Annotated in this window: 49 protein-coding genes and 5 pseudogenes (1 of these 54 running past the window's edge); 21 read left to right on the forward strand and 33 right to left on the reverse strand. The window is 56.9% G+C overall.

Annotation, left to right across the window (positions count from 1 at the left end; genetic code table 11):
* Positions 1–131 precede the first annotated feature (131 nt).
* Positions 132–608, forward strand: a pseudogene (locus tag AC13DD_RS17615) (IS3 family transposase); the annotation flags it as partial.
* 16 nt (positions 609–624) lie between these two features.
* Positions 625–834, forward strand: a pseudogene (locus tag AC13DD_RS17620) (IS110 family transposase); the annotation flags it as partial.
* Positions 835–1,365: 531 nt separating this feature from the next.
* Here the strand turns inward: AC13DD_RS17620 and AC13DD_RS17625 are convergent.
* The 13 genes and pseudogenes from AC13DD_RS17625 to AC13DD_RS17685 all read right to left on the reverse strand — a co-directional run bounded on the left by AC13DD_RS17625 (position 1,366) and on the right by AC13DD_RS17685 (position 14,717).
* Entirely contained in the window at positions 1,366–1,824 is a 459-nt protein-coding gene (locus AC13DD_RS17625; protein WP_008172243.1) for a hypothetical protein, read from the reverse strand.
* A 207-nt stretch (positions 1,825–2,031) separates the two neighbouring features.
* The gene (locus AC13DD_RS17630; RefSeq protein WP_104272403.1) at positions 2,032–4,539 is read right to left on the reverse strand and encodes a heavy metal translocating P-type ATPase; all 2,508 of its coding nucleotides are present in this window, start codon (positions 4,537–4,539) and stop codon (positions 2,032–2,034) included.
* Positions 4,539–4,766 carry a DUF805 domain-containing protein gene (locus AC13DD_RS17635; RefSeq protein ID WP_008172241.1) on the reverse strand — a complete coding sequence of 76 codons (228 nt, stop codon included), beginning with the start codon at positions 4,764–4,766 and terminating at the stop codon, positions 4,539–4,541. The genes AC13DD_RS17630 and AC13DD_RS17635 overlap by 1 nt, the downstream gene beginning before the upstream one ends.
* A gap of 27 nt (positions 4,767–4,793) precedes the next feature.
* Positions 4,794–6,148 (reverse strand): annotated as a pseudogene (locus AC13DD_RS17640) (APC family permease).
* 23 nt (positions 6,149–6,171) lie between these two features.
* Positions 6,172–6,456: pseudogene (locus tag AC13DD_RS17645) on the reverse strand (hypothetical protein); the annotation flags it as partial.
* A 165-nt stretch (positions 6,457–6,621) separates the two neighbouring features.
* Entirely contained in the window at positions 6,622–7,725 is a 1,104-nt protein-coding gene (locus AC13DD_RS17650; protein WP_482931535.1) for an ABC transporter permease, read from the reverse strand.
* Positions 7,725–8,819, reverse strand: a complete 1,095-nt coding sequence (locus AC13DD_RS17655; protein WP_008172528.1) for an ABC transporter permease — start codon at positions 8,817–8,819, stop codon at positions 7,725–7,727. The genes AC13DD_RS17650 and AC13DD_RS17655 overlap by 1 nt, the downstream gene beginning before the upstream one ends.
* Positions 8,816–10,546, reverse strand: coding sequence for an ATP-binding cassette domain-containing protein (locus AC13DD_RS17660; RefSeq protein ID WP_104272407.1), 1,731 nt, complete (start codon positions 10,544–10,546; stop codon positions 8,816–8,818). The genes AC13DD_RS17655 and AC13DD_RS17660 overlap by 4 nt, the downstream gene beginning before the upstream one ends.
* 6 nt (positions 10,547–10,552) lie before the next feature.
* Positions 10,553–11,515: an HlyD family secretion protein gene (locus AC13DD_RS17665; RefSeq protein WP_482931536.1), complete on the reverse strand. Its 963-nt coding sequence runs from the start codon at positions 11,513–11,515 to the stop codon at positions 10,553–10,555.
* A 175-nt stretch (positions 11,516–11,690) separates the two neighbouring features.
* Positions 11,691–13,046 carry an MBL fold metallo-hydrolase RNA specificity domain-containing protein gene (locus AC13DD_RS17670; RefSeq protein ID WP_482931537.1) on the reverse strand — a complete coding sequence of 452 codons (1,356 nt, stop codon included), beginning with the start codon at positions 13,044–13,046 and terminating at the stop codon, positions 11,691–11,693.
* 188 nt (positions 13,047–13,234) lie between these two features.
* Positions 13,235–13,475, reverse strand: a pseudogene (locus AC13DD_RS17675) (MarR family transcriptional regulator); the annotation flags it as partial.
* Between the two features lie 406 nt (positions 13,476–13,881).
* Positions 13,882–14,514, reverse strand: a complete 633-nt coding sequence (locus tag AC13DD_RS17680; RefSeq protein WP_008171127.1) for a protein tyrosine phosphatase-like domain-containing protein — start codon at positions 14,512–14,514, stop codon at positions 13,882–13,884.
* Between the two features lie 47 nt (positions 14,515–14,561).
* Positions 14,562–14,717, reverse strand: a complete 156-nt coding sequence (locus AC13DD_RS17685; protein WP_008171128.1) for a hypothetical protein — start codon at positions 14,715–14,717, stop codon at positions 14,562–14,564.
* A 197-nt stretch (positions 14,718–14,914) separates the two neighbouring features.
* Between AC13DD_RS17685 and AC13DD_RS17690 the strand changes: the two genes are divergently transcribed.
* A complete protein-coding gene (locus AC13DD_RS17690) occupies positions 14,915–15,508 on the forward strand; it encodes a Spy/CpxP family protein refolding chaperone (protein ID WP_139043662.1) in 594 nt (197 codons plus the stop codon).
* A 405-nt stretch (positions 15,509–15,913) separates the two neighbouring features.
* Here the strand turns inward: AC13DD_RS17690 and AC13DD_RS17695 are convergent, their stop codons facing one another.
* From AC13DD_RS17695 to AC13DD_RS17705, 3 genes are all read right to left on the reverse strand, one after another.
* Positions 15,914–16,324 carry an ACT domain-containing protein gene (locus tag AC13DD_RS17695; RefSeq protein WP_008171134.1) on the reverse strand — a complete coding sequence of 137 codons (411 nt, stop codon included), beginning with the start codon at positions 16,322–16,324 and terminating at the stop codon, positions 15,914–15,916.
* A 196-nt stretch (positions 16,325–16,520) separates the two neighbouring features.
* Entirely contained in the window at positions 16,521–18,257 is a 1,737-nt protein-coding gene (locus AC13DD_RS17700) for an isocitrate/isopropylmalate family dehydrogenase (protein ID WP_008171135.1), read from the reverse strand.
* 29 nt (positions 18,258–18,286) lie between these two features.
* Complete coding sequence (locus tag AC13DD_RS17705) at positions 18,287–19,756, reverse strand: malate:quinone oxidoreductase (protein ID WP_008171136.1); 1,470 nt, start codon at positions 19,754–19,756, stop codon at positions 18,287–18,289.
* 277 nt (positions 19,757–20,033) lie between these two features.
* On the opposite strand from AC13DD_RS17705, the gene AC13DD_RS17710 reads away from it, so the two are divergent.
* The 6 genes from AC13DD_RS17710 to AC13DD_RS17735 all read left to right on the forward strand — a co-directional run bounded on the left by AC13DD_RS17710 (position 20,034) and on the right by AC13DD_RS17735 (position 28,780).
* Entirely contained in the window at positions 20,034–21,218 is a 1,185-nt protein-coding gene (locus AC13DD_RS17710) for a thiamine pyrophosphate-dependent dehydrogenase E1 component subunit alpha (protein WP_008171137.1), read from the forward strand.
* 1 nt (position 21,219) lies between these two features.
* Positions 21,220–22,197, forward strand: coding sequence for an alpha-ketoacid dehydrogenase subunit beta (locus AC13DD_RS17715; RefSeq protein ID WP_273018426.1), 978 nt, complete (start codon positions 21,220–21,222; stop codon positions 22,195–22,197).
* 26 nt (positions 22,198–22,223) lie between these two features.
* Positions 22,224–23,834 carry a dihydrolipoyllysine-residue acetyltransferase gene (locus AC13DD_RS17720; protein ID WP_273069387.1) on the forward strand — a complete coding sequence of 537 codons (1,611 nt, stop codon included), beginning with the start codon at positions 22,224–22,226 and terminating at the stop codon, positions 23,832–23,834.
* 9 nt (positions 23,835–23,843) lie between these two features.
* Complete coding sequence (locus AC13DD_RS17725; RefSeq protein ID WP_482931538.1) at positions 23,844–25,688, forward strand: protein kinase domain-containing protein; 1,845 nt, start codon at positions 23,844–23,846, stop codon at positions 25,686–25,688.
* 213 nt (positions 25,689–25,901) lie between these two features.
* Positions 25,902–27,767, forward strand: coding sequence for a methyl-accepting chemotaxis protein (locus AC13DD_RS17730; RefSeq protein ID WP_273018429.1), 1,866 nt, complete (start codon positions 25,902–25,904; stop codon positions 27,765–27,767).
* A 116-nt stretch (positions 27,768–27,883) separates the two neighbouring features.
* Positions 27,884–28,780: a peptidoglycan-binding domain-containing protein gene (locus AC13DD_RS17735; protein ID WP_482931539.1), complete on the forward strand. Its 897-nt coding sequence runs from the start codon at positions 27,884–27,886 to the stop codon at positions 28,778–28,780.
* 3 nt (positions 28,781–28,783) lie between these two features.
* Here the strand turns inward: AC13DD_RS17735 and AC13DD_RS17740 are convergent, their stop codons facing one another.
* From AC13DD_RS17740 to AC13DD_RS17750, 3 genes are all read right to left on the reverse strand, one after another.
* Positions 28,784–29,035, reverse strand: a complete 252-nt coding sequence (locus tag AC13DD_RS17740) for a hypothetical protein (RefSeq protein ID WP_008171147.1) — start codon at positions 29,033–29,035, stop codon at positions 28,784–28,786.
* 234 nt (positions 29,036–29,269) lie between these two features.
* Positions 29,270–29,422, reverse strand: a complete 153-nt coding sequence (locus AC13DD_RS17745) for a hypothetical protein (RefSeq protein ID WP_008171150.1) — start codon at positions 29,420–29,422, stop codon at positions 29,270–29,272.
* A 171-nt stretch (positions 29,423–29,593) separates the two neighbouring features.
* Positions 29,594–29,845 (reverse strand): HP1242/YdcH family protein, encoded by a 252-nt coding sequence (locus AC13DD_RS17750; protein WP_008171152.1) that lies wholly within the window; start codon positions 29,843–29,845, stop codon positions 29,594–29,596.
* A gap of 167 nt (positions 29,846–30,012) precedes the next feature.
* Between AC13DD_RS17750 and AC13DD_RS17755 the strand changes: the two genes are divergently transcribed.
* Both AC13DD_RS17755 and AC13DD_RS17760 read left to right on the forward strand, forming a co-directional pair.
* Entirely contained in the window at positions 30,013–30,981 is a 969-nt protein-coding gene (locus AC13DD_RS17755; protein ID WP_482931540.1) for a beta-ketoacyl-ACP synthase III, read from the forward strand.
* A 146-nt stretch (positions 30,982–31,127) separates the two neighbouring features.
* Positions 31,128–31,400 carry a YebG family protein gene (locus AC13DD_RS17760; RefSeq protein WP_482931541.1) on the forward strand — a complete coding sequence of 91 codons (273 nt, stop codon included), beginning with the start codon at positions 31,128–31,130 and terminating at the stop codon, positions 31,398–31,400.
* 54 nt (positions 31,401–31,454) lie between these two features.
* On the opposite strand, the gene AC13DD_RS17765 is transcribed toward AC13DD_RS17760, so the two are convergent.
* Together AC13DD_RS17765 and AC13DD_RS17770 are read right to left on the reverse strand one after the other, a co-directional pair.
* On the reverse strand, positions 31,455–33,911 hold the full coding sequence (locus tag AC13DD_RS17765) for a YbcC family protein (protein WP_482931542.1): 2,457 nt from the start codon (positions 33,909–33,911) through the stop codon (positions 31,455–31,457).
* Entirely contained in the window at positions 33,908–35,527 is a 1,620-nt protein-coding gene (locus AC13DD_RS17770; protein WP_482931543.1) for an NADH-quinone oxidoreductase subunit L, read from the reverse strand. The genes AC13DD_RS17765 and AC13DD_RS17770 overlap by 4 nt, the downstream gene beginning before the upstream one ends.
* A 100-nt stretch (positions 35,528–35,627) precedes the next feature.
* Here AC13DD_RS17770 and AC13DD_RS17775 point away from each other — a divergent pair, with 100 nt between their 5' ends.
* The 4 genes from AC13DD_RS17775 (at position 35,628) to AC13DD_RS17790 (ending at position 39,876) form a co-directional block, all read left to right on the forward strand.
* A complete protein-coding gene (locus AC13DD_RS17775) occupies positions 35,628–36,539 on the forward strand; it encodes a LysR family transcriptional regulator (RefSeq protein WP_482931544.1) in 912 nt (303 codons plus the stop codon).
* Between the two features lie 90 nt (positions 36,540–36,629).
* Complete coding sequence (locus tag AC13DD_RS17780; RefSeq protein ID WP_482931545.1) at positions 36,630–38,120, forward strand: flavin-containing monooxygenase; 1,491 nt, start codon at positions 36,630–36,632, stop codon at positions 38,118–38,120.
* Positions 38,121–38,199: 79 nt separating this feature from the next.
* On the forward strand, positions 38,200–38,877 hold the full coding sequence (locus tag AC13DD_RS17785; RefSeq protein WP_008171167.1) for a FadR/GntR family transcriptional regulator: 678 nt from the start codon (positions 38,200–38,202) through the stop codon (positions 38,875–38,877).
* A 3-nt stretch (positions 38,878–38,880) separates the two neighbouring features.
* Positions 38,881–39,876, forward strand: coding sequence for a bile acid:sodium symporter family protein (locus tag AC13DD_RS17790; RefSeq protein ID WP_053115301.1), 996 nt, complete (start codon positions 38,881–38,883; stop codon positions 39,874–39,876).
* Between the two features lie 14 nt (positions 39,877–39,890).
* On the opposite strand, the gene AC13DD_RS17795 is transcribed toward AC13DD_RS17790, so the two are convergent.
* Positions 39,891–40,535, reverse strand: a complete 645-nt coding sequence (locus AC13DD_RS17795; RefSeq protein ID WP_008171171.1) for a hypothetical protein — start codon at positions 40,533–40,535, stop codon at positions 39,891–39,893.
* Between the two features lie 158 nt (positions 40,536–40,693).
* Between AC13DD_RS17795 and AC13DD_RS17800 the strand changes: the two genes are divergently transcribed.
* From AC13DD_RS17800 to AC13DD_RS17810, 3 genes are read left to right on the forward strand one after another with little or no spacing between them, the layout of a single operon-like run.
* Positions 40,694–42,817 (forward strand): TonB-dependent receptor plug domain-containing protein, encoded by a 2,124-nt coding sequence (locus AC13DD_RS17800; RefSeq protein WP_008171173.1) that lies wholly within the window; start codon positions 40,694–40,696, stop codon positions 42,815–42,817.
* A gap of 32 nt (positions 42,818–42,849) precedes the next feature.
* Positions 42,850–43,842 (forward strand): ABC transporter substrate-binding protein, encoded by a 993-nt coding sequence (locus AC13DD_RS17805; protein ID WP_008171175.1) that lies wholly within the window; start codon positions 42,850–42,852, stop codon positions 43,840–43,842.
* A complete protein-coding gene (locus AC13DD_RS17810; protein WP_008171178.1) occupies positions 43,835–45,778 on the forward strand; it encodes a HAMP domain-containing hybrid sensor histidine kinase/response regulator in 1,944 nt (647 codons plus the stop codon). The genes AC13DD_RS17805 and AC13DD_RS17810 overlap by 8 nt, the downstream gene beginning before the upstream one ends.
* A 38-nt stretch (positions 45,779–45,816) precedes the next feature.
* Here AC13DD_RS17810 and gorA read toward each other — a convergent pair whose 3' ends face one another.
* The 11 genes from gorA to gspE form a co-directional block, all read right to left on the reverse strand.
* Positions 45,817–47,178, reverse strand: a complete 1,362-nt coding sequence (gene gorA / locus AC13DD_RS17815) for a glutathione-disulfide reductase (protein ID WP_008171181.1) — start codon at positions 47,176–47,178, stop codon at positions 45,817–45,819.
* A 26-nt stretch (positions 47,179–47,204) separates the two neighbouring features.
* The gene (locus tag AC13DD_RS17820) at positions 47,205–47,876 is read right to left on the reverse strand and encodes a GNAT family N-acetyltransferase (RefSeq protein WP_008171182.1); all 672 of its coding nucleotides are present in this window, start codon (positions 47,874–47,876) and stop codon (positions 47,205–47,207) included.
* 56 nt (positions 47,877–47,932) lie between these two features.
* On the reverse strand, positions 47,933–48,463 hold the full coding sequence (gspM, locus tag AC13DD_RS17825) for a type II secretion system protein GspM (RefSeq protein ID WP_008171183.1): 531 nt from the start codon (positions 48,461–48,463) through the stop codon (positions 47,933–47,935).
* Between the two features lie 3 nt (positions 48,464–48,466).
* Positions 48,467–49,771, reverse strand: a complete 1,305-nt coding sequence (gspL, locus tag AC13DD_RS17830; RefSeq protein ID WP_008171184.1) for a type II secretion system protein GspL — start codon at positions 49,769–49,771, stop codon at positions 48,467–48,469.
* A 2-nt stretch (positions 49,772–49,773) separates the two neighbouring features.
* Complete coding sequence (gene gspK, locus AC13DD_RS17835; RefSeq protein ID WP_008171185.1) at positions 49,774–50,778, reverse strand: type II secretion system minor pseudopilin GspK; 1,005 nt, start codon at positions 50,776–50,778, stop codon at positions 49,774–49,776.
* 6 nt (positions 50,779–50,784) lie between these two features.
* Entirely contained in the window at positions 50,785–51,564 is a 780-nt protein-coding gene (gspJ, locus tag AC13DD_RS17840) for a type II secretion system minor pseudopilin GspJ (protein ID WP_008171186.1), read from the reverse strand.
* The gene (gene gspI / locus AC13DD_RS17845; protein WP_092032690.1) at positions 51,561–51,935 is read right to left on the reverse strand and encodes a type II secretion system minor pseudopilin GspI; all 375 of its coding nucleotides are present in this window, start codon (positions 51,933–51,935) and stop codon (positions 51,561–51,563) included. Before gspI ends, gspJ begins: the two co-directional genes overlap by 4 nt.
* Positions 51,932–52,462, reverse strand: a complete 531-nt coding sequence (gspH, locus tag AC13DD_RS17850; RefSeq protein WP_092032688.1) for a type II secretion system minor pseudopilin GspH — start codon at positions 52,460–52,462, stop codon at positions 51,932–51,934. Before gspH ends, gspI begins: the two co-directional genes overlap by 4 nt.
* A 6-nt stretch (positions 52,463–52,468) precedes the next feature.
* Entirely contained in the window at positions 52,469–52,921 is a 453-nt protein-coding gene (gene gspG, locus AC13DD_RS17855; protein WP_008171190.1) for a type II secretion system major pseudopilin GspG, read from the reverse strand.
* 67 nt (positions 52,922–52,988) lie between these two features.
* Complete coding sequence (gspF, locus tag AC13DD_RS17860; RefSeq protein WP_008171191.1) at positions 52,989–54,200, reverse strand: type II secretion system inner membrane protein GspF; 1,212 nt, start codon at positions 54,198–54,200, stop codon at positions 52,989–52,991.
* 3 nt (positions 54,201–54,203) lie between these two features.
* The gene (gene gspE, locus AC13DD_RS17865; protein ID WP_053115298.1) at positions 54,204–55,712 is read right to left on the reverse strand and encodes a type II secretion system ATPase GspE; all 1,509 of its coding nucleotides are present in this window, start codon (positions 55,710–55,712) and stop codon (positions 54,204–54,206) included.
* A 166-nt stretch (positions 55,713–55,878) separates the two neighbouring features.
* On the opposite strand from gspE, the gene AC13DD_RS17870 reads away from it, so the two are divergent.
* From AC13DD_RS17870 to AC13DD_RS17880, 3 genes are all read left to right on the forward strand, one after another.
* Positions 55,879–56,529 (forward strand): type II secretion system protein N, encoded by a 651-nt coding sequence (locus AC13DD_RS17870; protein WP_219119997.1) that lies wholly within the window; start codon positions 55,879–55,881, stop codon positions 56,527–56,529.
* Positions 56,530–56,537: 8 nt separating this feature from the next.
* Complete coding sequence (locus AC13DD_RS17875; RefSeq protein WP_008171198.1) at positions 56,538–57,200, forward strand: transglutaminase-like cysteine peptidase; 663 nt, start codon at positions 56,538–56,540, stop codon at positions 57,198–57,200.
* A 123-nt stretch (positions 57,201–57,323) separates the two neighbouring features.
* Positions 57,324–57,671 carry the start of an FAD-binding oxidoreductase gene (locus AC13DD_RS17880; protein WP_092032677.1) on the forward strand. Its footprint extends 1,257 nt past the window's final position, so 348 of the gene's 1,605 nt are visible here — the first part of the coding sequence; the start codon lies at positions 57,324–57,326; its stop codon lies off the right edge, out of view.

Consider the following 57,671-nt stretch of genomic DNA (forward strand, 5'->3'; position numbering starts at 1 on the left):
ACGTGGACCTCTCGCTTTCCCGAAGTTGCTATGGCCTTCGCCAGCGTTTAAGCGGAGAGCCGGATGCGCTGAAAGGTGCACGTCCGGTTCGGAGAGGAGAGGCAGGGAGATAGTTCGACTACGCCCTGCCTCTTACTCTACTCTGGAGCGGCCAGCGGTGGAGTTATCTGGCTGTCGTGCTGGATCTGTATGCTCGCCGCGTTGTTGGTTGGGCGTTGTCATCCAGTCCGGATGCAGATCTGGTCGTCAAAGCTCTGGACCACGCCTGGGAACTGCGCGGTCACCCAGAGAAAGTTATGTTCCATTCGGACCAGGGAAGCCAGTATGCAAGCCGTAAGTTCCGTCAGAGACTATGGCGCTATCGAATGACACAAAGCATGAGCCGACGTGGCAACTGCTGGGACAACGCACCGATGGAGAGGCTGTTCAGGAGCCTGAAATCTGAGTGGATACCGGCCTTGGGATATCGGAACCTGCCTGAGGCCAAAAAAGATGTTGGTGGCTATCTGATGGACTACTACAACCGGCAACGACCTCACACGTTCAACGGTGGTATTTCTCCCGTTGCCGCTGAGGAAAACCTTAAAATACTGTCCGGGATTAGTTGACCACTACAGGGTCATCATGAATGTTACAACCATTGGCATTGATCTGGCGAAAACTGTGTTCAGTATTCACGGCACCAATCAAGACGGCAAGGCCGTGGTTCGTAAACGGCTCAATCGCCCTAAGCTGCTGGCGTTCTTCGCGTAACTGCCACCGTGCCTGATCGGCATGGAGGCCTGTTCCGGTGCCCATTACTGGGCTCGGGAGTTAACCAAACTTAGCCACGATGCTTGGATCACGTACTCACCAATGTTCGCTATTGTTTAATTGCGTCCCCTGCTTACAAGGCTTGTTGTTTGCCTCCAATCTTTCCGTTCCAGCGAGACTATTCCAAACTCCGAGTCGGACGCCGAATTTAGCACTTTGTGTGGAAGCCCAGGCCAGCGCCCTATTCTAGAATCAACTTTAAGTTTGTTTAGCACTTTGTGTGGAAATCGTGCCGTAACCCTCTGATTCTCTGTTTCACGGGTTTAGTACTTTGCTTGGTCGTCTATTCGGCCAACAAGGAACCCGCCGCACGCGGGTCCCCCCCTTGTTTAGCCACTGGCTATGACACAGCCTGTAATGCCATGCGTTCGCCCGTATCCCTTGTGCCACGTGGCTTTCAGGGGTTTTCAGGCTTGAATACTGGGCCGTAATTTAAGGGGGGCGGCCGATTTTGGAGTTTGTACCCCCCCCTATTAGACGGAGGGTGGTTGGCCGAGATTCAGTGTTAACAAGTGGTACTGAGCTGCGCACTGTCGCAGATATCAAACACAGTCAGAAATCATCCATACGGCCAATCTGGCGGGCCAGGCGCTTGGTTTCATTCTCTCCCAAGGTCAGGAGCGACTGGAGCAGCTCCCGTGCTTCGGGAATTTCGGCTTTTTCGACAAGGGTCTGATAGAGATCAAGAATTTGCTCGTGGACGTCGAACACTTCACGGCAGATGCCAGCAATATCAAGCCTCACGTATGGCTCGTCGCAGGTCCGATGGGTTTTTATGGGATCATGAGATAGATAATCGTAAACGCGACTCTCCAATGCCTTCGCATCTCCCTGGCGCTCAAACTCCCTCACAATGCGCTCGATTTCAGATTCATGGGTGGCCAGATAGTCCAACAGGGCCCTTGCCTGCTTGTCTTCGTGCTTTGTTTCACAATGGGACAGACACCGCGCCAAGTGCGAGTGGAGCTTGCTCGTCCAGTCAATTAGCTCTCCGAGTGTTTTGATATCCATACGGGCTCATCCCTCGCGGAAGGTATACTTTAAAAAATACACTTAAACGCTGTTTCCGAACAGGGGCCTTTACTCGACTCCAATGCACTCCACCGGGCATAGCGAACGCAATGACCCCCGCACCCAGGCCGATGCAGCCAATGGCAAATTGTTCGCTCATCACCGCGCTTTGCACTGCGTCCGGCCCAGCAGCAGAGCTCATCCGGCCTACCGGTGATCCTTCTCGTAACGCCGACGCAGTAACATTGAGTTACCAATGACCGAGAGCGAGCTGACAGTCATCGCCACTACACCAATCATCGGATGCAGCAGCCCCGCCGCAGCTATAGGAATAGCCGCAGCGTTGTATCCACTGGCCCATAGGAGGTTCTCAACGATCTTTTTGAAGGTCGCACGTGACAGCACCATGGCGTCAACAACACCAGATAATTCGCCACGGACCAGGGTAACGTCAGCAGCTTCGATAGCCACATCCGCACCAGCGCCTATGGCAATGCCTACGTTAGCCTGTTTGAGTGCCGGGGCGTCGTTAATGCCATCACCCACCATGGCAACATGATTGCCGTACTTTTCCTGCAGTTCCCGAATGGCATCCACCTTACCTTCCGGCAACACCCCGGCGCGAACCTCGTCGATGCCTACTTCGCGGGCAACCGCGTTGGCTGCACGCTCGTTGTCACCAGTAATCATCACAACATACAGTCCTTGCTCGTGCATGGCCCGAATGGCGGCCACCGATTCGTCCTTGAGCGTGTCGGCTACCGCGACAATGCCGTAGGCCTTGCCGTCACGGGCAACAATAACGGCAGTTCTGCCCTGATCCTCAAGGTCGGAAAGACTCTTGTCCAGGGCCTCCAGTCCATTAACGCCCTGCTCTTCCAGCAAGAGGCGGTTACCAATCAGCACGGTGCTCTCACCGACCCTTCCCGAAACACCTCTGGCGCCGGTGGAGCGGAAATCAACAACGTTCCCGGGTTTGATACCACGTTCCCGGGCACCGTCCACAATGGCACGGGCGATGGGATGCTCAGAAGCATTTTCTACCGCGGTGGCAAGCTCCAGCAGTTCGGTCTCCGAAACGCCGTCGGCGGGTACTACATCGGTAAGCTTCGGCTCACCCCTGGTAATGGTGCCCGTTTTATCGAGGACCATTACCTTGACGTCCTTGAAGGTCTGAATGGCCTCTCCAGAACGAATCAGGATGCCCCGCTCGGCGCCGACGCCCGAACCCACCATCAGCGCAGTCGGCGTTGCCAACCCCAATGCACAGGGGCAGGCAATTACCAGCACAGCAATAGCCGCCAGGATAGCCAGCACCGGCGTGGCCGCCGTCGGGTCTACCCACGGCAGGAAAGCGGCGCCCCATTCAAGGATTGGTCGGAGTGTATCGCCTGCAAACAGCCAGACCACAAGACTGCCCAGGGCAATAACAAGAACCAGCGGCACGAAGCGACCGGTCATGCGGTCAGCAAACTCCTGGATTGGCACCCTGGAGCCCTGAGCCTCGTCGATCAGTTTCACCACCTGGGCCAGAAAGGTATCACCACCAACACGGGTAGCCTTGACTCTCAGGCGACCTTCCTTGTTGATGGTGGCACCAATAACCGTGTCTCCCGTGCTTTTGTATACCGGGACAGACTCGCCAGTGGCAATGGATTCATCCAGATGACTCTCACCATCCACCACTTCACCATCAGTGGGCACCTTGTCACCGGGCCGGACAATCATGATGTCGCCTGGAGCCAAATCCTTCACGGGAATTTCGACCTCTTCCCCTTCCCGTTCCACGCGGGCGGTCTTAGCGCCGAGGGTGAGCAATTTCCGGATGGCCTCCGAGGCCTTGCCCTTGGCTTTTGCTTCCAGGTACCGACCAAGCATATGGAAGGTCATGATGGTAACGGCCATTTCGATGAAAGAGGTCATCGGATAGACAAAGCCCACCAGACCAATCAGGTAGGGGGGAAGGCTGCCCATGGAAATGAGCACATCCATGTTGAAGGTGCCATTCTTCAGTGAACGCCAGGAAGCCTTGTGGGTAGCGGCACCGCCATAAAAAAACACTACCGGGAAGCCGAGCACTGCAATAATAGCCAGATACCCCGGAATGGGCTGCCAGAACATATGAAACATCATCAACACCATGATCAGTGTTGTCGGTACCGCAGCGATCCAGAACCTGCGTAATGCAAGCTTCAGATAGGCCTCTTCAACGGCCGAGTCCTCCTCCTGACTGGCATCTCCCTCAAGAGCGACAGCAGCAACATCATATCCGGCGCCCTCTATCAGCTCTTTCAGCTCATTTTCTGTCGGCCCATCCGAGCCGACTACCACGCTCACTGTGTGATTGGCTATGTTGGTTGACGTCGTCTGCACGCCGTCGTGTCGCGCAAGCGTACTCTTGATAATACCCGCACAATGGTCGGACCCCATTCCGGGTACCGTGACCCTGAAAGTCCTGCCACCCACTTCCCTCACGGAGGCCACATCGTAACCGGCACCCTCCACAGCGTGTTTTAAGGCTTCCCCGTCAGGCCCCGACGCAAGGGAGCGAACACTCACCTTATGTTTGGCAATGTTAGTCTCTATCTGGTCGATTCCGTCCAAGCGGCCAATCGTTTTGTTGATAATGCCGGCGCAGTGGTCTGACCCCATTCCCGGCACAATCAGCTCAAGGTCCCTTTGCCTTTGCGGTGCCTGTGTTTTCGTACTGTTCATCAAGATCTCCCGTCATTGTTTCTGTTGCTTGGCCAGTCACTGAACGCTATGAAATAAAGTAATACGAGATTGACGATGGGAATCAGTATCAGGAAGCCCATCCAGCCCGGATACCCGGTACGCTGGCAAATACGCCAGGCCGGAATCACAACTACAATGGCAATCACCAGCATCCACAGCCAGTGCCCTGCCCACATGGTGTTGCCAAACATATTATCTTCCATCATAGCACTGCCCTCCACGTCGAATGCCGGTTAATGGTGATCATGAGCATGAGATTCCTCATCTCCCGATTGCCGGGAATTCTCGGACTTTTTCAAAAAAATCTGCTCTGCCACTGCAATAACGATCATGGTGGCCACCGCAACACCGATGACAAACGGGTCCGTATTCAGCTTGACCCACACAAAGCCCCCAAGAACGAGCAAATCCAGCAAAATGGCCATGACTGGCACCCAGGCGCTGGCCTTCACGTCTTCGCGTAGATAACGAAGAACACCCCAGTGAATCGCAACATCCATTACCAGGTAGAACACGATACCCAGCGCAGCAATCCGGGAGAGGTCAAAAAAGGCCGTCAGGACCAGCCCCAGGACCACTGTATAAACCAGGGTGTGCTTCTGAATACTGCCTGGCATGCCGAAATGCCGGTGGGGGACCAGTTTCATTTCCGTCAGCATCGCCAGCATCCGGGACACCGCAAAATGCTGGCCAGAATGCCTCCGGCAGTAGCCATCATGGCAATGGCAACGGTGAACCACACGGCGTACTCCCCCAGTGCCGGGCGGGCGGCGGCGGCAAGGGAGTAGTCCTGTGTCTCGATAATCTCGGCCAGGGACAAGTTGCTGGCAACAGCAAAACCAACCAACGTATAGATCACCACGCAGGCTGCAATGGAAATAATGATCGCCCGTCCTACGTTCCGCTTGGGGTCTATTACTTCGGAGCCGCTGTTGGTAATGGTGGTGAAGCCCTTGAAAGCTAGAATTCCGAGCGCGGTTGCTCCAAGGAAGTTGCCCACAGTTCCGGCCTCTCCGGGATTCGAGAAGTCAACCGATATGGAGTCGGCGACCCATACCCCCACCAACCCGAAAATCAGTATGCCGCCGATTTTCAGGACGCCGATAAAGGAAGCCACACCCTGAATCATCCGGTTACCCAGCAGATTTATGAGAAACGCTGCCAGGATCAGTGACACCCCGAGAATGGGCACCATTCGCCCGCTTTCGTCGCCACCGAAGAGCTGCATGGTGTAGGAGCCGAACGTGCGGGCCAGAAAACTCTGGGCGATCACCATGGAAAAGTACATCAGCAAGGCGTTAAATGCGGTCGGCAGCCGGTTTCCGTAGGCCTTGTGTAAGTACATGCCGATACCGCCCGCAGACGGGTACGCATCGGAAATTTTGATGTAGGAATAAGCACTGAAGCTGACGATCACGGCGGCCGCCAGAAACGCCAGGGGGAACAGAACGCCCGTCATCTGTGCCATCTGTCCGGTCAACGCAAAAATACCAGCGCCTATCATGACGCCGGTACCCAGCATGACGGTTCCTGGCAGGGTGAGACTGCCTTCCTGATAGCGAGTGGTTCTGTCTTGCTCCCTGCTCATTCAACCTCCGGTTATTGTCGTTTCTATTTACGCTTCATAGGTGGGATTTTGGAACAGCAAAACGGATCATGTTTTGCGTTGGCCCGAACATTGTCGTCTGTAAACCGACACCACGCCAGTTTCCGCTGGGTCCACCACCCGGCCTGCAACCCGCCTCCGTGGGTTTTGATCAGTTCCATTAACTCGTCAAGAGACCAATGGGTTCCATCGTAGACGACATGCAGCTGGTTGTTCGGTTTGCGCTCGGCAAAATCAACACAGGGATGATGGTTGAGTTCATGGATGAAATCGCCCCACTGACTCTCGCCAAATCACTCACCATTTTGGCACGTAGATGCCGGTGAGGTGAGGAGGAGTCCATCCCATTGATTCAGGTTACTGATGAAAATGAATAATCACGGTAATCCTGATGCCTATGCGCCGTATCCTCTTGGCCGTGTAGCGACAAACGTCAGGCACTCACCCAACCGATCTCATTGTACCCGGCGTCGAAAGACCCAAAGGGAGAAAATAAACAGCGTGACACCGATTACCAGCAAGGCGAGAGCCTCATCCCAGAGAACCGCCAGGTCGGCGCCTTTGAGGAAAATACCGACGATGATATCCATGTAATAACGCAGTGGACTCAGCAGGGAGAGGCTTTGCAGGAAAGGCGGCATGGCTTCTACCGGCGTCAAACTGCCCGACAGGAACATCAGCGGGAAAAGTCCGAAAAAGGAGAGCAGCAACGCCTGCTGAAGGGTCCGGCTGTAGGCGGCAATCAGTACGCCCAGCGCAATCGCACTGAGCAAAAAGATGGCGGTCAGCACCAGAAATAAAAGCAGACTGCCCTGAAGGGGCACATCAAAGACTCTGACAATCACCAAACTCGGAAAGATGGACAGTACGCCCATGATCAGCGTGGGTGTGACCTTGGCCAGGAACAGTTCCAGGGTGGAAATGGGCGTCACCAGCAGCTGCTCGATAGTGCCTCGCTCCTTTTCCCGGACAATAGAGGCGGCCGGGTGAATAACGCCCACCATCATACCGGCCAGAGCAATCATCGATAACACGATAAAACCCGATGTTGTCAGATCGGGGTTATACCAGATACGGATCAGGGGTACCGCGACCCCCTTCTTCCCGGCAGCAGGGAGCGCTTCGCGCTCCTGGCGCTGGACGATCTGCAGAGCATCATTGACGGCATTGGCGGCAATGTTGGAATTGGTGCCGTCCTGGAGCAACTGGAGCTGAGCACTCTTGCCAGCGAGAAGAGCACCTTCGAACCCGGCGGGAACGACCAACACCATGGTGGCATCGCCTTTCTCCAGGAGGTCAGTGGCGGTTGCCACACGGGTTTCCTGAAATTTCAGGTCGAAGGTTTCGCTCACCGCAAATTTCTGGATCAACGAGCGACTCAAGGCGCTGCGATCCTCGTCCACCACCGCCAGGGGCAGGTGGCTTACATCAAAACTGAGCGCAACGGCACAAATGACGACTTCAATGGTGTAAAGCCAAAGTATCAGGGTCAGTATCAACCGGTCACGAAAGAACTGCACGAGCTCCTTGCGCAACAAACCAAATAAGGCAATTCCCATCAGGCCACCTTCTGCTTCATTCGCCAGGCCGCGAAGACAAATACCAGGACCGTATAGACGATCAACATCATCAGATTTGGCAGAACGGCTTCAAGGCCGGCTGATTTCAGTACGATGCCCCGGGAGATTTCCATAAAATAACCGGCAGGGAAAAGCCAGCTATACAGTTGCAGGGCAAGAGGCATGGTGAACAGAGGGAACAGAAAACCGGAAAACAAAAACGACGGCATCAAGGTGACAATCAGCGTTATCAACATGGCCGCCAACTGGGTACGGACCAGGGATGAGACCAACAGGCCGATACCCACCGTGGTCAGCACATAAACGAAAGCGGACGTCAGCAGCAGTATCGGGCTGCCGGCAATGGGGACCTGAAACCAGGCAAACCCCACCACCATGACCATAAGAATCTCCAGGAAAGCCACCAGACCGTAGGGCACCAGCTTGCCGACAACAAACTCGGTTGAGGTGACCGGCGATGCATAGATCTGCTCAATCGTACCGGTCTCTTTCTCACGCACGATCGCCAGGGCGGTCAGCAGGGGTGGGAACGCCATCAGGATCACGGCAAATAACCCGGGGATGACGAAATTGACGCTGCGCAGGGAGGGATTGAACCAGACCCTGGCCTGGACCCGGACGGCGCTCTGACGCGGGGCGGGGAAATTTGCGATTACCGCCTCGGCATAGGCCGATGCCAATCGACCCAGAACAGGATAGCCGCCGTCCACGATCACCTGGACAGGCGCCTCGTCGCCTCTGAGCAGTTGCCGGGCCAAGCCGGCTGGAATCACCACGCCCATGCTGATGGTCGAGCTTTGCAGTGCCGACTCCAGATCGCGGAGATCGGTCGTTTTCTGCTCTAATTGAAAATACCGCGAGCTGTCGAAACGGGCTGACAGGTCGCGGCTTGCCGGCGTGTTGTCCAGATCGTAAATGCCCACGGCAACCTGTTCCACATCCAGATTGACCGCATAGCCGAACAGAAAAAGCATGATCAGCGGCATGATCACGGCCAACGCAATGGTAACCGGGTCGCGAATCAGCTCGCGACTTTCCTTGACGATGAGGGCTCCAAGCCGATGAGCCTTCATGGTCCCAACGCCCGGGAATTGGCCGTTCCCGCCTGTTCTATGGCCGCCGTGAAGAGCATCTCCACCGTGGCGTCGGCTTCGAGGCCGAGCGAATGATTCAGCGATGATCGGCTACCGTGTGCAAGCAGCCGCCCGTCCAGCATTAACGCCAAACGATCACAATAGGCCGCTTCCTCCAGGTAGTGGGTAGTGACCAGCACGGTCATACCGCTGGCGGCCAGCTCACGGATAACCCGCCAGAAAAGGTACCGGGCGACGGGATCGACACCCGAGGTGGGCTCATCAAGGAACAAGACCCGGGGCCGGTGAAGCAGGCTGCAGGCCAGCGCCAGACGCTGGCGCAAGGCACTTGAAAGATCACCGGTGAGCTTGTCGGGAATATCTGTCAGCCCCGTTACTTCCCTGGCCCAGTCGATCGCAGCCCGCGCCGCGCCTCCGGCCAGGCCGTAGGCATTGGCAAAGAAGCGGAGATTCTCCCAGGGGGTCAGTTCCAGATAGAGTGAAAACCGTTGTGACATATAACCAATTTGCCGGCGCAATGCGGTGCTACCCCCGCCGGAGCTCACCCCGGCCACCCGGGCGTTGCCCTCATCGATGGCCACCAGCCCGCACAAGGCCCTGATCAGGGTTGTCTTGCCCGCCCCGTTGGGCCCCAGCAACGCAAGCAGTTCGCCAGATGGCGCCTCGAAACTCACCCGGTCAACGGCCTTGAAATGTCCGAAGCGGACGCTCAGGCCGGTGGCCACCAGCCCTTCCTCTTTTCCCCTGTCTTGCCGGGCCAATTCCGGAAACTGCTGCTCGCCGGCCCTCCTGTCCGTCCGCAGCACAAACAGATCCTCGAGCCGGGGCTCGGCCGCCGCCAGGTGGGTTCCCTCGGGCAATAACTCGGCGAGCTGGTTTTCAGCGATGTCCGCGTTCATCACCAGTCGCAGGTGATCCGGCAACCACTGCACTGAATGGACGCTGTCAATTTGAGCCAGGATGCCGGACAACTCCCGCAAGCCTCGTCCGGTATCTCCAGCATTTACAGTGAACACCCTTCCGGCGGCGGGCCTCAGCAGCTCTTCCAGCGACCCATCCGCAAGAACGCGGCCCTGTTCCAGCAGCAGTATCCTGTCGCAGCGCTCCGCCTCGTCCATGTAGGAGGTAGCCACAACCATGGTCAGGCCCTGCGACCGGAAGCGGTCGAGCATGGTCCAGAGATGGCGCCGGGACAGGGGGTCGACGCCGAGCCCCGGTTCGTCAAGGATCAGCAGCTCCGGTTCATGGACCAGATTGGTACATAGCGACAACTTTTTCCGCATGCCACCGGACAGTTTGGCGGCGGGCCTGTCAGTAAAGCGGCCAAGCCCCGACATGGATAGCAACCTTTCTGAACGCTCCCGATAGAGTTCGTCGGGCACATCCCGGATGCGAGCGGCAAAGCTCAGGTTTTCCTTGACGCTGAGTCGATCGTAAAGCGTAAATCCCTGGGACATATAGCCAATCCGGGCAGCAACCTGCTTGGCCTCACGACGGGTATCGAAGCCCAGGACCCGGCATTCCCCCACAGTGGGGTCCAGGATGCCAGCCAACATCTGTAACAGCGTCGTCTTGCCAGCGCCATCAGCACCGACAATGCCCACTCGTTGGCCGCGATCAACGGAAACATCCAGTGGCTCGATGACAACATTGTCTCCGAATTGGCGGCCAAGGCCTTTGGCGACGATGGGTTCCGGGGAAGACATGACGGCTCAGCGCGCCGGAACCGAGAGGGTCGCTGGCCACTCGGCGTCCGGATCCCAGCGAATCCAGGCATCTGCCGGCATACCCGGTTTCAGAGCATCGGCCGGATTATCCAGCACCAGGGTAACGCCATAGACCATCCGAACTCTCTCGTCGGGCATGTGGACATCGCGGGGGGTGAACTGGGCGAAATCGTCAATCCTGCCGACTTTGGCGGAAAAGTCCCCGGGCAAACCGTCCACGCGGATTCTGGCGGGATCCCCCAAGCTGATCCGGTTGAGGATATCACCGGGGACATAAACCTTGAGTTCGAGCTGCTGCAGATTCACCATCGTGGCCAGCGGCTGGCCGGTATCGACAACCTCTCCCGTCTCCACCGCCCGGATCAGGATGGTTCCGGAGAGCGGCGCGGCAACCTCCGCTTTGTCCAGTTGCGATTCAGCCAGTGCCACCTGCGCCGCACTTGCAGCCACCTGTTCTTCGGCGGCATCCTTCTGCCGCTGGAGAGACTCAAGTCGGCCCCGGGCCTCACTGACGGCATTTTCCGCCTGATCCAGATCACTCGAGCTGGCCAGATTGCGGGACCGCAAGTCCCGGATCCGCTGCCGTTGTTTCTCGGCATTCTTGAGATGATGACGCCAGGTGGTGATTTGGCTGTCGAAGCCGTCACGGACTTCCCGCGCCGAGGCCAGCTCGGCCTGTGCCGAGCGCAGGCGGTCTCTGGCATCGGCGGGGTCGATCACGGCTACCGTGTCGCCAGCCGAAACCTTGCTGCCTTCCGCGAGATGGTGCTCGATGACCCGACCGGCCACTTCGGCCGCGATCCGCACTTCCCGCCCCTCGATATGGCCATTGCCATAGACGATTCCCTGCGGCAAGGGCTCTTCCCCAAACAGAACAAAAACCCCATAAGAACCGCCGGCGAGCACCAACACCGCTATCAGAGACCAGAGCCAGGATTGGGATTTCACCAAACACTCCTTATGACATTACTGTTCAGGTTGGAGCCGGGATCAGGGCCACTGCCTCTCACTCCAGCCAATGAGATCGCCCACTCTAGCACACGGCAGCCGCCGCGACCAAGGTCGTTGCCGGATCTTAAGCGGCTCATTCAGGTCGCCCTCGAAGATGGCCGTCAGGGCATCGTCAAAGACGCAAAATGGATTGGTAGCCTGCCACATCCACCTCAAACCGGGTGTTCTGACGCAAGTGATCCCTCAGCGCCTCCAGCGCCTCCGGATCACCGTGGATCAGGTTGATCGGCGTTTCGGGGGCCAGGTCACTCTGAGCAAGCCACTGTTCAATCTCTGCGAAATCCCCGTGCCCGGAAAGCCCACTCAACACCTCCAGCCGGGCCTTGACCGGAATCCAGTCGCCGTGGATCTTGATCCTTTCCGCTCCGCCAATCATCTTGGCCCCTCGTGTTCCCCCGGCCTGATAGCCGGCGAAAATAACAGTTGTGCGGTGCTGGCCCAGGAGGCGCTTGAAATGATGAAGTATGCGTCCACCTGTTGCCATGCCACTGCCGGCAATAATTACGTGGGGGTATGCCTGGCCAGCCAGCGCCTTGGAGTCCTGAACACTGCGACTGTAATGAACGGTGCTACACATTTCGTGGCACTCGGAACTGCTCAATCGGTGCTGATCCTCGTAGCGGCAGTAAATCTCGGAAACATCGATTGCCATGGGACTATCGAGGTAAATTGGAAGCACTGGAATTCGCCCCGCCTTCATCAGGGTAGTGAACATATGCTGTAAAACCTGCGCCCTGCCCACAGCAAAGGCCGGAATCAATATATTGCCCCCTTTGTCGACGGTTTCATTAACGATGTCTGCCAACTGCGACAACGGGTCCGCATCGTCGTGGCGACGATTGCCATACGTTGACTCCAGCATCAGCATGTCCAGAGCTGGCAGAGGCGCAGGTGGCCTCATGAAAATATCGTTGAGGCGCCCAACATCGCCGGAAAAACCGATGCGTTTACCTTCCGTCTCAATAATGATGCAGGCAGCACCGAGAATGTGCCCAACCGGCCGAAGATGGAAGCGTATATCACCGAGCTGGACTTCTTCGTAAAAGTCTACCGGCTGAAACAACTCCATACAGGCGTCCGCATCATCCTGGTCATACAGAGGCTCCGGAGTTTCATGTTTACTCAGTTTATGGCGGCCGAGGTAATGCGCCTCCTCTTCCTGGAGATGGCCGCTATCAGCCAGCAGTATTTCACTCAAATCACGGGTAGCGTGGTGGGTATAAACCGCCCCTCGAAACCCCTGCTTGTACAACACAGGTATATAGCCCGAGTGATCCAGGTGGGCGTGGGTCAGAAGCACTGCGTCCAGTGATTCTATATCCAGCGGCAATGGCTGCCGGTTGCGCTTTCTCAGCCACTTGTAACCCTGGAACAAACCACAATCAACCAGAACCCGCGTCTCCCCCGCTTCAATCAGGAACTTGGATCCGGTAACCGTCTCTGCGCCACCAAGGAATGTAATATTCATCGACTCTTACTCCTGTCCTGATTGAGAAAATGCCTGATCGGTGGCGCCAGCAACTCACTGACATCAATACCGTTGGTACTGTGTGGAATGGTGTTGGTGGTCACCAGAGACTGTAAACCCGCAGCCAAAAGATACTGATCCGAAGCCTCGGCAAAGATGCCGTGCACCGCAGCACAGAGAATAGCCTCCATACCCTGCTCCTCGAGGCTGTCAAGCAGGCGGACCAATGTCGGATTCTCGATGGTCATCAAATGGGCTAACTCCCGCTGGGTCAATCCTCCACCACCACGCTGCAGGCAGACCATGGTGAACCATCGAGCCTGGGTAACCCCAAGGTCTTTCAAGCGCTCATCCAGTAAACTTGCGCCAGCGCCTTGCCACCCGAGCACTGGTGAAAGGAAACTGATCTCGAGGGATTTGTGGGTCCATATCGCTGTCCTGCTATTGCTGACTCAGTAACAGTAAATCGTAAGCTAATCATTGAGGCCAACATAAGTCACACATTGATCTGGGATCAGGCTTGCGCCAGATCAATATGCAACATCACGCGGATTCCGAGGCCAGCTAAGGAACTTCTCCTTCCAGTGAGACAGGTAACTCCTCACTTTTTCAGAGACAGGAGGCCTTCAGCGTATTGTCGCCCTGGTAGACACCCTTGCACCGTGACCGGCAACCGGCTTAAAAAAGCTGGCGCCGAGCGCTCCACAACGCTGTAGCATCTTCACTCGAAACCAGCCCGGTCTTCGGCACGACGTCTTCCAGGCAATCCGCATCCGCTAAGGTCAGTCCCCAGTCGGGTAGAGTATGCGGGGTCGACAACAAGGCCAAGTTCCGCTTATCGGCCAGAATGGCATGTACTCGGGAGGTTGGGTGACCAAAAAATCAGTAGTTCAATAGGTTGAGAGTGTTTTTGCGCTATTTTTCGCGTTTGTCTGCCAGCCCTCATATAGAGATACATCTGTACGGCAAAGACGAGGTAGATGGATAAGAACGGCAGAAAAAACCACAACGGCTCGTTGAGATAGTGCTGCATCAAGCGCCAGACTATCATGTTTTCCAGCGCCATACCCATGGGATAAAGCACGATGAAGCCGCTGTAGCGTGCCCAGGCCAGCAAAGGGTTCGCTTTCTCAAGGTAATACAGATACCTCAAGGTATCCGCGCCGACCCAGGCCACGCCCAAAATCACAATCATCCACTGTGGGCCGAGAGGCAGGAATAAAAATAAGAGAACAGATACTGCGATCCGCGCACCGACCTGGATGAGGCTTGGGACAAACGTTGACCCGGTGTTGCCTCTGGCAGCCGACCACACCTCAATCACAGCCAACCCTTGCGACAGGCCGATCGCGGTCACCAAAGCGGAAACGTTAACCGTGCCGGTGACTGATAAGATCAAAACCAGCGAGATCAGTCCCTGCAAACAGAGCTGAACGATGTTGTAGCAATTCATTGCGCTTGGCTGCATGAGATAACCCAGGAACCCTTCCCTCTAATCCAACATAAGATATTCGGCTACCGCCTGGTGTATACATCACCTGTCGGACAGTTGCTGATCCAAATGCACTTGTCCGCAAACTCTGGAACGATGGAGGAGACCAGCGCATTGTCGTCCAGCTTTCCTTCAGCCACGAGTATATCGGTAAGCAGGCCCGTCATCGACTTGGTCATAGACATAGCTCCGTGATTGCCGGCCTCGTCGAGGTATTGACGGGTGCAGACTCGCAGTAAACGATACTGCGCCCAATACGTTTTTACAAAACGACGGCGCGAGACACATCAGCCAATCCTGGAATCAACTCGTATGAACTAGACTCGGGATATGGAATGGGTCCCTCAGTTCATTCACAAAACAGCGAGAACAAAAAATGAAATTCCAGAAAACTTCGCGCAATTGGCTTGCCCTGGCTCTCTCTCTGGGTCTTTCTGCCACCGCTTTTACGGCGCACGCCCACGAAGGCCCGGCTCCGTCTTCATCGGGCCCTGACACTAGCCAACCGAATGGAGGCACCGCGCAGGGAATGCAGCACCACTACTCTCATAAAAATGGTTATCAAGGACACCATGGCAACAGCGCTCACTCGCGCCATCATGGCATGCACAATCAAGGTGGGATGCATCATGGTATGAACGGCTATCAGGGCACGCCTCGTGGCCCTTCGATGGAGCTTGATCTTGACGATGGCCAACTTGAAGAGATTGCTGGGATTGAAAAGGAGCTGCGATCAGATCTTCAGGAACTGAAGGTCCAAAGGTACGAGGAATCGCTCAAGTTACAGGAGCTTTACGCCGAAGATGAGCTCGATGCGGGCGATATCAATGATCAACAGCAAAAGGTTTTCGACGTCATCAAGGAAATAACGGAATTACAGGTTGAAGCCCAACAGGACATTCGCGACCTGTTGACCTCCGAGCAGAGAACTCAGCTTCAGCGTTCAGGTGGCTGGCTCATGTTGAATTGATCTCACTTTTTCAAGCAGAACACTCAGATAATCAACCCGGGGCAGCGTCGCGGGTTGAGAAGTTTCTAACGTCGTCTACGGGTATTTGCATACGTGCAGTAATGGTTTCTGCATACGTCCGTGAAAGCCTCTTTCAAGTACACTAATCATTAGCTTGAACACAATGCATCGACAAACGATGTTTGCCCGCTGCAACTGATCGATGGGAGAAGCCTCTGCAAAACGGAAGCAGGATCCATCGAAAAACCATTGGAGGTTTTCAAACTTATGAACGTCATCCCTGTGATCACCCTATTTGGCGGCTTGGCTGCATTTTTCGCTCTGGCCGTAACACTGAGATACGCCGCCTGCAAAACTCAGGTGGTTGATAAGCAGAACGACAACCAACTCGCTGGCTCATAAAAGCTAGCCACCCGGATTACTGGCAAGCTCTTTAAGCGCTCTCATCGCCTCATCAATGCGATCGCTAGGCACAAACATGTGATCGTGATAGAACCCTGCTATCACGTTAGTGGTAATGCCCCGTTCAGCCAATAGGCTTGTGACGACAGATGTGAGCCCGAGAGCTTCAAGGCTGGAGTGGCCCTCCAGAGTGATGCGACGGAATACTCTGTAGTAGTCCAGGCCTTCGGTCTTGGCCTCATCTAGAGGAATGACCAGGGTAAGGCCTTCCAGTTCGGCAATGCTGACAATGGGCTTGAGGTGTTCCAGTTCACCGTACTTTGCCTTTGGCACCGTGCAGTAGACATAAGTTGTCGAATCCAGTGTTGGCGAGAGCTGCTTGATCAATTCCTGAAGAAATTCGCTTCGCATCATGTTTACTATCCTTTATCGAAAGGTCATGGTCATGGTCATAACAAAAACTTAGCACTTTCTGCAGGCTACCAAAGCAGAATACTCGTTTTTCCTCCCCATTAACTTTTTCAGGGCACCGTTAAGCTTGGCGGCATGCTGATTCAGGGCAATATCGTCAAATACGGTTGGAAAGCCGGCGCTCCGATGATTCAGACGCTCACTGGAGCGCTTTTTCCACCGCCTCCAGAAAGCCAATCATATCCACCACTTGTTCAGACTCCGGATCAACGGTTTTTCCTTTCAGATCGGCAGTAACGATGCCGCTGTCCACCGTGTCGGTTAATGCCGCTTTCAATTGAACGGCGTATTGGCTCAAAGGCTCGTTGCCTTCCCGCTCACCCAGGGTTTCCAGAGCGTTGCCCAGCGCAAAAATCAGGGCCGACGGGTTGAAATGAGCTACCTTACCGTCGCTCTCGAGATACTTCAGGTAAAGATCATGGGCGGTGCCATGGGGTGCCTCGAACAGCATGGTTCCGTCTTTGCTCTCGATGATTGAACTGGCCGTCGCCAGGCTTCCCCCGAGAGCGGCGGAAATGTCCGAGAAGATATCGCCGTCGAGGTTCTGGGAGGGATAAAGCGCATTTCTCGGTGGATCCGTGATCATCTTTTTAAGCTGGCTGGACGGCCGCATGATCATGAACGAGGGCGGCGGTGTATGCTCGCTGGCCAGTTCCCTGCGCACTTCGGTAATGACCTCGCTGTAGACTTCGTCGTACTCCATGTACTCGCGCTTGAGACCAAAATACACCTCTTTGTCCTTGCGGGAGGCATCCCGGAAGACTTGCAGAACCCAGTCCTTGATGGCTTCCCGGTCATTGGACATGAGCAGCATCGGGTCGCCTTTCCTGACCCGGCGGGCATGCTTCTCGTCACCGTCGACGATCACCTTGAGAATGCCATCCTCCTTGGCCGCCATGTTGAAGCTACCATACTGGTCGCCGCCCCCAGCGCTCATCCGTGAGATGGACACATGAGCCCCGCGGCCTGGAATGCCGAATTCCTTGAGTTGGTTCACCAGCTTGAGCAGCTTTCGCCCGGTGGTATTATCCGGCACACCCCAGAGCGCACGCTCCGGCGGATTGGAAACAATGCGGGCTGCCTGGGCATCAATCAGTTCGTAGTAGTAATTCAGCCCCAGGTCTTCAATCTGCTTCTTGTAGTCACTGTGATAGATGTCCTCGATCACCGAGCGCATGGCCCCATCGTAGCCGGGGATCACCGTATCCTTGAGGCCGAGGTATACGTCTCGTTTTTCTGCGATTGCACGCTGGAAAAAGCGATGCGCCCAGGCTTTCACATCCTCGATGTCATTCGTCGCAAGCAGCCACGGATCGCCTTTGCGAATCTCTCGCCGATGAAGCTCTACCGGGTCGCCGCTGCTGCCCACAAACATCAGCTTGACCACGCCGGTTGCCAGGGAAAGCTGGTTAAAGCTGTCCTTGATGCCGCCGAATTCCATGGTATCCACCTCAATGTCACGCCCGACCCACTGGGGGCGGCGGATGTTGAGGTTGCGGAACTGGATATCCTCGCGGGTAATATTGCCACTGATGCCCTTGCGGATCGCACCATTGGGGGACTTGGTCGCCAGCGGGTGCAGATTTTCGCCATCCACATCCGGGTGTTTCCTGAGCAAGTCCTCCAACTGCTGGCGGTTTACCGTCATGCCAGCGTTCTTTACACCCACTCCGTGGCGTTGGAGCGAATCGATGGCATCAATAACCACCTGGCCATTGGTCAGCAGCCGGTTTTCCGCAGACAGATCGATTTCCTCAAGCTGAATATCAAGCCGTGAGCTCACAAACTTCTTGAGAATGTGTTCAAACGCAACCTGAGCCATCTCGTCGCCGTGAAGGATTACAAGGGGCGAGGTCACACTGATTCTACTGTCCATGAAAATCTCCCTGCTGTTTGTTGGCCTGGTCAGTCCTGCTGCGATGCCGACTGCTTGATCCCTAGCCGTTCATTGACGGCATCCCGGATCTCCCGGTAACGCTCGGGATTTTTCGCCAGGAAATCCAGATTGTCCTCGGGGAATATCTCTTTTTTCTTTTTGCCGGCTTCCTCACTGGTAAAAATAGACGGCAAAAGCTGTTCAAGGCAACGTAGCATGACTTCCGGCGATACCGACGCACCAGGCGATGCACCCAGGAGCGTGCCGTAGGTCTTGTCTTTCGAGACGAGGATCTCTGTACCCATTTGCAGATCTCCATCGCGGATGATCTGAACCCGCTGCCCGGCCTCAACCGCTTTCCAGTTGAACTTCTTGCTCATGCCCGGTGCGAAACTGTCCAGCTCCTCGAACATGCTCTTTTCACCCTTGAAGGTCTCTGAAACCAGATATTTGACCAACGGGAAGTGCTCAATGGCGACATTCAGCAAGCTCGGGATATCGTGGAGGCGCATGGATCGGAGGTAGTCCAGGAACCCCCGGCCCCTCTCCAGCACCGGTTTAAACGAGGCAAAAGGACCAAACAGAAGATAATACCTATCATCCGAAACCCGCAGGTCCAGATGGGGAACGGACATCGGAGGCGCACCCACTTTCGCCTTTCCGTAAGTTTTCGCTCTGTACTGCTCGGCCTGTTCGGCGGTGATCTCGGCCTGCAGGAACCGTCCGCCGACGGGAAAACCGGTGAAGCGGCGCGCGAAAGGCAAGTGACTCTTTTTCAGGATCGGGAAGGCACCGCCGCCGGCACCGACGAAAAGAACGTCGGCCTTGTAGCGGCGATCAACGCCCCTGCTCTGGGTTTCCACAAGCCAGCTTCCGGCGGGGCTGCGATGCACTCGCTTGACGTGCGTCCCGTATTCAATTTTCACCCCAAGATCGTCAACAGCATGCTTGGCCATTTGCTCTGTGAGGGCGCCAAAGTTGACGTCCGTGCCCGTCTCGATAACGGTCGCCGCCATTTTCTCGTGTCTGGGCCGCTCCTCCATGGTGTATGGAATCCAGCTCTTGATCTCGTCGAAATCCTCGGAGTAACGCATCTGTTCGAAGAAATGGTGGGACGACATCTCATTGAACCGGAGCTTCAGTTCCTGAATAGACGGCTCGGAGACGATGGTGCAGTGCTTGGTCTGGTTGATAAACGATTTGGGGTCTTTGATGGCCCCTTTCTGGATCAGGTACGCCCAGAACTGCTTGGCCACATTGAACTGAGCGTGAATCTTCACCGCCTTTTCGACTGAAATAACCTCTTCGTCCACCGGCGTATAGTTCAGCTCACAATTCGCCTCGTGCCCGGTTCCGGCGTTATTGAACACCCAGGAGTTGCCTGCCCCGGGGCCGTCCAGTCTTTCGAGAATGGTGATATCCAGTTCCGGTGCCAGTTCTTTCGCGAGGGTCGCGAAAGTTGTGCCCATGATCCCTGCGCCAATGATGATTACGTTCATTAAAACCTACCCACGTGAGTCGAATGTCTGAACAAGGTTGGAAAAGTGTGTGTATTGACGGTAGCACGCTTCGGCAGACACGGAAAACGCGTGCCGAGCGTTCATTAACAAAGGAAATTTCTGAACAGAAGGGTCTACCCCTGTTTCGCAGTTTACGTTAAGGTAAACATGAACTGGCGGGAATCACACCAGATTTCGCCAGGCTGTCTACAATGACATTAACTACACTCCCACAAGGAGTGTTTGTTCCTCAGGCCACTACCCCAGGAAGAGGATTATGACAACAACAAAGTCCAAAGTTGTGTATTCCCCAGTGTTTACCGACGGTGCGGAGTTCCGGATTCCCACCTTCAAGCTCCTGAAACAGGACGGCAAGCTCTACAAGAGCGCCAAAGCTCCTGATCTCGACAAAGACAAGGCCCTCCGTATATACCGGGCCATGGTCACTACCCGAATTCTTGACGAGCGAATGCTTGCTGCCCAACGGCAGGGCCGCTTGAGCTTTTACATGCAGTGCACGGGCGAAGAAGCTGCCGTGATCGGCAGTGCCGCAGCACTGGATGATGGCGACATGATCATGGCGCAGTACCGGGAGCAAGGTGCCCTGGCCTACCGCGGCTTTACCATTGATGAATTCATGAACCAGTTGTTCGGCAACGAGATGGACTATGGCAAGGGCCGCCAGATGCCGGTCCACTATGGCTCGAAGAAGCTGAACTACATGACCATTTCCTCGCCGCTGGCCACCCAGATTCCCCAGGCCGCAGGCTATGCCTATGGTCAGAAACTGCGAGGCGAAGGCCTCTGCACGGTTACCTATTTTGGTGAAGGCGCCGCCTCCGAAGGCGACTTTCATGCTGCCCTGAACATGGCTGCGGTTCATCGGGTACCGGTGATCTTCCTGTGCCGCAACAACGGGTATGCCATTTCTACGCCGGCCGCCGAACAGTTTGCTGCCGACGGCGTTGCACCCCGGGCCTACGGCTACAAGATGGACGTGATCCGGGTGGATGGGAACGACATTCTTGCGATGTATCAGGCCACGCAGGAGGCCCGAAAGCTCGCCGTGGAACACAACCGCCCCGTATTGATTGAGGCCATGAGTTATCGCCTGGCTGCCCACTCCTCCTCCGACGATCCATCCGGCTACCGGAGCAAGGATGAAGAAGCCGTGTGGCGCGAGAAAGATCCGATTCTGCGTATGCGCCTCTGGCTGGAAAGCAAGAAATGGTGGAGCGAGGACGACGAAAAGCAGCTCCAGGAAAACATGCGCCGGGAAGTGCTCGAAACCATGAAGCGAGCCCAGAAACGGCCACCACCGCCGCTTGAATCATTGGTGAGCGATGTCTACGACGAGGTGCCACCTGCCCTGGCTGAGCAGTTCGACAAACTAAAGGCGCATATCCGCCGGTACCCGGACGAATACCCGAAGAGTGCCGAACACGCCAAGGGAGGGGCCTGAGATGACCAAGATGAATATGCTCCAGGCCATCAACAATGCCCTCGACACCGCAATGGCGGAAAACGAGCGAGTGCTGTGTTTCGGTGAGGATGTCGGCGTCTTTGGCGGTGTTTTCCGTGCCACCAGCAACCTGCAACAGAAATACGGCAAAGCCCGCTGCTTTAACACGCCTCTGGTAGAGCAAGGCATCATCGGGTTTGCCAACGGCCTGGCCGCACAGGGTTCGGTGCCGGTGGCCGAGATCCAGTTTGCCGACTACATTTTTCCGGCCTTCGATCAGATCGTGAACGAATCCGCCAAGTTCCGCTACCGTTCAGGCAACCTGTTCAACGTGGGCGGACTGACCATTCGCGCCCCCTACGGCGGCGGCATTGCCGGCGGCCTGTACCACTCCCAGTCACCGGAGGCCTACTTTGCCCATACCCCGGGCCTGAAAATCGTAGTACCGCGCAACCCGCATCAGGCCAAAGGGCTGCTGCTTGCCGCTATCCACGATCCCAACCCGACCCTGTTCTTTGAGCCCAAGCGCCTGTACCGGGCCTCGGTGGGTGAAGTGCCGGATGAAGACTATCGCCTGCCCCTGGGCGAAGCCGAAGTCACCAAGGAAGGCACGGACGTGACGGTTCTGGGCTGGGGCGCCCAGATGGAAGTGATTGACCAGGCCGTGGAACGGGCCGAGAAAGATGGCATTTCGTGCGAAGTCATCGACCTCAGGACGATTCTGCCCTGGGATGTGGAAACCGTCGCCAACTCCGTGTTCAAGACCGGACGGCTGGTGGTCACCCACGAAGCTCCCCTGACCGGCGGATTCGCCGGTGAAATCGCCGCCACGATTCAGGAGCGCTGTTTCCTGTATCTGGAGTCTCCGATCGCACGGGTAACCGGGATGGACACCCCCTTCCCGCTGGTGCTGGAAAAAGAGCACCTGCCCAACCATCTGAAGGTCTATGAGGCCATCAGGGCGAGCGTTGAATTCTAGGCTGATATCAGGACAGGAGAGTGACTATGAGTGATTTTATACTGCCCGATATCGGCGAAGGTATCGTGGAATGTGAACTGGTCAAATGGCTGGTTAGCGAAGGCGATGTGATTGAAGAAGATCAACCGGTCGCCGAGGTAATGACGGACAAGGCCCTGGTGGAGATTCCGGCACCCTACAGAGGCCGCGTGACACGCCTCTACTACAAGGAAGGCGACATCGCCAAAGTCCATGCCCCGCTGTTCGAGCTGGTGGATGAAAGCGAAAGCAGTGGCCAGGCGTCAGCGGCCAGTTCTCCGGAACCTGCCGAAGCAAAGCCGGCTCCCGAGGCGGAAAAAAAGCCGGCCTCCGGCGCCGAATCGGAAGATAACGCCACCGAAGACTTTATCCTGCCGGATATCGGCGAGGGTATCGTTGAGTGCGAGGTGGTGGAATGGCGCGTTGCCGAAGGTGACGAAATCGAGGAAGACCAGCCTGTTGTGGATGTTATGACCGACAAGGCCATGGTCGAGATTACCGCCCCTAAAGCCGGGCGCGTCACCAAACTTTATCACCAGCAGCAGGCCATGGCCAAGGTTCATGCCCCGCTGTTTGCGTTCATTCCCCGGGATCGTGAAGAGCCGGAGGAAGCTAGAATCAAACCGGAGCCCGCGGCTCAACTCTCAACCGCGACAGCCTCGCCTGTCGCTGCGGCCAGCCGACAGCGTATTCCGGCCAGCCCTGCCGTTCGCCGCCTCGTACGGGAGCATGAACTCAACCTCTCGGATATTCAGGGATCCGGCAAAGATGGCCGTGTGCTGAAAGCCGATGTATTGGCTCATATCGAGGAAGGCCCGAAACAGGCCCACGTCCAGGCACAGAACCAGGCTCCCGCCGACGATGCGCAAACGGCCACCACCAGCAGTGCCCGCAGGGCGCCTGCCGCCGAACAGGAAGCACGAGTCGAACCCATCCGCGGAATAAAAGCTGCGATGGCGAAAAGCATGGTCAAATCGGCCACCACCATTCCTCACTTTATCTACAGCGAGGATATTGATGTCACCGATTTGCTCAAGCTGCGGGAACAACTGAAACCGGAGGCAGAAGCGCGGGGCTCAAGGCTGACGCTCATGCCCTTCTTCATGAAGGCCATGGCCCTGGCAGTTCAGGAATTCCCGGTACTTAACAGCCAGCTCAACGATGACGTCACGGAGATTCACTACCTGCCCCAGTGCAATATCGGTATGGCGGTGGATGGAAAAGCCGGCCTGACGGTGCCGAACATCAAAGGCGTGGAAAGCCTCTCGTTGTTGGGCATTGCCGACGAGGTTGCGCGCCTGACCGAAGCAGCCCGATCCGGCCGCGTCAGCCAGGAAGACCTCAAGGGCGGCACCATTACCATCTCCAACATTGGCGCATTGGGCGGAACTTACACCGCGCCCATTATCAACGCGCCGGAAGTGGCCATCGTTGCCCTTGGGCGCACACAGAAACTGCCCCGGTTTGACGCCAACGGCCAGGTGGTGGAGCGCGCCATCATGACCGTGAGCTGGGCCGGCGACCATCGCATTATCGACGGAGGCACCATCGCCCGATTCTGCAACCGCTGGAAGGGCTACCTGGAATCGCCCCAAACCATGCTCCTGCATATGGGCTGACGTTTCATCATGGCGCAGAAGACGCAACTGCAGCAGTTCTACATACCCGAAGAGCAGTCGATCTACCTGCTCAGCCATGATGATGCCAAAAAGCTCAAAGACTGGGTGGCGCTCTGCGCCGCCCAGCTCCGCCAACTCGGCTACCAGAACATAGAGCTGATTGGCAAGGGTGCTTACGGCTTTGTATTCTCAGGCCGCCTGCCCGGCACCGCAGCCGGGGGCCCGGAACATGTTTTCAAATTCACCCGCATCAACCTGCCTCGGCATCTTCAGGACCGGCTTGAAGATGAAGCCTACATTCTGGAGCAGGTCCGCCATCCCAGGGTGCCACGGCTGATTTCCTACCAAAGAGCCAATAACCAGCCGATTCTGGTGATGGAGCGTGCTGCCGGATTAAATCTGGAAGAGGTTTCCCTGCGTGATGGTCGTCTGAAACCACGGCTCATCATGCGCATCGCGGACCAGCTGGCCGACACCCTGCGAAACCTTCGCCGTGAAAATGGACCGGCCGGCAGGCCAATCGTTCATGGCGATATCAAACCTTCCAATCTGGTCTTCGACGCCAGCACTGAAAACATTGCCCTGATTGACTGGGGCTCTTCCGTGTTTGCTCAGTTGGACGCCAACCAGCAATTCATCACCGCCAACGTGATGGAGCTGATGTCCGACAACCTCCAGCAAACAAACGCACGGCTCGGGGATGTGTATTTTATCGGCGAGGAACAGCTCAACGGCGGGCTGTCGTCTCCCCGTTTCGATGAACAGGGAGCAGCCGGCACGCTCTATGCCCTGGCGTCAGCCCAATCCTGCCGCTTTGGCCATCGGGCCATCCCGGCCACCTCACTGGGCCTGCCCATGGAATTCGCGCGCATGCTGGATGGCATGCTGTCACCGGATCCGGAAACTCGCCGTAAGGCCGGCGATTACTATCTGACAGAGATGCCGCGTATGGCCCGCACGGTGATGATCGATCTGCCGGAAACCCCGGTCGCGGCCCAGGTACCCGTGTGGGTGCGTGCCTCTGACCAGGAAATTGACACCGTGGTTTACAGCTCGCGTAAATCCTTTCTCAGGGAGGAAGGCGCACCGGAAACCCTCAACGACGTCAATGACGTACAGCTGGACCGCTACTACAAGAATTTCATGCAGGGCATGGGCGAAACCGAAAAGGCGTTTCTGGCAGCCGTGAGCCGGCTCGGGCGCTACCCGGTGGAAGGTGGACTGGCCGTGCGCTGGGAAACCGATGGCATCTACATCGACACTTCCCTGAATCTGCACGATCCTGCCTTGAAGTCGGCGTTTGTGCAGGCCGTCAACAATATGGTTTTCCTGGCCCAGGCCATTTACCGGAAGGGGATTTTCAAAAGCTGTCTGTTTAACGCCCGGAACACTCTGCACATTGATCGCGAAGAACCCGACCAGCCGTTTCTGGTGTCGCCAGACATGAAACTGCATTACGAGGTCAGCGCCGCACCAGAGGTGGAGGACGAAAGTCGCGTTCACTCCTACTTCGAAGACGGGCCGGATCCGGAGGAATTTCTCGTTCTTCCAGAGACCATCATCCGTTCGCTGGAGGCACTGAACAGTATTCATCACACGGGCATGATCATCTTCGAGGCCCTGCCCCGCCATCTCAAAATCCATAGCCACTATCGGCTACTGGACCCTGAGCAAGAATCGGAGTTCAGCCGGTTGCTGGATGACATTCTCTCGGCAGTCGAGCAGATAACTGGCCTGGGTGTATCAGGCTTTATGAAGATGCCTTACAAGGACACCCGGTTCTTTCCCCACATCGAGCGACTTCCCGAACGCTACTACCCGCGTAATCCAAGGACTGAGCATGCTTCTACCTGAGGCAAAACACAGCTTCAGTTTTGAGAAACCGTGCCGTTACCTGTTAAAACAAATTAATAGAAGGACTACGCTTTGGCTTCCTCTTTTCTCGAATCCTTAGAACGAAAATTAGGTGTCCCGGGCAAGCTATTGATAGCGCCTGTTTTTGTTCTTCTCCTCTTCGCCTCTGTCACCTTTTTCAGCGTGAACGAATTTCAGGCACTCGACCAGCGTATGAACACGGTCGCCCGCGATCTTGCGCCAGAAACGGCCATTGGAACTGAGTCGGTCATCAGCGTTTATCGAATGCGCCTTCGGGTATTCGATTACTTTTCCACGGGCAACGAGGAAACCCTGGAACGGTTTGACGAGATGGAAACGGATTTCAGAGCGGTCATGGCCAAAGCTCAGGAGGACATTCAGGAGCCCGAGCGAGCGAGCCTCGTTGATCGGATTGAAGATACAACCAATCAGTACATTGAGTCTTTCAGGAACGTCTTGGTTCCGGCAAAGCGTCAGGTACTCAGCATTATTGCAGAACAACTGGATGTGCACGGACCTAACGCAACAAAAGCCCTCAGGCTTGCATTAAATGGCGTTGCCAACCGTGAGCCAGACAGCGAACTGAGAGCCGGTCTGGAGCAACTCCTTAACGATGCGTTGATCATGCGGATGACTGCCGAGCGGTACCTGGCAACTGGCGACGAGGATTCGCAAAAAGCCCTCGGTTGGGCCATTGAAGATCTGTCTGACGCCCTCGAACTGATTGATGCCGAGAATGGTCCCGAATTTGTTCAGGTATACCTGAACACCGTTGTTGAGGAACTGGAAGCCTACCGAGCTGCTGTTCAGAAAATGCTTGAGCAGCAGAGCATTCTCGTCAACGTTAAATCCCAGAAGCTGGACGTGCTGGGACCGGAAATTGCGAGCATGGCGAGGGAACTTGAAGCAAGTATATTTGCCTCCCTGGACGAAGAGGCCGATGAGGCAACCGCCGAAACCGATCTAGCTCTGAAATTTACTCTGGCAGCTTTCCTGGTCTCTGCCGTACTCGGATTGATTGTTGCGATTGTGATGAGCCGTTTGATGGGCAACAGCGTGAAACGCGCCAAGACTGAAATTCTCGGTTACCTCGATGACATCGCCAATAACAACGGCAACCTCTCAACCCGACTCACTCCGGGCCGTCCCGATGAGATCGGTGACTTCATCGACGCAGTCAACACCTTCCTGCAAACGCTCGAGGAAACGATTTCCCGAATTGTGACGGCGTCTCGCCAACTGACAGGCGAGTCCGAATCACTCTCCGGCATCACAGAGCGTACAACCGCCAATTCGGAGCAACAGCGCGACCAGATCACGCAGGTGTCTGCCGCCATGCAGGAAATGGTGTCCACCTCCGAAGAGATCGCCTCGAACACCAGCGAAACTGACGAATCGGCCCGTAAGGCCTCATCGCTTGCGGATTCCGGACAGGAAACCGTTGGCTCAGCCATTCGGGCGGTTACCAACCTCGCCAATCAGGTTGAGAAAGGGTCTACCCGGATCCAACAACTGGAGAACGAATCGGCCGAAATCGGCAATGTGCTGGCTGTTATCCAGAGCATTGCTGAGCAAACGAACCTTCTGGCGCTAAATGCCGCCATTGAGGCGGCTCGAGCCGGTGACGCCGGGCGGGGATTTGCCGTGGTTGCCGATGAAGTTCGAGGACTGGCCAAGCGCGTTCAGGAATCGACCGTCGATATCGAGCGGATTGTGTCCCAGCTCCAGAGTGGCGCGGCCGGCGCAGTAGTGGACATGAGCAAGGCCAAGCAGATGGCCGAAGAGGCCAGCGAGGAGGCAAGCAAGTCGGGCGAAGCCTTGACGGATATTCTCGCGGCGGTCAACAGCATCGTTGAAATGACCACCCAGATTGCGAGTGCAACCGAGCAGCAGAGAGCGACCGCCGCGGAGATGACCCAGAACGTGGAAATAAGCAGTGGCGCAATTGAGGAACTGGCCGGAGACATTTCCCAGGTGAATCACTCAAGCCGCTCTCTGGCGAACATGGCCGATGAATTGAATACGCTCGTGCGACGCTTCAGGGCCAGTGAATCCTGAACACACAATGGTTGCAGATGTTAACCAATTCACGAGAGCGCAGATGATTACCTGATACCTTTGGGTTTTAAGTTACACAATGTAACCGGAAACGGACTGCCCGGAGGTATCCCGCCATGACGCGCTCTCAATCACCCAGGAGGCAAGGCGTTCGCGGCCCTGTCATTGCCATGCTGACAGCGGCTGCCTGCCTCGGCACTGCTCAAGCCGCCGAACCCGAAAAAGTCATTTTCGCCGCCGAAAATGCTCTTTACGGTGCCGGTCATGACATCGGACGCGCGGATGGCTGGATTGATGAGCAACTCCGAGCTGCCATACGCGCCTATCAAGCTCAAAATGGGCTGCAAACCAACGGCAACCTGGATACGGCAACACTGAAAGCGCTCGGCGTGACCAAAACATCCAGCGCAACCATCACTGCAAATTCAGTTGGCAGTCGAAAGGCGTCAGTGGCACAGCTCGGTTTGTCCCTCCCCGAGCCAGCGCCCAATACCCCGACCGTTGCCAGGGCTGAACCAAAGCCTGCGCCTGCGCCAGAACCTACCCCGGACCCCATTCAAAAATCTTCCGAACAGGGCGGACCAACAACTTCGATCAATGCCAAATCTGTTAAAAACCAGATAGTTACTGATGTAACTTCGAAAAGTACTGAAGTGAAGCCACAAGAAAAAGTGGCGGAAACAGCCCCGAAAACACCTGAACCGGTGACTTCAGAGCACCCTGCTCCAACTTCAGCTCCAACTTCAGCTCCAGCTCCCGCGCCGGAACCTGCGGTCGCCGAGGAAACAACTCCGGAAGCCACCAAAGAACCAGACCCGGTGCTGGCCCAGCTCCCTGCAGAGCCCACCAGTGCGGGACCTGACGAGCCGAAAGCAACGGATACGAAGAAAGCCCAGCCAATCGGGGGAGAAACCACTGCATCGACAAATTCCGCGGTTGCCGATAATTCTCAGAGCACCGGCGGCGGGTTTTTCAGCGTCTTGTTCGATTTCTTTTTTGGCTGGCTGGTCTGAGCGTCAACTCTGCAACCGGTCTTTAAAGACTTTCCAGTCAATCACGTTGCCGTCGGAATCGAAGTGGACGTATCCGCGGAAACTCGGGTCATCTTCCCAGGCCTTCACAAAGCCTACGGTTTCACCGGAGTCTGAGACGATCTCAAAGGCTTCGCTGCGGGCATTGGCAATGTCTTTATCAGGCTCTGTATCTGAACGCTTGAGGCTTACGGAGGAGTCTAGGGGCAAGTTGCTTTGAAGGAATTCCTGGATCATCGTCGAGCTCTCCTTTCAGGGTGAACCGGTCTGGTTCTGGAGGTAGCGTAACTATAGGACGATCCGGTAGAAAAGAATACAGATTCAGATCAATTTTCTTAGATTTTTTCGAGATAAAAGGGCTTTAAGAACAATAGGATATTTCATTATTGTGACAGTCTGTAACCTTCTGGACTGATTATTTTTCAACCAGTTCAGAAGGTTACCGAGAGCAGAGTCGATCAGTCACGAGGATCAGAATTTCCAGAACGGAGTGCTCAGTTTCTGTTCAACCAGTTCAGGGGAAAATCCCACATCGTTCAGCAACCGACGATCCATAGTCATCACCAGATGGATAAAGTTGCGCTTCATCCGCCAGCCTTTGTAAAGCGAAGCAGCTCTTTTCATTTCATTACTCCTTGGTCAACCCCAGAATATTGGTCTCCGAAAACCGGGACCTTGTTTAATTAGGGTCCTATTCTAAGCTTGACGAGGAGCTTTCTGAATACTTGGAAACCCCTATAAACAGGGGCTCCAAGCATTATTGGGTGTCAGAATTGTGTACTTTTGATGGCAGTCTTATGACGCCTTGGCGTTTGAAAGTAACACTTGGTAAAGGTCATCTTTCAGCTGTGCGCGTTTCTGCTTCATGCGGTGGAGTTTGTCATCACCGATGGGAGAATCCCTCTTTTCCAGCCCTTCAATTTCGTGGTCGAGATGCGTGTACTCCTGAAGCTTTTCGTTGAACTTGAGATCATTGTTCTTGAGTTCCTGAATCAGTTCTCGGTACTGCGGGAATTCTACGTGAAGCTCGTGGCTGGAAATGCCCATCGTTCTACGCTCCTTTTCTTTGCAGAGTGTTGATCAAAGCTGATCACCTTCAGCATAGACGAGCGTGCCAGTTTCTGGGCGTCTTTGACAAATCGCTAATTACGCACGACGTTGCATGGGTATAGCATGGTAGTACGTTATCCAGTTACGCCTCGGGACACTTGCGAATGACCTTTGCACGAATCACCGGCACCGGTTCCTACCTGCCGGACAATATTGTTACCAACAAAGACCTTGAGAAAATGGTCGACACAACCGACCAGTGGATTCGCGAGCGCACGGGAATCGAAAGACGCCACATTGCCATCGAAGGGCAGACAACAGTAGATCTTGCCGAACAGGCTGCAAAAAACGCCATCGATGCGGCGGGCATCAAGGCGGAAGACATAGATCTGATCGTGTTCGCCACGTCCACACCAGACAAGATCTTCCCCAGTTCTGCGTGCATTCTCCAGGCGCGCCTCGGTATCCGTGGCTGCCCTGCCTTCGATATCCAGGCCGTCTGCAGCGGCTTCGTGTACGCACTGGCAACGGCGGATAAGTTCATCAAGACCGGCAGCAGCAAGAAAGCACTGGTTATTGGCGCTGAGGTTTTTTCCCGCATTATCAACTGGGAGGACCGTGGAACCTGCGTCCTGTTCGGTGATGGAGCCGGCGCTGTGATCCTGGAAGCTGATGAAGAAACCGGCATCCTCTCCACCCATATACATGCAGACGGCCAATACGCGGATCTGCTCCACGTACCCTGCGGCATTGCCGATGGCTACGACCAGGTGAAAGCCGGGCGTGCGTTTGTAGAGATGAAAGGCAATGAGGTGTTCAAGGTTGCCGTCAACACCCTGGGCAAGATCGTTGACGAAACACTGGCGGCAAACCAGATGCAGAAATCGGAAATCGACTGGCTGGTTCCACACCAGGCCAACCTGCGCATCATCTCGGCCACGGCAAAGAAACTGAACATGTCCATGGACCAGGTGGTCGTGACCGTCAATGAACATGGCAACACCTCAGCCGCATCCATTCCTCTGGCTCTTGATGTCGCCGTTCGTGACGGCCGGATCAAGCGCAACGAAGTGCTTCTTCTGGAGGCCTTTGGCGGCGGGTTTACCTGGGGTTCGGCATTGCTGCGGTACTGATTGGTGCCTTTCTAGCTTCTACCAGGCTTGACTCAGAGACGGGCTTCAACATCGGTTGAGGCCCGTTTTTCATTGTGTTGACCTCCGCCTGTCAGATAGACTGTATTTTTATACAGTACAACCAACGCTCACTGCGAGGAATAACCATGGCAGTACAAGCAGTCTACTTTTCTGATAGGGACGGCCTGGAGATGGCACTGAAAAATCCTGAGACGATGCTGTTCACTTCAAAAGCCGAAGCCGACGCCCGGGACAAGGTGCTCGAGCTGGCCGAAGAAATCCAGGTATTCCTGGGCCGCAAAGTTGAAGGTCTGGGTGACGATCTGGCAGAGCGCTGCGCCATGGCCATCGCAGAAGAGAAGGACCTGTTCCAGAAAGCCCTCAAGAAGCCCGAGCTGCTGAACGCGGAACAGGAATAAAGGCAGGAACAAGGCCAAGGATTGCAAGGGCGGCCACTGACGGCCGCCCTGCCCTCAGCAGACGCTTATCCAGCTGCCATTGTCGTAACGCTCCGCACCCTTGTCGGTCATCCGATGCAGGCTCACCCACTGGTTTTCCACCAGCGCTGCCACGTCAGGCTGTTTGTGCAGCACGGATTCAATCCGCTCCGCAGGTGCGTCAATCAGCACAGTGAGGCGAACCGGCTCATGGCGCCAGTACGTGCCGTCGTGAACAGACTGCAACGGCAGGCCGATTCTCAAGTGCGTTCCGTTGCCCTCCACTACACCGACATTCCCTCCAACCACCGAATGCAGCAGTTTGTTGCCGGCACCGTATACCTCCGGAACCGTGACTGACGCAAAATACTGGAGGTTGATCCAGTTGGCGACCACCATGGGTGCCGAAAGCAGTGCCTCAAGGATGCCGCCATCAGCATCCAGCGCCGGGTCGTAGTCGTGCAGGAAAACCCGGCCCGACAGATTGCAGCCCCGGGTCTTGCTCCGTTTGGCGAAAATGATCGCCGCATTGTTAGCCAGTCCCCATTCCGGGCGAACCTCGGACCAGTCCCGGGTACGGGTTTCCATGGCCTGTTTAAGGCTGTCATCGTCCAGTCCGTTCAGCTTTAGCGGTGTGGCCCGCTCCTTACGCACGCGGATGCCGGCCTCTTCGAACCCGGCTTCGAGGTCCGCCAGCTTCTGTACGTGGGAATCCGGAACCAAATGGCGATCGGCAATGGTCACTTTGTCCGTCGCCGTGCAGTGCTCAGCAGCAATCGCCCATGTAAAGTCCGGGATCTTGATGCCCTCGTCTGAAAGCCCCGCCCGAACCTGGGGATCATTCAGAAGGCTGGCCGCAAGCCGCGCATTCACACCGCCGCTCTGGCCACCGCAGGCGCCACAGTCGAGGCCAGCCTGGTTCGGGTTGTTGTCGGTATGGCTTCCATGGCCCACCAGCACCAGCAAGGGTGCAAAGCCCCTGGTGAGTGACATACCACGGAGCATGTTTGCCGCCAGCGCTACCTTTTCGGCATCCGACAGGGGATCCCCTCCCAGGTTGTGCACCAATCTGCCCTCAACCACCTTTTCCCCGCCAGCTTTGTGGCCTTTCTTCAGCGAGTCTTTCACCAGCTTCCAGGCCCAGGCCAGACCAGTTGTCTCAACCAGTGTGAAGGTCGAGAGGCTGGTGTATTTCGCTTTTCTGACCGATTCACGGGCAATCTCCCTCTGATCCAGGGATCGATTCTCGGCGAGGTCCTCGCGCATGCTGCCTTTGGTATCGATTAACCGGTATGGGGCAGGCAAAAGTCCCGGCAAACGGCGGGCCGGAGCGAACGGTCCGTGCTGCTGGTGGTCGATTGGCATTCCGAAGAATCCCGCAAAGCCGAGGGTCTGAACCCCGGGGTAAACGTCCTCAAGGTGGCGGCGCATGACTTCAGAGCGGACATCAATACAGAACACCGCCTGAGCGACCGGTGTCTCGTTGTCCTGCCCGGCTACTGGTTGTCCTTCGGGGGCGGCCGAAAGCGCCCGCCAGAGAGATCGCTGGTAGCCAATCTCGAAAGCTCGCTGCCAGACCCACAGCCTGCTCCGGCTGTCGTAGTCGCCACTGCGACGCGCCCGTGCTCTCTGCCTTTGCCACTCGGCCTTCTGGCCCGTCGAGGCAAAGGCAATGCCTGCGGATTCCCAGACCAGCATAATGGCCAGAATTTCCGCGCAGCGATCCGATGGGCGGCCCTCAAGGCCTGCCCGCCAGTCCTCACCGCGGCACCAGGACGCCCAACCGTTCACTTTCAGCAACAGGCTATGGCACAGGGCCTCCAGGTCCTCCCCGGCGACGCGAATCCGCTTGATAGCGTCCAGAATGGCCTCGTCCATGTTGTCAGGCACGGCTTTAAAAAAAGCCCTGACGCCCTTGAGTCCGGTACTGAAATCCAGTGCCAGATCGTTTCGGACTGACTCCAGCCAGAACCGGAACAGACCCGTTACGGCGGTATCGCCCGCAGCGGACCAACGCCCCTGTCGTTGGTCGAAAAACGCACCACAAACACGCGACACCTGATCACAGGCCGTTTCGGCCAAACCGCCACTTTCATCATCGGCGCTTGTGCCTTTGTAGGTATCGAGAATAGAGCTCTTCAGGGGCGCTGCCGTCGAGGGCTTGCGACCCAGCCAATCCAGGTACCAGGCCAGGTTTCGCTCATCGCGACGCTCTGCGATGCTGGCCTGCAGATCCTCCTCGCGGATCCGGCCGCCCTCCCAGGCTTCCCGGTAGTATTCTGTGGGCATCAACATGCTGAACCCGCCGCGCTCCCCGAGCACCTGATCGGCCCGGGAGGCCGGAAGGTGACGCAGCCCCCAGAACGGATTCACGGCAATCCACTGGTCCAGGGGCCAGACCGGAGCGATCACATCGCAGGCCTGCCGGAACGGCTTTCGCCAGCCATCGTTCATTACCTGCAACTCAGGCACCGACACGCAGACGTTACTCATGATCTCTCCTCCAGTCTGAACGGATGATGGGGAACCCGGCGGAACATGGCGGGAACCTTCAGGGCTTCCGAAGCCAGGAATCGCGTCAGCCGATCAAACGGCAGCTCAAGGTATAGCCCCTGGCGGAAATGGGCACACAGGGTGCGGGTTGCCGGGAACCGGGCGCCGAACACGATCACCAGGGAACAGGCGGCCAACAGCGCGACCATTGCCGAAGCAACCGCCCAGGCTGCCATCGGGATCGCGAACCCCTCATGCGCGGGCACCGCCGGGCCGACCATGAAGTGCAACAGTGAATAGATGGGAACCAGCAGCACCGCGAGGCCGGCAAGACGCAGCTTCACGGGAGTTGTTGCTCCGGCCGGAATGCCCATTGCCGCCGCAGACACCGCCAGCACCAGAAGCGCTCCGAATACCGGGTTGTTCTCGACGATCCAGGGCGCCTGGACCAGGATGGCAGTGGCCACCAGACCGGTTGAGCCGGCCCAGAACAGCCGGCTGGCCGCCGGCGATTCCGGGAAACGGGTTGCCGCAGATACGGCCACGGTGCGACCGGAGGCCAGGAACGAATGCGCTTTGTAGAGCGAGTGCGCCAGAAGATGCAGCAGAGCCAGGGTGTAGGCACCCATACCGATTTCGAACAGCATGAACCCCATCTGGGCACAGGTTGACCACGCCAGGGCGTGCTTGACCGAGTACTGGGTCATCATGGTCAGGACCGCAATCACTGCGGTCATTCCACCAATCACCAGCAGAATCATATGGCCGGCCGTAAAGCCGTCAAATACAGGAAACAGTCGCAGCCACAGGAAGCCACCCAGGTTGATCACCCCGGCGTGGAGCAGCGCCGAGACAGGCGTCGGCGCTTCCATTACCCGGATGAGCCAACCATGGAAGGGAATCTGGGCACACTTGAGGACAGCCGCCAGGGCCAGAACAACCGAGGCAACCGTCAGTGCCGTGGATCCGCCGGCCCGGGCGGCCTCACTCTGAACCATTTCCGGCAGGTAAAAGGTACCGTAGTGAAGGTACAGGGCCACCACACCGGAAATAACCAGTGCATCACCCACCCGGCTGACAATAAACTTCTGGACCGCCGCCATGCGCGCCTGGGGCCGGTCCTGGTAAAGGGTGAGCAAATGATGCAAAGCCAGACTGACACCAATCCAGGCGCCAGCCAGAATCAACAGGTGGTTGGTAAACACCAGAACCAGAACTGAGGCAACCGTCACCAGGAACCATGGCAGAAACCGGTCTCGACCTGGGTCCTGGCTGAGGTAGTTGTCAGCAAACCGCAGGATCACCCACCCGATGAAGGCCACCATCAACGCCATCCAGACTGCAACGCCGTCCGGGTAAAGACCGAATTGACCGCCAAGGGCCGCCAGGGTGTTGCTGGTACCGCCAACCTGGGCTTGCACCAACAGCAACACACCCACCGCCAGGGACGCAGCCATGGAGGCCATCATGATCCATCCGGCAATGCGCCAGCAGTGATTCAGCTTCAGGGGACTTTTCAGCCAGCCGCTCAATCCGGCCAGCAAAAAAAGGCTCACCGGCAGCAGCAGCCAGATTGCGAGGACGAATAACGATGAAACTTCAGCAATTGGGTTCATATCTGCAAACCTCCTGTTTGCATGTACTTTGCACACATTCGGTATATATAAAAAATGGTTTATACTGATCACTTCATTCTGTTTTTGAGAACGAATGGCCATGAAACTCAATTACCATCACCTGTACTATTTCTGGAAAGTGGCACGTACCGGCCACCTGACCCGCGCTGCCGACTCGCTGCACATTTCCCAGTCCGCCCTGTCGGGTCAGATTCGGAAGCTGGAGGAGAGCCTGGGCCATGATCTGTTTATCCGCGAGGGGCGGCGTCTGAAGCTGTCTGAAGCCGGTCGCATGGCCTTTTCCTACGCCGAGGAGATCTTCCGGCAGGGTGAGGAGCTGACGGCGCTGTTTGCCTCGGGCGCTCAACCTAACCGCGAAATCCTGCGCATCGGGGCGGTTGCCACCCTGTCCCGGAACTTCCAGGAAGGCTTCCTGCAACCTCTGCTCAATCGGGAGGATCTGGAGCTGAGCCTACAAAGCAGCCACATCGATGAATTATTAAGGCGGCTATCAGCCCACCGTCTGGATCTCATCCTTGCCAATCAGGCGGTACAGGGCGATGAACAGAATCCCTGGCGGTCCCGGCTGATAGCCAAACAGCCGGTGAGCATCATCGGGCCACGGGGCATGGAAGTTCAGGGGGACTTTGCCGAGGTGTTGCGCGGCAGAAGCCTGATTGTTCCGGGACCCGATAACAACATACGTCAGGCCTTTGATCAGCTTTGCGAATACCACAGGCTACGCCCGAACATTGCCGCAGAAGTGGACGACATGGCCATGATGCGACTTCTGACCCGGGACACCGGCCACTTTGCCATCATGCCGCCGGTGGTGGTGCGGGACGAAATGAGAAGCGGAACGCTGGCGGATTATGGCGCCCTGCCCGGCGTTTTCGAGGAGTTCTATGCCATCAGCATCCGCCGCCAGTTCGAGACGCCGGCTCTGCGGGAACTGCTGTCCCAGACCAGCGATAATTTTCTGACACGGACACCGATTGGTCATTCTGACTAGCCCGTGTGGCGAAAATTGTCATCCATACGGGCGGGTTACATCCGTATACTGAAGCCGAAAGACCACAATAATAACGCCGGACACCCGATCATGACCCAGCACAGCAAGCGTGAACGCCCGTCTATTCTGATCATCGGCACCGGTTTCGGTGGCCTGGGCATGGCCATAAAACTGAAGTTGGCAGGCTTTACAAACGTGACCCTGCTGGAGAAGGCCGACCGCGTTGGCGGAACCTGGCGCGATAATACCTACCCGGGTGCCGCCTGCGATGTGCAGTCCCACTTTTACTCCTATTCGTTCGAACCCAAGCACGACTGGTCCCGGAAGTTCGGGCTGCAACGGGAAATTCTCGGGTACATGGAGCACTGCGTCGCCAAATACCAGCTTGGCAATCGAATCCGGTTCAATTCGGAAGTGCAGGATGCGGCCTTTGACGATCATTCGAATCAATGGACGGTCACCCTGTCGAGCGGCGAACAACTCACCGCCAACGTGCTCATTACCGCCACCGGCCAACTCAATCAACCTGCGTGGCCAAAACTCGACGGCCTGGATCGTTTCCAGGGCAAGATGTTCCACTCGGCCCGCTGGGATCACGATTACGACCTGACTGGAAAACGGGTGGCCGTCATCGGCACCGGCGCCAGTGCCATCCAGTTTGTCCCGGAGATTGCGCCGAAGGTCAAACAGCTGGACCTGTTCCAGCGCTCTGCGGCCTGGGTGCTGCCCAAGCCGGATCGTCCGTTCAAGCGCTGGGAGCAGACTCTGTTCCAGAGAGTGCCGCTGTGGGACCGCCTGTACCGTTACCTGATTTACTGGAAAAACGAGAGCCGGGCGCTGGCGTTCACCAAATTCAGCGGCCTGCTGGAGATCTACGCCAGCCAGGCAAAACGGGAGGCGAGAAAGCAGGTTACCGACCCGGCCAAACTGAAACGCATCATTCCCGACTACAAGATCGGCTGTAAGCGCATTCTGATTTCCAACGACTGGTACCCGGCCATCAACCGGCCCAATGTCAACCTGATTACGGATCCCATCGACCGGATTGACGAAACCGGCGTATTGACGCAGGACGGTCACCACCATCCGGTAGATGCGATTATCTGCGGCACCGGTTTCCGGGCCTCGGAGTTTCTCTCGCCCATCCGGATAACCGGCCGCAGCGGAAAGTCGCTGAACGACGCCTGGCAGAACGGTGCCGGCGCCTTCAAAGGCATTACTGTCAGCGGCTTCCCGAACCTGTTCATGCTCTATGGGCCGAACACCAATCTGGCTCACAACTCCATCCTTTACATGCTCGAATCCCAGTTCCGATATGTGCTCGAGTGCCTGGAAGCGCTCGAGAAATACCCGGGCTCGGCCATGGATGTGCGCCAGGATCGCCAGGACCGCTTTACTCATGTGGTGCAGGAAGGCCTGGAAGACACGGTCTGGAGCTCCGGCTGCACCTCCTGGTACCTCGATGAGCATGGGCGCAATACCATCAACTGGCCGGGATTCACCTTCACCTACCGGTTCGCGACCCGCCGGGTAGACACCGCTGATTACCAATTTCTTTACCCCGGCCAGACCGCGGGGTAATCGGGTGAAAGCCTTTGCCCTTGAACCTCGGCCATATTCATAGGATGATTGGGTTATAGGTTAGAAGGATGACATACACATGCTGGAACGTATTCGCAAAGGCTCGCTGGTCGAGACTGCTATCGAAAGTCTCAGAAACGCCATCGAAAAAGGTGACTGGTCGGTTGGCGATCGCCTGCCCGTCGAATCAGAACTTTCCGAATCCCTCGGAGTAAGCCGCAACACGGTTCGTGAGGCGGTTCGGGTGCTGGTACACGTGGGGATGCTGGAAACCCGCCAGGGGGATGGCACATACGTACGAGCGACACGGGACGCCGGGGAGACACTGCGGAGAATTGCCCGCACCCAGCTGGCGGAGCAGCTGGAGGTCAGGATCATGCTGGAAACGGAGGCCGCCAAGCTGGCAGGGCACCGGCGGACAGAACAGGATCTCCGGCACATGACCACAGCCCTCGATGCTCGCGCCAAAGCGGGAGATGACCTGCAGGCTCGCATCCGGCACGACGAAGCCTTCCATCATGCCCTGGTTGCCGCTTCTCATAACTCAGCGCTGATCGAGCTCTACGACTACTTTTCCCACGCTGTCAGCCAGACCATCGAGCAGACCGAAACCGACGCAGACCTGCCGGAACCCTCCCAGGAAGACCATGAACTCCTGCTCGCGGCGGTCCGGCGTCAGGATGAGGGCAAAGCAGAATCCCTGGCAAGGGCGCTTTTGAAACCCAGCCTCCAGGCCTTGAAGCGTCGGGAGTCCTGATTCATGAAGTTCCGGATCGACACCTTTACCCTGCTGCTCCTGGGCGCCATCGTATTAGCCACCTTTCTGCCTGCAACTGGCCAGGCAGGCGAGGCACTGGCCACCGCCGGAACGGTCGCCGTCGCCCTGCTCTTCTTTTTCCATGGCGCAGCGCTGTCCCGGGACCAGATTATTGCCGGTGCCACCCACTGGCGGCTGCACATTCTGATCACTTCGCTCACCTTCGTATTTTTTCCACTTGCGGTGCTGCCGATTAACGGCCTCAGCAATATCGCACCATCCTGGATGCCGAAAGATCTTGGTTTGGGGTTTCTTTACCTGGGCGTCCTGCCGTCGGCGGTGTCCTCTTCCATCGCCTATACCGCGATGGCGCGGGGCAATGTTCCGGCGGCAATCTGCAGCGCAGCCGCCTCCAATGTCTTTGGCATGATGCTGACGCCATTCCTGCTGTTGCTGTTGGTAAGCACGTCCGGCGGTGGGGATTTCTCCGTAGCGGAAGCCCTGAAAGACATCGTTCTGCAACTGCTGCTGCCTTTTGCGGTTGGGCATGCGCTCCGACCATGGCTCGGCGGATTTCTTGGCAGAAACGAAACACTGATGGCCCGATACGATCAGTGCGTGATCTGGCTGATCGTCTACTCCGCTTTTTCACATTCGGTAGAGAGCGGACTCTGGGAGAATCTGCCCCTGCAGGCCATCCTTTTCGCCATTGCGCTGTGCCTGGGCTTGCTGCTGCTATTCATGGTGTTTGCCAGGTTCCTGGTACGGCGATTCGGGTTCAGCCTGGAGGATGAAGCCGCGGTGGTGTTCTGCGGCTCCAAAAAGAGCCTGGCGTCTGGTCTGCCCATGGCCAAGGTCCTGTTCTCAGGGCACCCGGGCTTCGGCATGATCGTGTTACCGATCATGTGCTACAACCAGATACAGGTTATCGTCGGAGCCTTCCTGGCCCAGAAGTACCGGGATAAAATTGAAAGGGCGAATGCAGAGAAAACGGGTTGATCTGGGCGGCGAAATCAACCGCCACCCATTCCGCCAAAGAGTGTGGCAAGAATCGCCAGCCCTACAATCCAGCCAATCACCGCCGGCCAGAAATTGACCATTTGCGGTGGCTGTTCGCCCTGCTCTTCAGCCATATCGGGTTCCGGGTAATTCCGATCGTCGGCCGCCTCAGGCGCCTGCTCCACAGTGAACCAGTCGAACCACTCACCGAGAAACTGGGCCACCGGCGCCGGAAAGGTACCGTTTTCCGCCATCGGCCGTATCTGGGGCTCCAACTGGCGACCAATCTCGCGTCGCAACCGCGGCTGATCGGCGGGCGGCTCGTCCAGAATGGCTTTCCAGATGCCCGGGTCCTTGCTTCTTGAGGAGTCATTGAGCAAGGCCTTGATCTGGATAACCACCTCACGAACCACCTGGCCCTCGTTGGCATCCAGCGGACGATCAGGCTCCTCGTCCTGCACCTCGCGATGCGGTTCAGTCTGAACCGTGTCAGAAGCCTGCTTTACCGGGCCCGGATCGTCCCCGACTGCCTCCCGGAAAGCCGCTTCCAGGCTCTTTGCCTCGTCTTCCGAAGCAAACTTGAGCTGTTGCTCATACGCATCCTGGATCTTCCGGCGATCGCCGGTCGGCTCAATTCCAAGGATTTCCCAACAATTCATAAAGCTGCAACTCCCGGGCCTAGATTTATTACATTTCAGAGAGACAAACTGTCTGTAGTCCCTTACGATAGGACCTAATCATAATAAAACCGCTTTATCCTTTTTTCTCGGCAGATTATAGAACGTCAACCATGCATCAATCGACAAAAACGGCAGGAATGGGTGACCGCCGCCCTCTGGCAACCTGCTTCGGCATCAGCCTTGCCCTGTCCGCCCTGCTTCCGGCTACCGCGCTCGGCCAAACTGACACACCTGATTTCATGCCCGGCTTGCTTGCCCTCGAAGGCGAACAAAGCGAAATCCCCGAAGTACTGACTACGACACGATTGCGCCAGTCAAAACTCAGGGTTCCCGGCACCACCACGATCATCACCGGCGACATGATCCGTGACCTCGGCATCATGAACCTCGTAGAGGCATTCCGGCTGGTTCCGGGCATGGTGGTTGGCCACTGGGGAAGTACCAACCCGGTGGCAACCTATCGCGGTACTTCCCAATACGAGCAACGCCGCCTGCAGGTTCAGATTGACGGGCGAACCGCCTACAGAATCAGCCTCGCAGACGTAGATTGGCTGGGCATGCCGGTGGCACTGGAAAATATCGAACGTATTGAAGTGAGCCGGGGCCCAAATTCCGCCGCCTATGGCATCAACGCGTTTCTTGGAAGCATCAATATCATTACCCGCTCACCGCAAGACACGGCGGGGGTGGAAGCCTACACCTCGGTTGGGTCCCGTGGTCACCTTCGCACGTTTACCTCCGTGGGCGATACCGATGCCGACAAAAGTTGGCGGTTGTCGTACGAGAAGCGCAAATCCAACGGCTTTGATAGTCAGATTGATGGCGGCCAGGAGATCCCCTTTCACGATGGCCACGACATCAACAACTTCAATTTCGACAGCGTATTCCGAATTGACCGCCAGCATTCGGTTGACGTGCGAGCAGGCGTTCTGGATGGCGTAAATGAAGAAGATCTCGAGAAGTCCGGAAAGCTGGGCGCCACCACAAACCCGGACATTATCATGGATGACTACTACCTCCATGTCCGGTTCGACGGAGCGACCTCGCCCGACCACTTCTACCATATCCAGGCGAGCTATCAGAATCAGCGACAGAGGCAGCGGTGGACCGTTTCCGCGCCTGCAGCGGAGATCAATGCCCTGCTGCCGACAGGGTTCCCACCCTTCCCCGAGGATCAGGGTCCGTTCATCGCTGACCTGAACGAAGACCTGGAAGAAACCCGGCAGGAAATTGAATTCCAGGACACCATTATTTTCAGTGACCAGTTCAAGCTGGTCTCCGGTGTGGGCTATCGCAAGGACTCGTTCAATTCCGAAACCTTCTTTAACGGTAAAGGGGACAATTACCAATCCCGGGTATTCGCCAACGCTGAGTACTCGCCCTTTCGGTGGCTGACCTTCAACGCAGGCGGCAACTGGGAGCGGACCACGACCACCGATGAAGACTATTTTTCCCCCAGAGCCGCGGCAAATTTTATCCTGAACAACAACCACGCGCTGCGGTTTGTCTTTTCCCGGGCGGTCCGCACACCGGATGCCTTCGAGCAGAATCCGGACTGGTCCTATACACCGACCAACGTTCAGCCACCCTTTGAAGCACTGGATGGCCAGAGAATCAAAGTGGAAGACATCCTGGACCCGACTACGTCCACTTACGGGCAGGAGTTGGAAGAGGAGTGGATCACCTCCCGGGAGATCAGCTACTTTGGCCAGTTCCATCTGGAAAGTGCCCTGCTCTCGGTGGAAGTGCGCTACTTCAACGACGATTTCCATGACATGATCAGTGGCGTCATCAACGAAGAAGAATGGTATATCGCCAACAACGTTGATCTTGAGCAGGAAGGCGTCGAGCTGGAAACCTCGCTGGAGTTTTCCGGAACCAAGCTCCGGGCTACCTACGCGTATCTTGAGCAGGAAGGCAGATACACTGGCGACCCGGCCGCGCTTCCGGTCGACAAGCAGGAACGTGCCGTAGATCTTATGGGCCGTCTCTCCGCCCGTGACTCCGGTAGTTTTGCCTGGATCCAGGATCTGCCAATGGGCTTCATGACCTCAGCGGCCATGTACTGGACCAATGAAGTGCGCAATACCCGGTTCGAGCGGGCCGATTTCAGGCTCGCACGTCGGGTGGACAGAACCAACTACAGTTATATGCTGGCACTGACGATCCAGCATTACCTTAACCCCAAGCCATGGATCAGCCCTGACAACCGGATTGAGGATCAGAACCAGTTTTTTGTTGAAGCTGGGATTCGTTTCTGAATTTAACAAGGAAAGCGTGAGCCCTGGACGGTATGGAGCGAAGTACAGGCAAGGCAGATCAAAAACGGTCCATATGTGGAATCCGGAGTCTTTTCCCCAAGACCCTGTGCATTCTGCTGCTGACCGTTTTTTCCGTGTTTTCCGGCGCCCAGGAATCGCAAGGCCAGGAATCGCAAGGAAGAGTGGTTTACTTTGCGGGTTCGGGCAATGCCCCTCTCGACCAACACCTGATTCAGCTGCTGAGAGGAGAGCTGGCTCCAGCAACATCCCTGATAGAAATTACTGATGATCAGCTGGCCACCCTTGATTCCGGGCCGATCATCAGCGTGGGGCCCGCCGCCTTCTCCCGGGTCCGTCAGGCAAACCGCTCGGCACCCATATTGGCCATGCTGGTGGACAAGTCCTTTATCTCGGGGTTTGCAGAGCGGTCTCCGGGCCAGATCACCGGGGTGCTGTACAACGTACCCCTGATCCGCCAGGCCCTGACAGGGAAAGCCATCCTGCCCCAGGCCAACAAGATAGCCCTGCTGGCAACCGCAGACTCGGTGGAACTTTACGAACCGCTGATTGATGAGCTACCGGCCTATGGCATGTCGGCCAGAATATTTCTGGTAGAAAGCAACGACAACCTGATCTCAACACTTGTCCGGGCCCTGGGTTATGGAGATTTTCTGTTGGCCGCCCCAGACAGTGCCATATACAACCCCAGAACCATCAAACATATTCTGCTGACCGCCTACCGCCGTAACCAGATCGTCATCGGCCCCACTCAGGCTTATGTCAAGGCAGGCTCCCTGGCCTCCAGTTACGCTCCGTTCCCTGAAATGGTTGAGATGGCTGGCAGCTTTTTATCGACCTTTTTCGAAACTGGTGCATATCCGGAACCCTCGTATCCGGAAGAGTTTCGGGTCGAGGTCAATGCCCAGGTTGCACGTTCTCTGAACATTCCCTTGCCGAGCCGTGAGGATATTGCCACACGGGTGGATCGACAATTAGCGATTAATGGGGAGGCGTCTGATGAATAACAGCCACAGACAACAGCGCCCCATGTCCCGAAAGCTGCTGCTCCTCGGAGCTCTGCCAGCCATAGTCATGTTTATCGTGCTGATGGTGTTCTTCACGTCTGTGCGCCTTGAGGATGCGCGCCGGGATCTCTCCGACAGCAGCCAGATGCTTGCCGACAGCCTCGCCCCTGCCCTGGAATACGCCGTTGTCTCTGGCAACACTCTGGCACTGGACCAGATCCTTTCCCAGTCGCTGCGTCGCAGCAAAGCCGACTGGATCCGGGTTTCTGACGTTATGGGAGACCAACTCGGCTTCGTTTCCCACGAACCGATCAACCCGGGTGAAACACCCGAGCGCTACCAGATCTACGAAGCCGAGATTCTCCAGCAGCCCCTGGAATTTGGTTCGGAGCGCACTGCGGAGTGGTTTGAGCCAGACTATGGCTTTGGTTCCGGTTCTCTGAGGGTTGGCACTGTTCAGGTTGGCGTAAGTCAGGATGTTCTTGCCGAAAGGCGGCAGGATATTCTCTGGACATCGATCGCCGTTGGCGTGGCCCTGCTGCTGTTCAGCATTCTGATCATCAATCATTTCCTTGGAGCAATTCTGGCACCGATACGGGACCTCGCCGGGCGAATCGGTCAACTCACCGATGGTGACTACCAGGAACGTCCCCTGAATACTCACCAGAGTTCGAAGGAGATCGTTGCCATTGAAGAGCAACTCAACCAGCTGGCTCATCACCTGGCCGGCCTGAAAACAGCACGGGACCAGACCCTCGCCGCCTCCGAAGGTGCCCGGGAAAAGGCCGAGATGGCAAATCAGGCAAAATCCGAATTTCTGGCAACCATGAGCCATGAGTTGCGTACGCCCCTGAACGGGGTGCTTGGGATGGTCGATCTGATCCAGGAAGAACCGCTTACCCAACGCCAGCGCGAATACCTCAACACTGCCCGCCAGTCCACCGAGGATCTGTTGACCGTCATCGGGGACATCCTCGATTACTCGAAGATGGACAGCGGCACCCTGAAGCTCGACAGCCAGGAGTTTAACCTTCGGGAACTGATTTCCAACTGCACCGCCACCTACCGACACCTCGCCGAGCAACAGGGCCTAGCCCTCAACCTCAAGTTCTTTGGCGACTGGCCGGACAACCCCGTTGTCATCGGTGACCCCGCACGTCTGCGGCAAATTCTGGCGGGGCTGGCTGACAACGCCATCAAGTTTACCGGCGATGGCTTTATCAATATCCAGGCGGGCTTTTTCGCCCTGGAAGACAACTGCATCATTCTGAATTGCTCGGTCAGCGACTCCGGGTCCGGCATTCCGACCGAGCGCCTTCACGACATTTTCAACTCCTTCGAACAGGTCGACGGCGGAAACAGCCGGCTATACGGGGGCACCGGGCTTGGCCTGTCCCTGGTCCAGCGGCTGGTTGAACTCATGGGCGGGCACATTCAGGTGGAAACGGATCTGGGTAAGGGTTCCTCGTTCCGGTTTGAGCTGCCCTTCGAGTTGGCGGATCGACCCATCGATCCCGAGCCGACCGGGACACCGCCAAGGGAAACGATTAATGGCACCAGCCACGCCCTGGTGGTGGAAGATAACCCGGTAAACCAGCGCGTTGCCACGGCTATGCTCAAGCGATTGGGTTTCCATACCGATTCCGCCAACAACGGCAAGGAAGCACTGGACAGGGTGACCACTAACCACACAGGCTACGACATCATATTGATGGACTGTCAGATGCCCGTGATGGACGGATACGAGGCCACCCGCTATATCCGGGAATGGGAGCAGAGCAACGCGCAGATTGGGACACCGATCATTGCACTAACGGCAGACGTTCTGCCCGGCACGGAAAAGAGTTGTCTCGATTGTGGCATGAACGACTATCTGGCCAAGCCTGTTCGCAAGGAAATGCTCCGCGAAGTGCTCAGCCGCTGGATCAAGCTCTAGAAAGGTTCCGGCGCCCAGAACCGGACGCCGGCACTAAATCACGCCACCGGTTCGCGCATGGTGACAAACTCTTCGGCAGATGTCGGATGAATGCCCAGGGTAGAATCAAACTGGGCCTTGGTCGCACCAGCCTTGATGGCAACCGCCAGCCCCTGGGTAATCTCACCAGCGTCCGGACCCACCATGTGGGCACCCAATACTCGATCAGTCTCGTCGTCTACCACCAGCTTCATCAAGCTCCGTTCGTCACGACCACTGAGGGTGTATTTCATCGGGCGGAACTCCGAACGGTAGATCCGCAGTCGATGCCCCGCTTCCCGGGCCTCTTCCTCGGTCAGCCCAACCGTTCCGATGTTTGGCTGGCAGAATACGGCCGTTGGAATCGCCGAATAGTCCATTTCGCCTTTGCCATCGCCGAATAAACGTCTGGATAGCACCATGCCCTGTGCCAGGGCAACCGGCGTAAGCTGAGGAGTTCCAATCACATCACCCAGCGCAGTAATTGAGGGCACGGCAGTCTGGAAGTGATCATCCACGACAACATGCCCCGAGGCGCTGAGCTGAACGCCAAGATCAGTCAGACCAAGACCGTCAACCAGGGCACGACGGCCGGTTGCCGCCATCACCAGGCCAGTCTCCAGGGTTTCGCCATTGTTAAGTTGAACCCGGTAATGGGCATTTTCGGCCTCAACCGATTCGATGGTCACCCCGAACTGCAGGTTTACGCCTTTTTTCCGCATTTCCTGTTCGGTAAACCGTCGGATGTCGCCATCAAACCCGCGCAGGAACAGATCACCGCGATACAGCAAGGTTGTATCAACACCCAACCCGGCCAGGATGCCGGCAAACTCTACAGCGATGTAGCCACCGCCCCAGACCACGGCCTGCTTCGGCAGCTGCGGCAGGTAGAACATCTCGTTGGACGTAAGAATGCATTCCTTGCCGGGCACATCCGGAATCACCGGCCAGCTGCCGGTGGCTATCGTGATGTGTTTGGCCCGATAGGAGGTATCCCCGACCACCACGGTATTGGCGTCTGACAAGGACGCCGTTCCTTCGATGATGGTCACACCGGCGTTTTCCAGCAACCGACCATAAATGCCATTCAGACGCTCGATCTCGGCATTCTTGTTGGCAACCAGCTTCGGCCAGTCGAAACTGACATCGTCGAGTGGAACCTGCCAACCGTAGCCGGCTGCATCTTCCAGCTCATCGTGAACGTGAGCGCCGTACACAAACAGTTTCTTGGGCACGCAGCCAACGTTTACGCAGGTTCCGCCAAGATACCTGGATTCAACCACGGCCACCCTGGCGCCCCGCTGGGCAGACATCCGCGCGAGGCGAACGCCGCCGGAGCCGGCTCCGATAACGATCAGATCAAAATCCTGCTGGTCAGACACAGCTTCTCCCGTTACACATTTTAAAATCAGGTTTGGCCGGAGGTGGCCGTTTTGGTTTCCGGATGCACTTCCCTGAACAACACGTGATCTTCAAAATCGCCGAGCTGAATCTTGCCAAGGCTCCGGAAACCCTCGGATTCGTAAAACGGCAGATAACGGTTGTTTCCTGTATCGAGCACCAGCCCGCTGCCACGCGGGTTCTCGGCACAGAGTTTTTCAACGGTTTTCAGCAGCAAACGGCCGTAGCCGCGATTCTGGTATTTGGGATTAACCCCCATCATGGGCAACTGATGCGCCAGTGGTTGTGGCAACATGTCGCGAATTTTCTCGTGGTAGTCCAGATACCGACGTGTAGAGGCAAACCCCGTCGTCAGCACCATACGAATCCGCCAGCTGATCTGATCAGCCAGGTTCATCCTTAATTCGGGATCCCCGATGAACGCAACGGCCACAAGCGTGTCGTCAACCATCACGCCAATGGCATCCTGTTCGAGCTCAAAATAAAGGTCTATCAGCTCCCTTATGGTCGCCCTCACCCTCTGATCGTAGCCGGGGCGCCGGTGATCAAACAGGTACTGGAACGTCGGTTCGTTCCGGTAGGCGTGAAACAGAATGGATCTGGCTTCATTCCGCGCCGTTTCGTCCAGGCGAACAATGGCTGGCTCGGATTTGTTCTTGTTGTCGCTGCCGTTACTCATCGCTTCCCTCTCCTGCGTCAGTTCCGGACAAAAGGCCCGGAATCTGGTTTTCAGAATCAGATGGCCAGTGTGAGACGAACGGAAACCCGCCCTGGCTCACTGGCCCTGTCCATGGCCGCCTGGTCAATGACGACACCATGGTTGCCATTCAATCGCTCTAACCAAGCGGCAACCTCTGCAAAAGGCACATTCTCAAGCCAGACTCGGATGGCGTCTTCACCGCTGGGCTCAAAGCGCTGAAGTGACAGACCCGCCTCCCCGGCGGAACGGGTCACCAGCGCCATCAGGGCACGGCCATCCGCAGGTTTGTCTGCCGACGCCGTGGTGCTGGCACCGCCTGTATTGCCAAGACGCTGAATTGTCCGCTGGTTTGCCTGCATCCAGGCCAGCAATTCGCCGGCATTGTCTCTGGCAGCTTCCGCCTGGTCGTAGAACCCGGCCGCCGGTCGCCAAACGGCAAAATACAGAAGGCCAAGAAACACAGCGATGGCCAGCACCACCAAAGCCTGCTGGTCGCGACGGGGCAACTGGTCGTATTGCGCAATGAGTTTGCCGACCGCCGGCTGATCCTTGATTCGGGAAAACATACCTTAACCTCCTGAGACCGTCAGGCGGCCGCGGGCGCCGCTCGCTTCGTTCACCACCGAACCAATCTGCGCCTCCAGCCCCTGGTTCGCGAGGCCGTTGCGCAGAGCGCTCAAACGGTCATAACTATCGGCTCTCACGTCTACGACCAGCTCACCCCGTGAGCGGCTGTAATTCACTGAATTGAAATTCACTCCCTGGCTGCCCGGCAAACGGGAATACTGTTGTCCGGTGTATTTCATCAGGGTAATAAAGTCCACTTCCGGCCCACTTGCGCCGGCAACCCGCAACTGGCCTTCGATCACGCGCCGGACGTTGCCGGCATGGGTACGCCGGTCATTCGGAAACGCATCGCGATAGATTGCCATGGCCTCGTTTCGCAGTTTTTCTGCCTGATTCTGATAGTAGAATCCCATTCCGGCATTCAACGCCACCTGAACCACGAACCAGACGGCGGCAACTGCGATGAGGGGTTTCCATGGTTTGAGCGGACTCGCCTTGCCCGATTTGGACGAGAACATGCCCTGGCACAGGTTTACCGGTTCGCACAGATGATGGTGATGGGCGTAGGCCAGCAGTTCCAGAGGCATGAGTTCAAGAACTTCCTTGCGAACCGCAAGCCGACCAGAACCGTTCAACTCCGAGATGGCCGATTGCTGGAGATCAAATTCTTCAGCGGTGCCGTAAAGCGTGACCGGAATTTCAGCCACCACTTCCTCCGCAGACGGTGCAGCCAGCGTGTGAGCAAACATTCCCAGGTTCGCAGACTGCATACTCAGCCACTCACCGCGTTCGCTCACCATCATTGCCGTTTCGCCATCCAGGCAGACCGACCAGCCGCCTTCGGTGCGCGGCAACAATGAGGCATCCGGAAAAATCGCTTCCAGGCGAACATGCTCCCAGCCGCTGAACAGATTCACCCACTGCCCCATCCGTTCGCGATCAATGGCCGCTACGCGGTAGCCGTGATCGGTATGGGCGCCCAGCGCCAGATGAACAGAATCAATGTCCTGGGCAATCTGCTCCTCGACAGCGTAGGGCAACGCCTGATTGATAAAGCGGCTTTGCTTCGCGGGAATATCAGCCAGACAATAAATCGCTTCTTCGCCGGGGATAAGGCCGATCAACAGAACATTATCCAGTGCATTCTGGCCGAGGGTATGCTCGATGGTTTCCCGACTGTCGCCTGCGCCGCGAGCCTGCGCATCGCCACTGGCATCGTGCAGGACCCAGTTGAACATCTGGGCACCGGGGTCCTGGTCAGCGTCCGCAAACGGCGGTATTGGGCGGACGTAAAGGCGATAAGACATGATTATCCTTCTGAAATTGTGAAAGGCTCTTTGGTGATTCGGTTTTTCTGCCCGATATCCCTGTTAACCGTCTGGACTTCGCCTTCCGGAGTCCGGAACACGGTACTGACCATATTCACGACACGGTTATCGTAGGTAATCCGCGAGGCAACTTCAAAAAACCGGGTCTGCAACCCCAGTCCAACCGACTTGAGCCCGAGCCCGGCGAACTCTGGTAACGCCAGAAAGTCCTGGAGGTTCTCGAACCGTTCCTCTTCCCGCTTCTCAAGAATAGACGCAGCCTGGGCGTCCGTCAGCTCTTCATGGAGAGAGCGGATCACCATGGCCGTCGCGGTGTTCACGTTGATCCCCGCACCATTTACAGGAAGTGCCGCCACGTGGGGCCGCAGGGCCCGATAAATCTCTTCGGTCATGCCTTCGATCAGGCGCAATTCGGTCACCGTGGTAAACGGCTGGTTGGCAGCCCGGTAACCCTGCTCAGCCATCAGATACTGGCCATCCTCTGCGCCGTACGCCGTGACGGTCTGGTCGTTGGGGTCGATCCAGTCCACCAGCGAATCCACGGAAACTGCAGTAATCCCCAGTGCGGCAAACAGCTGAACGAAACGATCTCTGACGATGGGATCCACCTGGCCATTGGCGCCGACCAGGTCGTTCAGATTAAGCCGGCCTCCAAGGTCGTCAATCTGGACCTCAGCCACACCATTGTCATCCAGCGGCAGAACGGCTGCATTGGCGGCCCAGAACTCGTCAAGGCTATCGACCATCAGGTTTTCTTCCTTGTCCTCGTCATAATCCCTGCGCAGGATCTGGCGGGCGAACGCCTCGGCGCCAAGTGCGATACTCTGGCCCTGCTGTTGAGCCAGATAATGTCCCGCCTTGAACACTCGCAAGCTCTGCTGCTGGGTCATCCCCGAAGCAAGCATGACCACCAGAGCCATGGCCAGCAGCACCATGATCAGAGCAACGCCGCGCTGACGATTCGATAACCTCGGGGTCTGGCCCATCGCTACCTAGCCTCCCTGCCCCGTTGCACCGGTATTCTCTCCGGTTTGTTCTCCGGTAGCCTCTTCTTCTGTGCTTTCTTCTTCCGCTTCGCTGGCAGCCTGGTTGGCCTGGTTTACTGCACCCTGGGCAACGGCCGGATCAAAATCCGGTAATGCAAAGGTCCGCACCAGCGTTCCAAAACGCTCATGTTCCAGAGTCACTTCCATGCCCAGCGGCAGTGGAATATCAGGGCGGCTACCCGGGGTCAGTCCGGCCATCACCTCATCGGTTGGCCATTGCGGTTGCCAGCTCCGGTTGGCATCCAGAAACCTTATTTCCAGGCGCTTTACGCCTTCCAGCAGCAGCACGTCGCGGCTGTCATCTTCCTGGCCCTGATCCACCATGGGCCAGTACCGGCGCCGCAGTTCGCTGCCAGTATATTCCCAACCGACACGCTGCAGGCCACTGCGGCGAATGCCCAGGGGGTTACGCCAGCCCTGCCGGGTCAGCAACAGGGAAAAGTCGTCCGCACGGCTGGAGAGCGCTGGCTGGAAATCCCCGTAAATGTCCCTGGCCGGCCGGTTGACCACCTGCATGATATCCCGCTCAAGCAGGAGCATGGACCGCTGCAAACCGTCGAACTGTTCCGCCAGTTCGTTCACCCGATCGCGGGAATTGACCACTCCGTTGATAACCTGCCAAACGCCAAGCCCGATAACGGCGGTGATGGTAACCGCGATCAAAACCTCCAGCAGGGTAAAACCACGTTGTTGCGGATGGCAGCTGTGTGCGGACGGGAACCTCATTGTGCCCCCACGAAAGCCGACAGGGTATGGATCGGCTCCGGCGTCGCGCCTTCCTCGCGATAACGGGCAACCGCAACCTCCACACGACGCATCTTCGCCTCGGCGGTTGCAAGAATCGCGGTGGTCACCCGCCAACGATACGGCCCGAAGTCGGTATCCTTGGAGTTCTCGGAGATGCCCGGAATGTTTTCCTGCAGTCGAATTTCGTTTATTCGGTTATCTGCCAACCAGCTCGCCAGGGTTTTGTCCCGAACCCGTTCGTAACTGGAAATGTACTGGCTTCCAACTTCGGCCGCAGCCGTTGCAATCAGGCCGAACACAAGCAGGGCAATGAGTACTTCGATCAGGGTAAACCCTTTCTGCGTCCTCACCCGCTGCTCCCCTCATCGCCCGGTTTGCGCCAGTCCATGGGCGACACCCCATCCGAGGCCAGAACGTGCATCGTGTCTGACCCGTTTCCGATAGTGAACTCAAGCTCGAACGGCGTTGTCTCGCCACTGGAGAAAAAAACGACGTCCGGCAACAGGGTATCTTCGGATGATGCCAGCCTGGGCGCGTCGCTTTCGATGAACTCGGTGACAGTGAGCCACTCCGGCAGGCTCCGGGCCCGGAACATACGCTCACCGGAGGCCTTCCAGTCGCCAGTCTGATCCTGGTAAGCCACGAACTGGTAGCCGTCTTCCTCCAGCTTCAGGCCCAGCTCCAGGTTATTCAGAACCGCCTGCTCCGAGGCTGTCTGCATAAGCAGGTACAGCTCCCGGACCTCATTTTCCAGTTCGCGCTGCTGGGAGCTTCCCCCCATGGTAAACACGGCAAGCGAAGCCAGCAGACCCACAACCACCAGGACCACCAGTATTTCAATCAGGGTGAAACCGGTCTGTCGGGATCTGACCTGCACAGTGATTTAGCCCTCGGTGTCCCAGACGCTGATATCCGCAGCGTCGCCGTCGCCACCTTCCTGGCCGTCAGAGCCATAGGAATACAGATCGTAGGGACCTTCGGTACCCGGGCTTACGTACTGGTATTCAGAACCCCAGGGATCCTCCGGCACGCTCTTCAGGTAACCGTCGGAATTCCAGTTCTTGGGCTCCGGGCTGCCACTTGGCTTGGAAACCAGCGCCTCAAGACCCTGCTGGGTGGAGGGATAATGGCTGTTGTCCAGGCGATAAAGGTCCAGCGCATTGGCAATGTTGCTCAACTGGGTTTCCGCCACGGTGACCTTGGCCTGGTCACTCCGACCCATGATGTTTGGAGCCACGATGGCCACCAGCAGGCCCAGGATCACCATCACCACCATGATTTCAATCAGGGTAAAGCCGCGGTTACGGTTGCGTGAATTGAGGTTCTTGGTCGTCATTGTCTCACTCGTTATTGGCATGGATTGCTTTGGTCCGGGCTCGTCAACTGACGCTCCGGCGCGGGTTTCATCCCACGAGATTACTCATATTCAGAATCGGCAGCATGATGGCCAGCACGATGATCAGCACCACCACGCCCATCACCAACAGCATCATCGGCTCGAACAGCCCCACAATCGCAGCTATCTTTGATTGGAGGGTGTTTTCCTGCATGCGCGCGGTTCGTTCCAGCATGCTGTCCAGCTCACCACTGGCCTCCCCGCTGGCGATCATGTGCAGCATCATCGGCGGAAAATACCCGGTCTGATCGAGGGAACGGTGCAATGAGCCGCCTTCGCTGACCTTTCTGGCTGCGTCCCGCAGTTCCTGCCGCAGAAAATCGTTGGATAACACCTCACCGGCAATGCGCATTGCCTCTACCAGCGGCACGCCACTGGTCGTCAGTATGCTGAGGGTGCTGGCATAGCGGGCAGTGTTAACGCCACGAACCATCCCTGAAAACAAGGGGAGATGTAACAGACGTTTGTGAAACCGCAGTCTAAACCCGGGCTTGGTCAGGAAAAAGCGGAACACCATCAATGCGGCGACCAGCAGTATAAATAGATAGACACCGTAATCCGCCAGAAATTCCGACACCGCAAGCATGGCCATGGTCAGCGTTGGCAGCTCCTGCCCCTGCTTCAGAAACACATCAATGATATCCGGCACCACGTAGGTCAGCAGGAACACGACGATGGCGATGGCGACGATACTGAGAATGATGGGGTAGATGGCCGCCAGCTGAATTTTCTGGCGAGCCTCCTGACGATTTTCCGTGTAATCCGCCAGCCGGTTCAGAACCAGATCGAGATGGCCGGCGTGCTCACCGGCAGCAACGGTAGACCGGTACAGCCTCGGGAACGCCCGGGGGAACTCACCCAGGCTGTCCGCCAGGGTGTAGCCTTCCATGACTTTCGCGCGAATGGCGATCAGCATGCTGCGTATTCTGGGTTTCGGTGACTGCTGAGCGGCCGCCGAGAGCGCCTGCTCGATGGGAATGCCGGACTGGATCAGGGTTGCCAGTTGGCGTGTAACCAGTGCAAGATCGGCCGCGGCCAGCGAACCCCGGCTGCCCAGGGGATTGCTCCTGGCCTGTTTCTCGGCGGCCGGTTCGACGGCCAGCGGCGTGAGGCCTCGCTCCCGAAGTTGCTGGCGAACGGCTCTCGGCGCATCGGCTTCCACGACACCTTGTTTCTGCTTGCCTCGGGAATCGAGCGCCTTGTATTCGTATGCTGGCATGGTTTACTGACCCCGGTGCGTAACGCGGAGTACTTCTTCCACCGTGGTCACACCATCCAGGATTTTCTGCACGCCGTCTGCGTGAATACTCGGGCCATGCTGGCGAGCCACCTTTTCCAGGTCCAGCTCCCCGGCACGTTTGTGGATCAGAGAACTGATTTCCTCGGAGATCTCCACCACCTCATAGATACCAATACGCCCACGGTAACCGAGCTGGTTGCAATGGCTACAGCCGGTTGCCCGGTAAATGGTGGGCGGGTTGGCGGGATCCTGCTGCAGAAACTCGCAGTGCTCTTCTGTAGGTGTATACGGCTCCCGGCATTCCTTGCACAGAACGCGCACCAGCCGTTGGGCAACAATGCCCACCAGGCTTGATGAAATCAGGAAGGGCTCGATACCCATATCCATAAGCCGGGTAATCGCGCCAACGGCGGTATTGGTGTGCAACGTGGAGAGGACCAGGTGGCCCGTCAGACTCGCCTGTACGGCAATTTCTGCCGTTTCCAGATCCCGGATCTCACCGATCATGACCACATCGGGATCCTGACGCAGGATGGCACGAAGACCCCGGGCAAAGGTCATGTCCACCTTGGTATTCACCTGGGTCTGGCCGATGCCGGGCAGGTTATACTCGATGGGGTCCTCAACAGTCAGGATGTTGCGGCTACGATCGTTGATTTCCTGGAGCGAGGCATAGAGCGTGGTGGACTTACCGGAACCCGTCGGGCCAGTGACCAGCAAAATGCCATAAGGCCGGTAAATCAGCTTGCGCAGAACCTTCAGGTCCTGCCCCGCCATGCCAAGGGATTCCAGCCGTATGGCACCTGCCTGTTTGTCGAGCAAACGCAGAACCACGCGTTCACCGCTAGAAGACGGCATGGTCGACACACGAATATCCACTTCCCTACCAGCGACCCTCAGCGCAATACGGCCATCCTGGGGCACCCGTTTCTCAGCGATATCCAGCTTCGCCATAACCTTGATCCGGGACACCAGCAGCGGGGCCAGTGCGCGCTTGGGCTCTACCACTTCACGCAACACACCATCCACCCGGAAGCGAACCACAAGGCGCTTTTCATAGGTTTCAATGTGAACGTCCGAGGCGCTGGTTTTCACTGCTTCAGTGAGAATGGCATTGATCAGACGGATGATTGGAGCATCGTCTTCCTGCTCCAGCAGATCCTCGGTTTCCGGCACGGAGTCAGCGAGGGAGGCCAGGTCCATGTCATCGCCGATGCCTTCCACCATTTGCATCGCTTCCGCAGAATCGTTCTGATAGGCGGAATTCAGGGCCTGGTCGAAACGGTCCGGGTCGATGGTGGCAAAACGGGCACGACCGCCACTGATACGGTTCGCTTCCGCCAGCGCAGAATGGGACGCACCGGGCCGCACCAGAATAACCGGCTCGCCGGCGTCCGAACGGGTCAGGATTACTCCGTTGCGCTTGGCAAAAGTAAACGGAAGACGGCCCAGCGGAGCATCCTGCGGCTGAAGTTCAGTGTCTGTGGTCAAGGTCGTCCTCGTTCGTGAAACCCTTTTCGATTCAACTAATTCAGAAAGGCTACCACAGGATATGGACCCGCTGAATAACTCTATACACTATACTCCCAATAAAACGTTGCAGTCTGATAACCTGTGAGCTTTTTCCCGGCCCACAAACTTGCATTCAGGATGATCAATGCTCCTAAACAATGAACGGTTTCCCCTGATTCTCGCGCTCGTGGCAGGGGCCGCCATGGTCGCCCTGACAGCCTGGCAGGGTTACCGTTTCTGGCAAATGGAAGGCCAGCAGGGACAGTACGATAACGTGCAGCCACTGGTCTCCGACCCGGCCGCCGGTCGTGAGCCACCCAGCGTGGACCTTTCCTCCCTGAATCTGTTCGGAACTGCATCCGGCGAAAGCGAGCCGGTAGAAATGGATACCGAGAATCTCCCTGAAACCAACCTCCGACTGTTCCTTCGGGGCGTACTGGCCGCGGATGGTGATTTCCCGGGCAGCGCGCTGATCGAAGATGACAAAAGTAAAACCGAAGCCTACCTGGTGGGTGACGAACTGCCCGGTAATGCCACACTGCGCTCGGTACATCCGAACCGGGTGATCATTGAACGTTCCGGCAAACTCGAAAACCTCTACTTCCCGGAATCCGAAGACCGCAGCGGCATATCCTTTACGGCCGACCAGCAGGCAGAGCCTTCGCCCGCCGTCCAGCAGGCTGCATCCCCCTCACCCTCGAGAGCGCCCGCTTCCGCCACCAGCGATGAGCAGCGCCGGGAGGAAATCCGCCGGCGCCTTGAGCAGCTCAGGGAACGCCTACGGAACAATAACTGAGGCGCGCTATGGAAACGGCCGCCCTTCAGATACGCCGCCGTTCCACGCTTCTGCCTGCGTTATTGCTCGTGGTGTCTCTTGTGAGTGCCTTCGAGCTGGGCTCCCGTCTGATGAACTATGTTCAGGAAGAATTCGGAACCGAAGCCCACCAGCGTCTGGAAAACTGGCAGCGCCTGCATGCTCTTGCCGCAAATGCCCCCATCGACCGACAGCTCCGGCTGGTGAACTCCTTCTTCAATCGAGTCACCTTTGTCAGCGATATCCGCCACTGGGGCGAGGAAGACTACTGGGCAACCCCGGTAGAACTGCTGACCACCAACGGTGGTGACTGTGAGGATTTCTCAATTGCCAAATACCTGACCCTCAAGTCCATGGGCGTGCCCGATGATCAGCTCCGGATCGTGTATGTCAAAGCGCTGGAACTGAACCAGGCCCACATGGTGCTGGCGTGGTACCCGGAGCCAGACGCCGATCCGTTGATTCTGGACAACCTGATAAATGACATTAAACCCGCCTCTCAACGCACTGATCTTGAACCTGTTTATAGCTTCAATGGTGAAGGCCTCTGGCTGAACCAGTCCGGCGGAGCGCGCACCCGGATCGGCGAAGCGGGCAAACTCTCACGGTGGCAGGACCTCAACAGCCGGCTGACGGAATCGCTCCGACCCTGAGAGGGTTGCCAAAGTCAGCCACTGGCGGCAAATGACAGGAACCATGGCGCCAAGCGACAGCGGCGAACGAAGCAGAGCCTATAGAATGCGCCACATTCGTTTTTAATCTGGAGAATAAAGCACATGCGACGCTGGAACGGCTGGGGCGACGAGGGATTCAATCTGGCAATGCCGGAACAGGGCCAGGACTTTCTGGCATCACGCATCGGTAGTGGCCGGCCTCTGGCGGACGCGACCCTGGATTCCGTTTGCGCCAAAGTACCGGAAACCCGCCTTACCCGGCCGGCAGATCTGGAATCACTGATCGATACAGGCCCGGAAGCGCGAGTGCGCCATGCCCGCGGCCAGAGTCTTGCGGACTGGCTGGCCATGCGCAGCGGCGAGTTTGGTGTGTTCCCCGATGGCGTGGCCTACCCTACCACCAGCGAAGAGGTTCAAACCCTGCTCTCCTGGGCCGCGGAACAACACATT

This window comes from Marinobacter sp. L-13 (assembly GCF_056857715.1).

What these genes read in the sequence shown, in the direction of transcription:
- AC13DD_RS17790 (WP_053115301.1), top strand. Translation starts at nt 38,881, where the DNA reads ATGAAGTTCCGGATCGACACCTTTACCCTGCTGCTCCTGGGCGCCATC.
- AC13DD_RS17795 (WP_008171171.1), bottom strand. Translation starts at nt 40,535, where the DNA reads ATGAATTGTTGGGAAATCCTTGGAATTGAGCCGACCGGCGATCGCCGG.
- AC13DD_RS17695 (WP_008171134.1), bottom strand. Translation starts at nt 16,324, where the DNA reads ATGATGCGAAGCGAATTTCTTCAGGAATTGATCAAGCAGCTCTCGCCA.
- AC13DD_RS17870 (WP_219119997.1), top strand. Translation starts at nt 55,879, where the DNA reads ATGCTCCTAAACAATGAACGGTTTCCCCTGATTCTCGCGCTCGTGGCA.
- AC13DD_RS17780 (WP_482931545.1), top strand. Translation starts at nt 36,630, where the DNA reads ATGACCCAGCACAGCAAGCGTGAACGCCCGTCTATTCTGATCATCGGC.
- AC13DD_RS17700 (WP_008171135.1), bottom strand. Translation starts at nt 18,257, where the DNA reads ATGGACAGTAGAATCAGTGTGACCTCGCCCCTTGTAATCCTTCACGGC.
- AC13DD_RS17650 (WP_482931535.1), bottom strand. Translation starts at nt 7,725, where the DNA reads ATGGGAATTGCCTTATTTGGTTTGTTGCGCAAGGAGCTCGTGCAGTTC.
- AC13DD_RS17735 (WP_482931539.1), top strand. Translation starts at nt 27,884, where the DNA reads ATGACGCGCTCTCAATCACCCAGGAGGCAAGGCGTTCGCGGCCCTGTC.
- AC13DD_RS17875 (WP_008171198.1), top strand. Translation starts at nt 56,538, where the DNA reads ATGGAAACGGCCGCCCTTCAGATACGCCGCCGTTCCACGCTTCTGCCT.
- AC13DD_RS17630 (WP_104272403.1), bottom strand. Translation starts at nt 4,539, where the DNA reads ATGAACAGTACGAAAACACAGGCACCGCAAAGGCAAAGGGACCTTGAG.
- AC13DD_RS17685 (WP_008171128.1), bottom strand. Translation starts at nt 14,717, where the DNA reads ATGACCAAGTCGATGACGGGCCTGCTTACCGATATACTCGTGGCTGAA.
- AC13DD_RS17745 (WP_008171150.1), bottom strand. Translation starts at nt 29,422, where the DNA reads ATGAAAAGAGCTGCTTCGCTTTACAAAGGCTGGCGGATGAAGCGCAAC.
- AC13DD_RS17715 (WP_273018426.1), top strand. Translation starts at nt 21,220, where the DNA reads ATGACCAAGATGAATATGCTCCAGGCCATCAACAATGCCCTCGACACC.
- AC13DD_RS17730 (WP_273018429.1), top strand. Translation starts at nt 25,902, where the DNA reads ATGAACACGGTCGCCCGCGATCTTGCGCCAGAAACGGCCATTGGAACT.
- AC13DD_RS17635 (WP_008172241.1), bottom strand. Translation starts at nt 4,766, where the DNA reads ATGATGGAAGATAATATGTTTGGCAACACCATGTGGGCAGGGCACTGG.
- AC13DD_RS17775 (WP_482931544.1), top strand. Translation starts at nt 35,628, where the DNA reads ATGAAACTCAATTACCATCACCTGTACTATTTCTGGAAAGTGGCACGT.
- AC13DD_RS17655 (WP_008172528.1), bottom strand. Translation starts at nt 8,819, where the DNA reads ATGAAGGCTCATCGGCTTGGAGCCCTCATCGTCAAGGAAAGTCGCGAG.
- AC13DD_RS17720 (WP_273069387.1), top strand. Translation starts at nt 22,224, where the DNA reads ATGAGTGATTTTATACTGCCCGATATCGGCGAAGGTATCGTGGAATGT.
- AC13DD_RS17690 (WP_139043662.1), top strand. Translation starts at nt 14,915, where the DNA reads ATGAAATTCCAGAAAACTTCGCGCAATTGGCTTGCCCTGGCTCTCTCT.
- gspL (WP_008171184.1), bottom strand. Translation starts at nt 49,771, where the DNA reads ATGTCTTATCGCCTTTACGTCCGCCCAATACCGCCGTTTGCGGACGCT.
- AC13DD_RS17755 (WP_482931540.1), top strand. Translation starts at nt 30,013, where the DNA reads ATGACCTTTGCACGAATCACCGGCACCGGTTCCTACCTGCCGGACAAT.
- gspK (WP_008171185.1), bottom strand. Translation starts at nt 50,778, where the DNA reads ATGGGCCAGACCCCGAGGTTATCGAATCGTCAGCGCGGCGTTGCTCTG.
- AC13DD_RS17625 (WP_008172243.1), bottom strand. Translation starts at nt 1,824, where the DNA reads ATGGATATCAAAACACTCGGAGAGCTAATTGACTGGACGAGCAAGCTC.
- AC13DD_RS17750 (WP_008171152.1), bottom strand. Translation starts at nt 29,845, where the DNA reads ATGGGCATTTCCAGCCACGAGCTTCACGTAGAATTCCCGCAGTACCGA.
- AC13DD_RS17805 (WP_008171175.1), top strand. Translation starts at nt 42,850, where the DNA reads ATGGAGCGAAGTACAGGCAAGGCAGATCAAAAACGGTCCATATGTGGA.
- AC13DD_RS17800 (WP_008171173.1), top strand. Translation starts at nt 40,694, where the DNA reads ATGGGTGACCGCCGCCCTCTGGCAACCTGCTTCGGCATCAGCCTTGCC.
- AC13DD_RS17820 (WP_008171182.1), bottom strand. Translation starts at nt 47,876, where the DNA reads ATGAGTAACGGCAGCGACAACAAGAACAAATCCGAGCCAGCCATTGTT.
- gspM (WP_008171183.1), bottom strand. Translation starts at nt 48,463, where the DNA reads ATGTTTTCCCGAATCAAGGATCAGCCGGCGGTCGGCAAACTCATTGCG.
- AC13DD_RS17785 (WP_008171167.1), top strand. Translation starts at nt 38,200, where the DNA reads ATGCTGGAACGTATTCGCAAAGGCTCGCTGGTCGAGACTGCTATCGAA.
- AC13DD_RS17680 (WP_008171127.1), bottom strand. Translation starts at nt 14,514, where the DNA reads ATGCAGCCAAGCGCAATGAATTGCTACAACATCGTTCAGCTCTGTTTG.
- AC13DD_RS17765 (WP_482931542.1), bottom strand. Translation starts at nt 33,911, where the DNA reads ATGAGTAACGTCTGCGTGTCGGTGCCTGAGTTGCAGGTAATGAACGAT.
- AC13DD_RS17705 (WP_008171136.1), bottom strand. Translation starts at nt 19,756, where the DNA reads ATGAACGTAATCATCATTGGCGCAGGGATCATGGGCACAACTTTCGCG.
- AC13DD_RS17760 (WP_482931541.1), top strand. Translation starts at nt 31,128, where the DNA reads ATGGCAGTACAAGCAGTCTACTTTTCTGATAGGGACGGCCTGGAGATG.
- AC13DD_RS17770 (WP_482931543.1), bottom strand. Translation starts at nt 35,527, where the DNA reads ATGAACCCAATTGCTGAAGTTTCATCGTTATTCGTCCTCGCAATCTGG.
- AC13DD_RS17670 (WP_482931537.1), bottom strand. Translation starts at nt 13,046, where the DNA reads ATGAATATTACATTCCTTGGTGGCGCAGAGACGGTTACCGGATCCAAG.
- AC13DD_RS17660 (WP_104272407.1), bottom strand. Translation starts at nt 10,546, where the DNA reads ATGTCTTCCCCGGAACCCATCGTCGCCAAAGGCCTTGGCCGCCAATTC.
- AC13DD_RS17810 (WP_008171178.1), top strand. Translation starts at nt 43,835, where the DNA reads ATGAATAACAGCCACAGACAACAGCGCCCCATGTCCCGAAAGCTGCTG.
- gspJ (WP_008171186.1), bottom strand. Translation starts at nt 51,564, where the DNA reads ATGAGGTTCCCGTCCGCACACAGCTGCCATCCGCAACAACGTGGTTTT.
- gspG (WP_008171190.1), bottom strand. Translation starts at nt 52,921, where the DNA reads ATGACGACCAAGAACCTCAATTCACGCAACCGTAACCGCGGCTTTACC.
- AC13DD_RS17740 (WP_008171147.1), bottom strand. Translation starts at nt 29,035, where the DNA reads ATGATCCAGGAATTCCTTCAAAGCAACTTGCCCCTAGACTCCTCCGTA.
- AC13DD_RS17710 (WP_008171137.1), top strand. Translation starts at nt 20,034, where the DNA reads ATGACAACAACAAAGTCCAAAGTTGTGTATTCCCCAGTGTTTACCGAC.
- gspF (WP_008171191.1), bottom strand. Translation starts at nt 54,200, where the DNA reads ATGCCAGCATACGAATACAAGGCGCTCGATTCCCGAGGCAAGCAGAAA.
- AC13DD_RS17725 (WP_482931538.1), top strand. Translation starts at nt 23,844, where the DNA reads ATGGCGCAGAAGACGCAACTGCAGCAGTTCTACATACCCGAAGAGCAG.